The 56,498-nt window shown below is 64.9% G+C and carries 53 protein-coding genes and 2 pseudogenes; 15 read left to right on the plus strand and 40 right to left on the minus strand.

The genetic code is table 11. The features are described from left to right. Positions 1–30: 30 nt before the first annotated feature. Positions 31–1,217, minus strand: a protein-coding gene (locus tag AAC691_RS21850; RefSeq protein ID WP_342628462.1) for an IS3 family transposase whose coding sequence is annotated in 2 segments (ribosomal slippage) — positions 31–947 and positions 947–1,217 — 1,188 coding nt in all. Because the reading frame shifts where the segments join, the coding sequence is not laid out codon by codon here. A gap of 94 nt (positions 1,218–1,311) precedes the next feature. Between AAC691_RS21850 and AAC691_RS21855 the strand changes: the two genes are divergently transcribed. Continuing rightward, positions 1,312–1,791, plus strand: a complete 480-nt coding sequence (locus AAC691_RS21855) for a tyrosine-type recombinase/integrase (protein ID WP_342630306.1) — start codon at positions 1,312–1,314, stop codon at positions 1,789–1,791. 6 nt (positions 1,792–1,797) lie between these two features. On the opposite strand, the gene AAC691_RS21860 is transcribed toward AAC691_RS21855, so the two are convergent. Next, complete coding sequence (locus AAC691_RS21860) at positions 1,798–2,130, minus strand: hypothetical protein (protein WP_342628464.1); 333 nt, start codon at positions 2,128–2,130, stop codon at positions 1,798–1,800. 544 nt (positions 2,131–2,674) lie between these two features. Between AAC691_RS21860 and AAC691_RS21865 the strand changes: the two genes are divergently transcribed. Beyond that, a complete protein-coding gene (locus tag AAC691_RS21865) occupies positions 2,675–2,806 on the plus strand; it encodes a hypothetical protein (RefSeq protein WP_342628465.1) in 132 nt (43 codons plus the stop codon). Between the two features lie 23 nt (positions 2,807–2,829). Here the strand turns inward: AAC691_RS21865 and AAC691_RS21870 are convergent, their stop codons facing one another. From AAC691_RS21870 to AAC691_RS21900, 7 genes and pseudogenes are all read right to left on the minus strand, one after another. Beyond that, on the minus strand, positions 2,830–3,288 hold the full coding sequence (locus AAC691_RS21870) for a recombinase zinc beta ribbon domain-containing protein (RefSeq protein ID WP_342628466.1): 459 nt from the start codon (positions 3,286–3,288) through the stop codon (positions 2,830–2,832). Continuing rightward, positions 3,243–3,887, minus strand: a pseudogene (locus AAC691_RS21875) (recombinase family protein); the annotation flags it as partial. The pseudogene AAC691_RS21875 and the gene AAC691_RS21870, both read right to left, overlap by 46 nt. 116 nt (positions 3,888–4,003) lie before the next feature. Further along, a complete protein-coding gene (locus AAC691_RS21880) occupies positions 4,004–4,141 on the minus strand; it encodes a hypothetical protein (protein WP_342628467.1) in 138 nt (45 codons plus the stop codon). 84 nt (positions 4,142–4,225) lie between these two features. After that, positions 4,226–5,569, minus strand: coding sequence for an IS1182 family transposase (locus AAC691_RS21885; RefSeq protein WP_342627943.1), 1,344 nt, complete (start codon positions 5,567–5,569; stop codon positions 4,226–4,228). Between the two features lie 9 nt (positions 5,570–5,578). Beyond that, complete coding sequence (locus tag AAC691_RS21890) at positions 5,579–5,920, minus strand: PIN domain-containing protein (RefSeq protein ID WP_342628468.1); 342 nt, start codon at positions 5,918–5,920, stop codon at positions 5,579–5,581. Further along, the gene (locus AAC691_RS21895; RefSeq protein WP_149577224.1) at positions 5,917–6,165 is read right to left on the minus strand and encodes a type II toxin-antitoxin system Phd/YefM family antitoxin; all 249 of its coding nucleotides are present in this window, start codon (positions 6,163–6,165) and stop codon (positions 5,917–5,919) included. The genes AAC691_RS21890 and AAC691_RS21895 overlap by 4 nt, the downstream gene beginning before the upstream one ends. Before the next feature lie 427 nt (positions 6,166–6,592). After that, positions 6,593–7,678, minus strand: a complete 1,086-nt coding sequence (locus AAC691_RS21900; RefSeq protein ID WP_342630307.1) for a zinc-binding dehydrogenase — start codon at positions 7,676–7,678, stop codon at positions 6,593–6,595. 9 nt (positions 7,679–7,687) lie between these two features. Between AAC691_RS21900 and AAC691_RS21905 the strand changes: the two genes are divergently transcribed. Next, a complete protein-coding gene (locus AAC691_RS21905) occupies positions 7,688–8,563 on the plus strand; it encodes a LysR family transcriptional regulator (RefSeq protein WP_342628469.1) in 876 nt (291 codons plus the stop codon). A 57-nt stretch (positions 8,564–8,620) separates the two neighbouring features. On the opposite strand, the gene AAC691_RS21910 is transcribed toward AAC691_RS21905, so the two are convergent. Together AAC691_RS21910 and AAC691_RS21915 are read right to left on the minus strand one after the other, a co-directional pair. Further along, positions 8,621–9,616 (minus strand): aldo/keto reductase, encoded by a 996-nt coding sequence (locus AAC691_RS21910; protein ID WP_342628470.1) that lies wholly within the window; start codon positions 9,614–9,616, stop codon positions 8,621–8,623. A gap of 35 nt (positions 9,617–9,651) precedes the next feature. Beyond that, positions 9,652–11,025, minus strand: a complete 1,374-nt coding sequence (locus AAC691_RS21915) for an MFS transporter (protein WP_342628471.1) — start codon at positions 11,023–11,025, stop codon at positions 9,652–9,654. On the opposite strand from AAC691_RS21915, the gene AAC691_RS21920 reads away from it, so the two are divergent. Continuing rightward, on the plus strand, positions 11,024–11,944 hold the full coding sequence (locus tag AAC691_RS21920) for a LysR family transcriptional regulator (RefSeq protein ID WP_342628472.1): 921 nt from the start codon (positions 11,024–11,026) through the stop codon (positions 11,942–11,944). The genes AAC691_RS21915 and AAC691_RS21920 overlap by 2 nt on opposite strands. A 55-nt stretch (positions 11,945–11,999) precedes the next feature. Here the strand turns inward: AAC691_RS21920 and AAC691_RS21925 are convergent, their stop codons facing one another. The 3 genes from AAC691_RS21925 to AAC691_RS21935 are packed head-to-tail and all read right to left on the minus strand — an operon-like array spanning position 12,000 to position 13,739. Further along, positions 12,000–12,839: an MBL fold metallo-hydrolase gene (locus AAC691_RS21925; protein WP_342628473.1), complete on the minus strand. Its 840-nt coding sequence runs from the start codon at positions 12,837–12,839 to the stop codon at positions 12,000–12,002. Between the two features lie 20 nt (positions 12,840–12,859). Beyond that, positions 12,860–13,186, minus strand: a complete 327-nt coding sequence (locus AAC691_RS21930; RefSeq protein WP_342628474.1) for a hypothetical protein — start codon at positions 13,184–13,186, stop codon at positions 12,860–12,862. Positions 13,187–13,193: 7 nt separating this feature from the next. Then, positions 13,194–13,739 (minus strand): sugar ABC transporter, encoded by a 546-nt coding sequence (locus AAC691_RS21935; RefSeq protein ID WP_342628475.1) that lies wholly within the window; start codon positions 13,737–13,739, stop codon positions 13,194–13,196. Positions 13,740–13,908: 169 nt separating this feature from the next. Between AAC691_RS21935 and AAC691_RS21940 the strand changes: the two genes are divergently transcribed. Next, the gene (locus tag AAC691_RS21940; RefSeq protein WP_342628476.1) at positions 13,909–14,808 is read left to right on the plus strand and encodes a LysR substrate-binding domain-containing protein; all 900 of its coding nucleotides are present in this window, start codon (positions 13,909–13,911) and stop codon (positions 14,806–14,808) included. Positions 14,809–14,939: 131 nt separating this feature from the next. Here the strand turns inward: AAC691_RS21940 and AAC691_RS21945 are convergent, their stop codons facing one another. Then, positions 14,940–15,578 carry a LysE family translocator gene (locus AAC691_RS21945; RefSeq protein ID WP_342628477.1) on the minus strand — a complete coding sequence of 213 codons (639 nt, stop codon included), beginning with the start codon at positions 15,576–15,578 and terminating at the stop codon, positions 14,940–14,942. A gap of 97 nt (positions 15,579–15,675) precedes the next feature. Between AAC691_RS21945 and AAC691_RS21950 the strand changes: the two genes are divergently transcribed. Together AAC691_RS21950 and AAC691_RS21955 are read left to right on the plus strand one after the other, a co-directional pair. Continuing rightward, positions 15,676–16,545, plus strand: a complete 870-nt coding sequence (locus AAC691_RS21950) for a LysR substrate-binding domain-containing protein (RefSeq protein WP_323990726.1) — start codon at positions 15,676–15,678, stop codon at positions 16,543–16,545. A gap of 99 nt (positions 16,546–16,644) precedes the next feature. Next, positions 16,645–16,821 (plus strand): annotated as a pseudogene (locus tag AAC691_RS21955) (transposase); the annotation flags it as partial. An 85-nt stretch (positions 16,822–16,906) separates the two neighbouring features. On the opposite strand, the gene AAC691_RS21960 reads toward AAC691_RS21955, so the two are convergent. From AAC691_RS21960 to AAC691_RS21970, 3 genes are all read right to left on the minus strand, one after another. Then, on the minus strand, positions 16,907–18,079 hold the full coding sequence (locus AAC691_RS21960; protein WP_342628478.1) for an MFS transporter: 1,173 nt from the start codon (positions 18,077–18,079) through the stop codon (positions 16,907–16,909). A gap of 15 nt (positions 18,080–18,094) precedes the next feature. Continuing rightward, entirely contained in the window at positions 18,095–18,493 is a 399-nt protein-coding gene (locus AAC691_RS21965) for a heme-binding protein (RefSeq protein WP_342628479.1), read from the minus strand. 183 nt (positions 18,494–18,676) lie between these two features. Further along, complete coding sequence (locus AAC691_RS21970; protein ID WP_342628480.1) at positions 18,677–19,561, minus strand: LysR family transcriptional regulator; 885 nt, start codon at positions 19,559–19,561, stop codon at positions 18,677–18,679. Positions 19,562–19,766: 205 nt separating this feature from the next. On the opposite strand from AAC691_RS21970, the gene AAC691_RS21975 reads away from it, so the two are divergent. Continuing rightward, positions 19,767–20,084: a MoaF-related domain-containing protein gene (locus AAC691_RS21975; RefSeq protein WP_342628481.1), complete on the plus strand. Its 318-nt coding sequence runs from the start codon at positions 19,767–19,769 to the stop codon at positions 20,082–20,084. A gap of 64 nt (positions 20,085–20,148) precedes the next feature. On the opposite strand, the gene AAC691_RS21980 is transcribed toward AAC691_RS21975, so the two are convergent. Both AAC691_RS21980 and AAC691_RS21985 read right to left on the minus strand, forming a co-directional pair. Continuing rightward, complete coding sequence (locus tag AAC691_RS21980; RefSeq protein ID WP_342628482.1) at positions 20,149–20,880, minus strand: IclR family transcriptional regulator; 732 nt, start codon at positions 20,878–20,880, stop codon at positions 20,149–20,151. Between the two features lie 174 nt (positions 20,881–21,054). Continuing rightward, positions 21,055–22,008 carry an aldo/keto reductase gene (locus AAC691_RS21985; RefSeq protein WP_342628483.1) on the minus strand — a complete coding sequence of 318 codons (954 nt, stop codon included), beginning with the start codon at positions 22,006–22,008 and terminating at the stop codon, positions 21,055–21,057. A gap of 171 nt (positions 22,009–22,179) precedes the next feature. Here AAC691_RS21985 and AAC691_RS21990 point away from each other — a divergent pair, with 171 nt between their 5' ends. Continuing rightward, complete coding sequence (locus AAC691_RS21990; RefSeq protein ID WP_342628484.1) at positions 22,180–23,079, plus strand: AraC family transcriptional regulator; 900 nt, start codon at positions 22,180–22,182, stop codon at positions 23,077–23,079. Positions 23,080–23,086: 7 nt separating this feature from the next. Here the strand turns inward: AAC691_RS21990 and AAC691_RS21995 are convergent, their stop codons facing one another. The 4 genes from AAC691_RS21995 to AAC691_RS22010 form a co-directional block, all read right to left on the minus strand. Beyond that, the gene (locus AAC691_RS21995) at positions 23,087–23,347 is read right to left on the minus strand and encodes an FAD-dependent oxidoreductase (protein WP_408906032.1); all 261 of its coding nucleotides are present in this window, start codon (positions 23,345–23,347) and stop codon (positions 23,087–23,089) included. Positions 23,348–23,415: 68 nt separating this feature from the next. Further along, the gene (locus AAC691_RS22000; protein WP_342628485.1) at positions 23,416–24,012 is read right to left on the minus strand and encodes an NADPH-dependent F420 reductase; all 597 of its coding nucleotides are present in this window, start codon (positions 24,010–24,012) and stop codon (positions 23,416–23,418) included. Positions 24,013–24,042: 30 nt separating this feature from the next. Continuing rightward, positions 24,043–24,810: an SDR family oxidoreductase gene (locus tag AAC691_RS22005; RefSeq protein ID WP_342628486.1), complete on the minus strand. Its 768-nt coding sequence runs from the start codon at positions 24,808–24,810 to the stop codon at positions 24,043–24,045. 44 nt (positions 24,811–24,854) lie between these two features. Then, positions 24,855–25,589: an SDR family oxidoreductase gene (locus tag AAC691_RS22010; RefSeq protein WP_342628487.1), complete on the minus strand. Its 735-nt coding sequence runs from the start codon at positions 25,587–25,589 to the stop codon at positions 24,855–24,857. 119 nt (positions 25,590–25,708) lie between these two features. On the opposite strand from AAC691_RS22010, the gene AAC691_RS22015 reads away from it, so the two are divergent. Next, complete coding sequence (locus tag AAC691_RS22015) at positions 25,709–26,287, plus strand: helix-turn-helix domain-containing protein (RefSeq protein ID WP_342628488.1); 579 nt, start codon at positions 25,709–25,711, stop codon at positions 26,285–26,287. A 115-nt stretch (positions 26,288–26,402) separates the two neighbouring features. Here the strand turns inward: AAC691_RS22015 and AAC691_RS22020 are convergent, their stop codons facing one another. After that, positions 26,403–27,314, minus strand: a complete 912-nt coding sequence (locus AAC691_RS22020) for a LysR family transcriptional regulator (protein WP_342628489.1) — start codon at positions 27,312–27,314, stop codon at positions 26,403–26,405. A gap of 133 nt (positions 27,315–27,447) precedes the next feature. On the opposite strand from AAC691_RS22020, the gene AAC691_RS22025 reads away from it, so the two are divergent. Beyond that, the gene (locus AAC691_RS22025) at positions 27,448–28,164 is read left to right on the plus strand and encodes an SDR family oxidoreductase (protein WP_342628490.1); all 717 of its coding nucleotides are present in this window, start codon (positions 27,448–27,450) and stop codon (positions 28,162–28,164) included. Here AAC691_RS22025 and AAC691_RS22030 read toward each other — a convergent pair. Beyond that, positions 28,128–29,147, minus strand: a complete 1,020-nt coding sequence (locus AAC691_RS22030) for a lauroyl acyltransferase (protein WP_342628491.1) — start codon at positions 29,145–29,147, stop codon at positions 28,128–28,130. The two genes, AAC691_RS22025 and AAC691_RS22030, sit on opposite strands and share 37 nt — an antisense overlap. 484 nt (positions 29,148–29,631) lie before the next feature. On the opposite strand from AAC691_RS22030, the gene AAC691_RS22035 reads away from it, so the two are divergent. Beyond that, positions 29,632–30,402, plus strand: coding sequence for a DUF3313 domain-containing protein (locus AAC691_RS22035; RefSeq protein ID WP_342628492.1), 771 nt, complete (start codon positions 29,632–29,634; stop codon positions 30,400–30,402). 38 nt (positions 30,403–30,440) lie between these two features. On the opposite strand, the gene AAC691_RS22040 is transcribed toward AAC691_RS22035, so the two are convergent. Then, complete coding sequence (locus tag AAC691_RS22040; RefSeq protein ID WP_342628493.1) at positions 30,441–32,687, minus strand: methyl-accepting chemotaxis protein; 2,247 nt, start codon at positions 32,685–32,687, stop codon at positions 30,441–30,443. Positions 32,688–33,240: 553 nt separating this feature from the next. Here AAC691_RS22040 and AAC691_RS22045 point away from each other — a divergent pair. Both AAC691_RS22045 and AAC691_RS22050 read left to right on the plus strand, forming a co-directional pair. Beyond that, positions 33,241–34,449, plus strand: a complete 1,209-nt coding sequence (locus AAC691_RS22045) for an MFS transporter (protein WP_342628494.1) — start codon at positions 33,241–33,243, stop codon at positions 34,447–34,449. 84 nt (positions 34,450–34,533) lie between these two features. Then, positions 34,534–34,884, plus strand: a complete 351-nt coding sequence (locus tag AAC691_RS22050; protein ID WP_342628495.1) for a tRNA-binding protein — start codon at positions 34,534–34,536, stop codon at positions 34,882–34,884. Positions 34,885–34,932: 48 nt separating this feature from the next. Here the strand turns inward: AAC691_RS22050 and AAC691_RS22055 are convergent, their stop codons facing one another. The 7 genes from AAC691_RS22055 to yghU all read right to left on the minus strand — a co-directional run bounded on the left by AAC691_RS22055 (position 34,933) and on the right by yghU (position 45,214). Beyond that, the gene (locus tag AAC691_RS22055) at positions 34,933–36,111 is read right to left on the minus strand and encodes a succinylglutamate desuccinylase/aspartoacylase family protein (RefSeq protein WP_342628496.1); all 1,179 of its coding nucleotides are present in this window, start codon (positions 36,109–36,111) and stop codon (positions 34,933–34,935) included. Positions 36,112–36,122: 11 nt separating this feature from the next. After that, complete coding sequence (locus AAC691_RS22060) at positions 36,123–36,554, minus strand: type II toxin-antitoxin system VapC family toxin (protein ID WP_342628497.1); 432 nt, start codon at positions 36,552–36,554, stop codon at positions 36,123–36,125. A 49-nt stretch (positions 36,555–36,603) separates the two neighbouring features. Continuing rightward, a complete protein-coding gene (locus tag AAC691_RS22065) occupies positions 36,604–38,850 on the minus strand; it encodes a cyanophycinase (protein ID WP_342628498.1) in 2,247 nt (748 codons plus the stop codon). A 9-nt stretch (positions 38,851–38,859) separates the two neighbouring features. Beyond that, complete coding sequence (cphA, locus tag AAC691_RS22070) at positions 38,860–41,598, minus strand: cyanophycin synthetase (protein WP_342628499.1); 2,739 nt, start codon at positions 41,596–41,598, stop codon at positions 38,860–38,862. Positions 41,599–41,707: 109 nt separating this feature from the next. Further along, positions 41,708–42,673 carry a universal stress protein gene (locus AAC691_RS22075; RefSeq protein ID WP_342628500.1) on the minus strand — a complete coding sequence of 322 codons (966 nt, stop codon included), beginning with the start codon at positions 42,671–42,673 and terminating at the stop codon, positions 41,708–41,710. Further along, entirely contained in the window at positions 42,670–44,256 is a 1,587-nt protein-coding gene (locus AAC691_RS22080) for an amino acid permease (protein ID WP_342628501.1), read from the minus strand. Before AAC691_RS22080 ends, AAC691_RS22075 begins: the two co-directional genes overlap by 4 nt. Before the next feature lie 94 nt (positions 44,257–44,350). Then, positions 44,351–45,214: a glutathione-dependent disulfide-bond oxidoreductase gene (gene yghU, locus AAC691_RS22085; protein ID WP_342628502.1), complete on the minus strand. Its 864-nt coding sequence runs from the start codon at positions 45,212–45,214 to the stop codon at positions 44,351–44,353. A gap of 103 nt (positions 45,215–45,317) precedes the next feature. On the opposite strand from yghU, the gene AAC691_RS22090 reads away from it, so the two are divergent. After that, the gene (locus AAC691_RS22090; protein WP_342628503.1) at positions 45,318–46,622 is read left to right on the plus strand and encodes a cation:proton antiporter; all 1,305 of its coding nucleotides are present in this window, start codon (positions 45,318–45,320) and stop codon (positions 46,620–46,622) included. A 21-nt stretch (positions 46,623–46,643) separates the two neighbouring features. On the opposite strand, the gene AAC691_RS22095 is transcribed toward AAC691_RS22090, so the two are convergent. The 6 genes from AAC691_RS22095 to AAC691_RS22120 form a co-directional block, all read right to left on the minus strand. Continuing rightward, entirely contained in the window at positions 46,644–47,792 is a 1,149-nt protein-coding gene (locus AAC691_RS22095; protein ID WP_342628504.1) for a P1 family peptidase, read from the minus strand. Positions 47,793–47,806: 14 nt separating this feature from the next. Continuing rightward, positions 47,807–49,231, minus strand: coding sequence for an amidase (locus AAC691_RS22100; RefSeq protein WP_342628505.1), 1,425 nt, complete (start codon positions 49,229–49,231; stop codon positions 47,807–47,809). Further along, positions 49,231–51,579, minus strand: coding sequence for a TonB-dependent receptor domain-containing protein (locus AAC691_RS22105; protein WP_342628506.1), 2,349 nt, complete (start codon positions 51,577–51,579; stop codon positions 49,231–49,233). The genes AAC691_RS22100 and AAC691_RS22105 overlap by 1 nt, the downstream gene beginning before the upstream one ends. A 183-nt stretch (positions 51,580–51,762) precedes the next feature. Next, positions 51,763–52,671: a LysR family transcriptional regulator gene (locus tag AAC691_RS22110; RefSeq protein ID WP_342628507.1), complete on the minus strand. Its 909-nt coding sequence runs from the start codon at positions 52,669–52,671 to the stop codon at positions 51,763–51,765. Between the two features lie 63 nt (positions 52,672–52,734). Beyond that, the gene (gene guaD / locus AAC691_RS22115) at positions 52,735–54,126 is read right to left on the minus strand and encodes a guanine deaminase (RefSeq protein WP_342630308.1); all 1,392 of its coding nucleotides are present in this window, start codon (positions 54,124–54,126) and stop codon (positions 52,735–52,737) included. A gap of 149 nt (positions 54,127–54,275) precedes the next feature. Next, positions 54,276–56,498 carry an FUSC family protein gene (locus AAC691_RS22120; RefSeq protein ID WP_408906033.1) on the minus strand — a complete coding sequence of 741 codons (2,223 nt, stop codon included), beginning with the start codon at positions 56,496–56,498 and terminating at the stop codon, positions 54,276–54,278.

The raw sequence follows: 56,498 nt of genomic DNA on the forward strand, positions 1-56,498 counted from the left end.
TGAGGTAAAATAAGCTATTGCCCGTTGTTGCTATGCTGCCAATTTCTCGCTGTTGCTGACCGACACCATTGCCGGGGTTAACCCCGGCAACGGTGTCGGAGCGGATCCATGATACGCCTCATCGGGCGTGCATCCAGTGAGCGCCGAGTGTGGGCGCTGGGCATTATAATGACCAATCCATTTCGCCAGGCCGGCCCGGAGTTCCGAGCCGGTCTCGAAAGCGTGGAGATACACGCATTCATATTTCAATGACCGCCAGAGCCGTTCGATGAAGACGTTGTCCATCCAGCGGCCGCGCCCGTCCATGCTGATGCGGATCTGCCGCTCCTGCAGCACTTCAGTGAAGCGCGGCGTGGTGAATTGGCTGCCCTGATCCGTGTTGAAAATCTCCGGCTTTCCGTAGCGGGCCAACGCCTCCTTCAGGGCCTCAACGCAGAAGTCCGCATCCATGGTATTGGACAGGCGCCAGGCCAGAACCTTGCGCGTCGTCCAGTCCATGATCGCCGTCAGATACAGAAAACCCCGGCGCATCGGAATGTAGGTGATATCCGAACACCAGACCTGATTGGGTCGGTCGATCGTCAGGTCCCGTAGGAGATAGGGATACGTGCGATGCTCCGGGTGGGGCACCGTCGTGCGCGGTTTCTGGTAGATCGCAACCAGCCCCATCCGGGCCATCAGCCGTCCGATCCGCTTGCGACCCACCTCATGGCCCAAACGACGAACGTGCCGCGCCATCTGCCGGGTGCCATAATACGGCGTTTCCATGAACTGCTCGTCGATCAGCCGCATCAGCATCAGGTTGAACGCGCTTTCTGGCGCAGACTGATAATACACGCCCGATCGATTGAGCCTCAGAAGGGCACATTGCCGGACGACCGACAGGCGAGGAAGCTGCGGGTCGATCATTTCCCGCCTCTGGTCACGCCCAAGCGAACAGAGGCATCCCGCAAAAAATCCCGTTCCACCAAAAGCTGGCCGATCTTCGCATGAAGCTTTTCGACCTCGGCTGCACTCGTCGCAGGCTCCGCAACGGCCTTGCCCGAAAAGGTCGCGGCCATGCCCTCGATCGCCTGGCGCTTCCACTGGGCGATCATCGTCTGATGCACACCGTGCTTCGACGCCAGTTCCCCCAGCGTCTGCTCGCCACGGATCGCCTCAAGAGCCACCCGCGACTTGAACTCGCCCGAATACCGTTTCCTCGTAACCTTGCCCATCAGTCCCTGTCCCTATCCAGGTCCGGGATAGCCTATCATCCTGTCCGATTTTCCGGGGCCACCTCTGAAACATATCCACGGTTGGGGCATCCACCTGCCCGATACAAAGAACGACGATTCGCGCGACGTGCCGTTGACAAGCGAAGGAACGGCGGTCGTCCAGGCGATGCACGCCGCCCTGTTTTGCTTGTCGAATCAGCGGGCAGGGTATGTGTTCGGCCCGCCCGACCTGCCTGCCGAGGACGGCGGCTTCACGTTGTGGCAGGTTCAGTATCACTATCGCCGCGCGATGGGCGATGCAGTGAAACGCCATGGCATTCCACGCCTGACGTTCCACGACCTGCGGCATGTCGCCATCACCCGGCTGCGGCATTTCCACGTCGATGCGCTCGACCTCGCGAAGACCACCGGACACAAGGCGATTTCAGTACTGGCGAGATACGATAACGAGAAGCCGGAAAACAGGGCCGCTCTGATTCGTGCACGAGAGCAAGCCATGAGAGCGGCGACCGAAGAGGAAGCCGCCGCCATCGTGCTTGCTGCGCAGGCCAAGGCGGCGGCTCTGGTGAAGTGATGGCGCTCAGGCCGGTTCCGGAATCACCTCATCGATTCTCGCGATATCCGCCATTATCGCCACTCCGTGCTCGTCGCGATCGAGCGTGACCAGCACCGTGAACCGTTCGTCCCCAAGTGCCGCTTCAAGCCACCTCGCAAGCGCGTCCTCAGTTGCCCCCTGCGCCGCCCGTCTTTCCAGCCCCGCGTGAAGCGGTCCGCGCGGCACGTCATCGAACCAAATTTCATATTCATGCCCATGCCAGCGGAAAACTCGCGGCACAGGTCGCATGACCCGGATTTCCGCGCAGAAGCCCTCGTCGTCACCGTCCGCAACGAAACAAATCTCTTCCTCAGTCATCGCCCTTACTCCCTTGGTTGCGACAAGTGAAGGCTAGTACGACCCGCCCAAACGGTCAAGCATATCGAAAGAACACAGAAGAATAAATGGTTACATCCATGCAATATAATTTATGAAATCCGACATGAGTATTTATGAGTTACATGCCTCAATTTATGAGCACGTTCATAAATTCATGAAGCCCGACCCTCGGCACGCTCGGTTGAACGCGCCTGTAGATTGTGAAATGTTAATTCTATAGCCATGTTTTCTCTATGTCGGTCGCCATCCGCAAAACGGGCTTTCTTGCTGTCTCATGTGCGATAATTGGCGGAAAACCGGGAGTTTTCTGCCATGAGCAAAGAGATTTCAGACAATGTGCGGCTGACATATCTGAATGATGCGGCCTTCTGGCGCAGGCTGATGCGTCGGCTTGCTGCGAGCGCGCGCAGGTGGTCGCGGCGATAGCCGTCGCCTTCGAGGCGGATGCGCTGGCGGGCGGTCCTGGCGAGGGTACGGACGATCTGCGGGTGATCGCCTTGGAGCCGGAGTTGTCGAGCATGGCTTGGGCGCGCTCGGCATCGGCTTTTGCCTGATCGCGGATGGCCTTCAGACCGTCGATGCGGTCTTTCAGAGCCGGGTCGTCGATGTCCGCGATACCCGCCTCGATGGCGTCGTAGAGGCGTTTCTGGCGTAGTTCCGATTCGGATGCACGCTTGTTCAGTTCGGCGATGTGGTCCCGGCGACGCTCGGACTGCTCCTGCCGCCGGTCGAGAATGCTGGCGAGTATGGCTTCGAACCGCTCGGGCTGGAGGAGCGGATCTTCCAGATGGCTGGCGACAGATCGTCCAGCTTGTCCATCGGCACCGCCATGCCCTCGCAGGCGGTCGGTCCCTGCCGGACTTTCATGGAGCAAGCATAGTAGCGATACCGCCCGCCCTTGCCGGTGCGGATGGTCATGGCCCCGCCGCACTTGGCGCGATGGATCAGGCCGGTCAGCATCGTGGGGCCGCTGATGACGGCGGATGGCATGACCTTCGGGTTGCGTGCTTTGAGCAATGCCTGCACGGTGTCGAACGTCTCCCGGTTGACGATTGGCGGGACCGGAACCGTCGCGATCTCGCTGACCGGCTTCAATTCCTTGGTCTTGGATCGCTTGTTGAACTCATGCTCGCCCATGTAGGTGTGCCGGGGCAGGATGCGGTGAACCTGACCGATGCCCCCAAGCGCCCGCCGTCACGGGTGAAGAGGCGATGGCCGTTGAGATAGGAGACGATGGTCTTCACGCTCATCTGGCCGCTCGTGCCGGCGCCTTCGAGCGCCAAGCGATAGATCAGCCGCACCGTGTCGGCGTGGAGCGGGTCAATTTCCAGCTTCTTCTTGGTCTTGGCCCTGCGCTGCTCGACCGCGACGACGCGGTAGCCGATGGGAGGAGGCGAGCCGTTCCAGAAGCCTTGCCGGGCGTTTTCCGGCATGACGTGCTTGGCGTTTTCCTTCGACTGGTATTCGTCGAACAGCGCCATGATCTGCATGGGATCGTCGTCCTTCTCCTGCGTGATTGAGACCAGCTTGACGCCGTTCTTCGCCAGCTTCCTGACATAGAACTCAAGCTCGAAATGGTCGCGGAAGAAGCGGCTGAACGAGTGAACCACCACCACGTCGAACAGCGCTGGTTTGGTGGTCCCGACCTCGATCATGCGCTGGAACTGCAGGCGGCGGTCGTTGGTGGCCGACGCGCCCGGCTCCGCATAGGTTTCGACGAGATGGTAGCCGCGAGAGGCGCAATAGGCTTAGCCCTGCCGCTTCTGGTCGGGGATGGAAACATCATGTTCGGCCTGCCGCGCCGTCGAAACGCGCAGGTAGAGGGCGGCGCGCAGGGGGATTGTGGAAGCGGTCATGCCGGGCCTCCTTGTGCGGCAGTCTCGTCAGGCGACAACACGGCGACATCGAACGGCAGGAAATGCTTCGTGTTGCGGGTGACGATGACGAGTTCATGCGCTGCGGCGGTCCCGGCAATCACGGCGTCCGCCATGCCGGGGTCGTGGCCGGCCGTAAGCGCTTTAGCAGGCTGTCGGGTTGGGTGCTGCGGTGGTGAGGCTGGAGGAGTTGACGGCGTTTACGCAGCCGTCAACCGCGCGATTCTTCGGCAATTATATGCGAGGGCGACGAGGGTCCATTCGGTTGCGGCGTTGGCGAGACCGCGGAGGTGGAAGCGGGTGAAGCCCATAGCGCTCTTGATGATGCCGAAGACCGGTTCGACGGTCTGCTTGCGTAAGGCGTAGAGGGCTTTTTCCGGGTCCTGTTGCAGTCTGGCCTTCATTTTCAGGCGCCATGGCTCGGTGATCCGGCGCGGTTCTTTGGGGGGTGGCTCTGGCCGGAAGTCATAGGGGCGCCGATCGACGGGACGCCCGATGGCGACCAGAGGGTCCACACCCCTGGCCTGCAACGCCTCGACGGCTTTGCGGCTGGCAAAGCCCGTATCGGCGAGGACGGTTCGTGGCAGGCCGATCCGCTCTTCCATACCCAGGATCGTATCGGCGAAGCTGGGCGCGTCTGCCGTGGTCGCGACAACCCTATGTTCCAGGATCAACTGGCTGCCCTCGGCACAGACCACGGCCTGGGCGTTATAGGCTTGCCGGTATTCATGCGCGTCGGAACGGCGCATCAGCTTGCTGTCCGGATCGGTCAGATTGATCTGCCGGTCAGGGGGCGGTTCGTCGTCCGGCTCTTTCGGCGGGCGGCCGCATCGTCCCTGCTTCGCATCAAAGGCCGCCTTCTTGCGTTCGTATTCGGGCCGGGCGGCCTCGGCCCGCTCGCGGGCTTCCGCTTCCAGCCGCGCACAGGCTTCATCCAGCTTGGCCTTCAGGGTCTCCCGGCGGGCCAGTTCGTCCGGCAGGGCCTGGTTGTCCGTGTCGGTCGCATCCGCCGCCTCGGCCCGCTCCATCAGGCCGGCAATATCGGTGGCCAGCATCTCGCGCAGTTCTTTCGCGCGATCATAGCGAATGGAACGGTATTTCGAGGCGTTGGCATCGATCTTCGTGCCGTCGATCGACACCGTGCCAAGCCGCACCAGCCCCATCTCGCGTGCCAACTCCAGCACGTGCAGGAACGCCGCCTCGATCGCCGCGCGGTTGCCGCGCCGGAACGTCGCGATCGTGTCGTGGTCAGGATGCAGGTTCGCCGCGACAAAGCGCATGCCGATGTCGCGATGCGTCGCCCGTTCGATCCGACGCGATGAGAATACGCCGTTCGCATAGGCGTAAATCAGCAGCCCCAGCATCAGGCGCGGATGATACTGCGCCTTGCCGCCCGTCCGCCGAGGTACTGAGAACGCCCCCAGCGGCACCCGCTCCACCGCCGCCACAATAAAATGCGCCACATCGTCCGCCGGCAGCCACGATTTCAGATCCGGCGGCAGAAGATACGGCTGCGATCGGTCAAACGGGATGAACCTGCTCATCCTCAATGCTTACCCCAGATCACCGAAAGCAGGTACCCCCCAACCCGACAGCCTGTTAGCCTCCAATCGCCCGCCGATTGCGGCGGCCTGCGCGTCGAAGCCAATGATCTTGTCATCGTATGTGGAGACGAGACCACTGAGCCATGCTTTCAGGCTCGCGGCCTTCGCCATTGCCCCCTTGTGGTCGAGGAGCGCGATTCCCTTCTCGATCTCATGGATGGAGACGACCGACAGAAATAACCGTCCATCCGCGTCCATGCGGTCCAGCCAATCGAGGAAGTCAGCGGACGCTTCCGCCTTCGACGGCGCCAGCATGGAAACGACGTTGGTGTCGAGAAGGAAGCCGCTCAAAGCTCGACATCCCGCGATGGTTTGCGGTTGCGCGGGAACTCTCCGCCTGGGAACGTCCTGAGATAGCTGACCAGGCCCGCCCGTTTGCGCGTCAGCGCCTTGCGCGCAATCTCCGCTGCCTCGACCGAAACCAGGGCCGCAACGGGCTTGCCATGACGGGTGATGGTCACGATCTCTCCTTTGACGGCTTCATCGACCAGGCTGGAAAATCCGGCCTTGGCGTCTCTGAGGTTGATGGTCAGCATATCGCGCCTCCATATGTAGGCATATGTGACTACATATAGTCTATTGGAGAGCGAATTTCAACGTCGATTTCGACGCCTGGAGTATCAGCCGCTGGAGCCGAATAACTCGTCGAACAGGTCGCCGAACCACTGCTCGAATATCTCGGTCTCGGCTTCTGTGACCTCGCGTTGGCGGCGCACCTCGCTGATCTGTGCGCCGCCGTGAGTTCGGCCAGGCGCTCGCTGACGTGATCGGCCCAGCGTCCGCGCCAACGCTCCACCAGCTCGGTGCGGTTCCAGTCCCTGCCTTCGGGCCGAAGCTGTCCTCGCTCACCTTGTACATCGTCAGCATGACATCAGTATGACATGGGGTTTCGGCATTCCGTCCGCGTCCGCCCACGCCGTCGTCACTGGCGGGCAGAATGTGGTTGGGTGAATACCGCCCATATCACGGAACCACGACAAATTTCCCCTTATGCGCTCCGCTTTTTAATTCAGTAAGGGTAAGAGGAAGTGCATCGAAGGAGCGAACTTCGATGGGCGGCAATTGAAGTGCGCCAGTCTCAAGCATCTGGAACAACTCTGCACCAGCAGAGCGCCATTCTTGCCAGTCTTCGTCCGTGGCGTTTAGATGGACGCTGTTGAGCGCCACCTCATGCAGCGAGATAGCCGTGGTAAAGGCCGGCACCGGGTTTTCTTCGATCCGGTCCTGAATACAAACCAGATGTCCATTGTAACCGAGTATCGAAGCGAGCGCGCGGGCGTGCTTGCCGCTCACGGTATCGAAGATCGCATAAAGGCGGCGTGGCCCCAAGCTCTTCGCGAGTCTGTCGCACCAGTTCGGATCGCGATAGTCGAAGACTCCCGCGATGCCGAACGCTAGAAGCTTATCCTGATGGGCTGGAGCAGCCGTCACCCAAACGCGCCAGCCGCCGCGCACGGCCAGTTGCGCAAGGATGGAACCAACTGAGCCGCCGGCGCCAGTTACGAGAACATCCCGCGTCATCTGCCGAGGCACTTTCCGAAGGGCTTGCCAAGCCGTCAAACCGGGGCATGGCAATGCCGCCGCAACCACGTTTTCGACACCAGCCGAAACCGGAAGGATGCTCCTGCCGTCTATCCTGGTGAACTCTGCGAAACTGCCATCGCGTGCAAGAGACTGGTGATAAGCGACCCTTAAACCGATGGGCAGGCGGACGCCATCACCCGTAGCTGCGATGATGCCGACAGCATCGACACCGGGAACATGGCCGGCCGACCATGCCGCATGACCCCATTCGATCATCTTCCAGTCCACGGGATTGAGTCCAATGGCACGATTGGCGATCAGAACCTCACCGGGAGCCGGAATTGGCCGGGTGCGCATCTCCAGCCGCAGGCTCTGCGGTTCACCTTTATTGGGCCAAGCCCATACCTGATGCTTTTCGGGAAGCGATTGGGTCACGAAAACCTCTTGAGAATGACGAATTGTCATCTTCAAGAGATAGCGCCCGCAAAGATATGACGGTAGGATCATATCTCTGAAATCAGACATCAGGTTCACATGATATCCGATGCTCTCGATCCTGATTTGCTGCGCGCCTATGTGTCGGTCTGCCGGCTCGGTAGCCTTAGCCGTGCCGCCGAGCAGGCGGGACGCGCGCAATCGGCGCTCAGTATGCAAATGCGCCGACTGGAAGATTTGCTGGGGAAGCGTCTGCTGCGGCGCACCGGCCGGGGGGTAGTGCCAACCACGGACGGCGAACTTTTTCTCGGCTATGCGACGCGCATCCTCTCGCTCGGAGAGGAAGTCGTCGCCCGACTTGGCGAGCAGCCCGCCAGCGATCCGATTCGCATTGGGCTCGCCGAGGAGATCGCTATCATCGCGCTTCCAGAAGCATTGGGACAACTCCGCCGTGCTTGGCCCGATCTGCACCTCGATATCGTCGTAGACCATAGCATTGCCATTTCCGACCGTTGGCGAGAGGGAGAACTCGATCTGGCGGTTGCGACCTGTTCGTCCTTTGCCGGTGACGCTGCAGGAACTTGGGATGTCGAACTTCTCTGGATCGGAGGCATCGACTGCGAGCCCGATCCTGCGGTTCCCCTGGACATTATCGTTTATGCCGAGCCCTGTATTTGGCGCCGCCGAATGGTGGAGGCGCTGACTGAAATTGGTCGCGAGCATCGGGTCACGTTGACCAGCCAAAGCATCAGCGCCATCCGTGCAGGGGTAGAGAGCGGGCTCGGTGTCGCCCTGATGACCGCTGAATGTTTGCGGCCGGAGAAAATGCGCGTGCTGACCACCTCGGCTGGTGTGCCGCCGCCTCTCATCGTTCAGTATGGGCTCTATGCTCCCGACCGACCCAATGTGGTGACGAAAGCCGCCATCGAATTGTTGGCGCAAAGTCTCCAAGCGCGATGGAGCAACCTTCCATAGTCCTCCAAGAGAACTCATCAAGACAGATTGTATTCCCATCGGGACACCAAAACCTGTTCACTCGAACCCGCTGACTGGATGCGGCACATAGTCCGCCTCCAGCGCCGCGATCTCGTCGTCGCTCAACACGATCTCCAGCGCGGCTATGGCGTCATCAAGATGATGGGGTTTGGACGCGCCGACGATCGGCGCCGACACTTCGGGTTTGGCCAGAACCCAGGCGAGCGCAATCTGCGCCATCGGCACGCCGCGTAAGCGAGCAATGCGCTCGACGGCTCCGATCACGGCATTGTCCGCATCTCCCGTCGCCGCATAGAGCGAACGGCCAAAGACATCGCTCTCACTACGTTTCGTCTGCTTTCCGGCGGGGCGCGTCAGCCGACCACGGGCCATGGGACTCCACGGTATGAGGCCCACGCCCTGATCCTTGCAAAGAGGAATCATCTCGCGTTCTTCTTCCCGGTAGAGTAGGTTGACGTAGTTTTGCATGGCGACGAACCGGGTCCAGCCATTGGCCCGTGCCACGTCCTGTGCCTTGGCGAATTGCCATGCGAACATCGAGGAAGCACCGATATACCGTGCCTTGCCGGCCTTCACGATGTCATGAAGGGCCTCCATCGTCTCCTCGATCGGAGTCCCATAGTCCCAGCGATGAACCTGGTAGAGGTCAACGTAGTCCGTTCCGAGGCGTTTCAGGCTCGCGTCGATCTCGGTCATGATCGCCTTGCGGGAGAGGCCCTTGCGGTTGGGCGCGGCGCCGCCTTCAAGCATCCGCTCGGGGAAGAATACCTTGGTCGCGATGACGACCTCGTCGCGGTGGGCAAACTCCTTGAGTAGCTTGCCGACAATCATTTCGGATGTGCCGGCCGAATAGCTGTTGGCGGTATCGAAGAAATTGATCCCTTGTTCGACGGCCCGCTTGATGATTGGTCGGCTGTCATCTTCTCCAAGCGTCCAACTGTGGACGCCTGCGTCTGGAACACCGAAGGTCATGCATCCCAGGCAAAGCTGCGAGACATCAAGGCCGGTCGAGCCGAGTTTATTATATTCCATGAATTACTCCTGGGCGCGCGTTGCCGGTTTCGGCGTCATGCGGATGGGAAACCGTGCCGGTGTGCCGTCCAGACTGCCGCGAAGGTTGCGGCAAGCAGGCAAAGCAGCGTCGGCACAAAAGACTCGACACCGATCTTGTCGAGCAGCAAGCCGCCGATGATACCGCCACCCGCAATCGCCATATTCCAGGCGGTCACGAGCATGGATTGTGCGACATCGGCGGCATCGCCTGCGGTCTTGGCGAGCGCGGTCTGGAAAAGGGTGGCGGCGCCCCCGAAGGCAAGCCCCCAGATACCGACCGAACCGTAAATGACGGCAGGGATATCATTCCGGATGGCGAGCGCCAGTGTTGCAAGGCCGAATAGGGCGATGCTGGCCAACGTCAATTTGCGCAAGTGATGGTCGATCAGGACACCGATGATCCAGATGCTGACCAGTGACGCCACCCCGAAAACGAGAAGAATGAGGTCGGTTCGTTCCGCCATGCCGACAGCGGCGAGAAACGGCGTGATATAGGTATAGAGAATGTTGTGGGCGAGGACGAAAGCAAGCGTCACGAACAGCACCGGACGTACGCCCGCCATGCCGAATACGCGGTGGAGGGCATGGCGCTTGCCTGCCGCCTGCCCTGGAAAATCCGGTACCTTCGCAAGTACCCAGAAGACGAGGATCAATGTCAGGCCGCTCATCGACGCGAAGCAGGCTCGCCAACCGATAGCAGTGCCAACGAGAGTTCCCGCCGGAACACCCAGGGATAGTGCCAACGGGGTGCCAACCATGGCGACGGCGATGGCGCGGCCCTTCATATGCTCCGGCACCATGCGCGCCGCATAGCCGGCGATCAGCGCCCACAACAGTCCGGCCGAGACGCCAGCGATGAAGCGCGCCACCATCGTCAGAGCATAATTCGCCGAAAAAGCCGTCACGATATTGGCGACGGCGAAACCGATGATGGCGATCAGCAGCAAAGGGCGCCGCCGCATTCCTTGGGTTGCGGCCATCAGGGGAATGGCGGCGACAAGAGAGCCGATGGCATAGATGGTGACGAGTTGCCCCGCGAGGGCTTCCGAAATCGAAAGGCTTGCGCTGATCTGCGGCAGAAGGCCCGCCGGCAGGGCCTCGGTCAGGATGGTTATGAAACCGGCGACAGCCAATGCCAGCAGTGCGACAAAGGGAAATCGGTAAGAAGCACCAGGCTTGTACCCGGTATCACGGACGCATGTTGTTTCAGTTGTAGCTGTCATTGCCTCCGCCTGCATGAAAGAGCCGACGACGCTGGCCGGCTCCGGCACTAGCGCCGATCTTCCGGCCACGTATCTGGCATGAAAGATAAATATGCTGGCGGGATACGATAATAAGTCTATAATTCCGAACTTATTGGACAAATAAGTCCGCAATAGGTCGGCCATGGATAATTTCGGTTCCCTCAATGCCTTCGTCCAGGCAGCGGAAGCACGCAGCTTCACCACCGCTGGAAAACAGCTCGGCGTATCGTCTTCAGCCATCGGCAAAGCGGTCGCACGGCTGGAGGAGCGGTTGGGCGTGAGGCTTTTCCATCGTTCCACCCGCACCGTCACGTTGACGCCGGAGGGCACACTGTTTCTCGAACGCTGCCGTCGTATCTTCTGCGAGATCGAAGCGGCGGAACTTGAGCTGTCCCAGACCTTGAGCGAGCCGCGCGGCAAGCTGCGCGTCAGCCTGCCCCTGGTCGGCATGTTGATGATGCCGACACTCTGCGCTTTCATGCGGGCCTATCCCGATATCGAACTGGATCTCGACTTCACTGATCGGCTGGTCGATGTCATTGACGAAGGTTTCGATGCGGTGATCCGCACGGGAGAGGCTGGCGACTCCAGGCTTATGACGCGCGTGCTGGGCAGTTTCCGTTTCAAGCTGGTTGGCTCGCCGGCCTATTTTGCTGAACACGGCATCCCCGAAACACTTGCTGATCTCGCCTCCCATCGTGGGTTGCGCCATCGTTATCCCAGCACCGGTAAGCTGGAGGAATGGCCGCTGGTCGCGCGGCGGAACGGGGCTGTAGCGGAGCCGCCAACGGCTGCGACCACCAGCATTATCGAGCCGCTGGTCTATATGGCAGAACAGGGCCTCGGTATCGCCTGTTTGCCGGATTTTGCTATCCGTGAGCGAGTGGAAGTCGGCGCGCTCATCAGTGTGATGGAGGGGGCGGTTCGTCAGTCTTGCGTCTTTCGCATCCTCTGGCCTTCCAGCCGTCAGCTCTCGCCTAAAATCCGTGTCTTCGTGGATTTCATGGCAGAAAGGTTGTTCAGCATATTGCCTGACCAGGACGCAGGTTTGGTCAAATATTGAAGGTATCAGGCGGCTCACGCAGACCGACTCAGTGCGAAAGCAAAGTCGAGCATGCTCATTCCGCATAAGCGACGCCATAGTTCCCGCCGGTTCGCTTGATGCGCGCGAAACCGAGTTCGCCGAGATGCATACCGGCGATCAGCAGCCGCTCCGAGCTTACGAGGTCCAGCAGCCTCGTTCGTGTCGCGGCCGCGAGATGGGAATCCTGATCGAACGCGATCGTTACATCCGGGCGCGGAATCTGAATCTGGGGAAAATGGACACTATCTCCCCAGACCAGCAAATTCTGGCCGCCGGATTCGAGGCGATAGCCGGTATGTCCGTCCGTGTGGCCCGGAAGCGGAACCGCCGTCATGCCGGGAAGCACTTCACCGGCATCGAAGGTGCGCAGCCTGTCGCGATACTCGTTGAATGCCTGACGCGCCACGAGGAAGTTGCCATGGGCACGCTCGGGCGCGCGGCTCAGATTGCCGTCATCCTGCCAGAACGTGACTTCCCGATGGTGGGCGACAAGTTCGGCGTTCGGGAAGACGGCTTCTCCCGAGGCGTCCATCAGCCCTCCGACATGATCGGGATGGGCGTGCGTCAACAGGATCGCGTCGATGTCGGAAGGCTGGATGCCAGCGAGCGGCAGATTGGTTTTCAATCGGCCGCCCCACTGCTTGAAACCACCCGCTCCCGCATCGATCAGGACCGTGCGACCGCCTCCGCGCACAAGGTAGCAGTTGATATGGATCGCGGTGTGATCCTTTATCCCCGCATTTTCCTGCATACGGGAGGCATCGGCCGGATCGATATTCGCGAGGAAATCGAAACTGGCGTGCAGATAACCATCGCTGACTGCGGTGATTGTTAAGTCACCGACCTGTTGGCTGGGAAATACAAGAATAGACATCGTTTTCTCCAGGCATCAGTTCAATTTCGTGTGTGAATGTTCGACGCTGCATAGCCAAAGCAACGGATGCGTGCCGTGAGGCCGATATTGCCCTTAATGGCACCGTCCAGCCCTTCCATGAATCGTTCCATGACCGGCGGCGTCCGAAATGGCTCAAGGCGATATTGGATTTCCGCAAAGGCCGGGTGCCCCCGGCCGTGCCGAGCAGCGACATAGATGGTATGCACATTCAGCAATGCAGCCCGGAGAATGTCCGTGCAGAGTTCGGTGCATTGCTCCGTGAGTGCAGCGAGCGTTTCGTCCGGCGGCATCTTGTCTGCCGGGATGTAGATCGTGACATTCGGCATTGGGGGCCTACCGTGTCGTCTCGAAGGCAGTGTCATCGTCACTGGTCAATTGTGCCGTCATCGGCACATAGACATGGACATCTTCCGGTAGGTGCTCGATGTCAGGCGACTTGCTGCGCTCTACCTTGGCGAGCCAGCGATATTCCGGGAACTTCTCCATAGCGACCGCGTGCATCGCATATGGGGTGAGGCCCAACCGGATCAGAGGCTCGGGGCCTTGTGCGCTCAACGCCAGATATTCGCCCTCACCAATTGCCGGCGCTCGATCGACGCCGCCATAGAGGTTTCGATGCCAGTCGGTGATGTGCTGCTGCCAGCGCGCGAAATTGCCGCCGCCCTTTTGGCGGTATTCCTCACCCGTCAGGATGTCGAGGCCATCGATCGAATGAATGGCGAGATAGAGCGGGCAGCCACGGCTCAACGCCTTGAAACGCTGCGAGGTGTGGAAGCCGCTCACTGAAATGAGGGCTGGCAGTTTGTCCAGGTTATAAAACTCATTCCATTCCGCTTCGCTGCCAGGGTCGGCAAAGCGGCATTCCACCGTATAGATCATCGTATCACCTTCGACCGAAAGCACGGTGCTTCCCGCCTTGTCTATTGTTGATATTTTCTCATGATAAACCGCCAATCATCGCCTATATATCGACACTGGATCATGCTTCAGTGACCTAATATCAAGGTGGCGGCGGGTCGAACGCTAAACCAACCTGTCGGGAGCCGTCATGCGCCGCAAGATTCCCAGCAATTCCGCACTCATGGCGTTCGAGGCGTCGGCGCGTCATGGGAGCTTCGCTCGCGCTGCCGACGAACTGGCCCTGACCGAAGGGGCGATCAGCCGCCAGATCGGCCGGCTGGAAGCCTTTCTCGGTGTCACGCTATTCGAGCGGGTCGGCAATCGTGTCCGGCTTTTGCCGAATGGAGAGCGTTATGCGGCTCAGGTTCGCGAGTCACTCGACCGGCTGGAACGTGACAGTCAATATCTGATGGGGCAACCCAGCGACGGCGCGAGCCTCGACATTGCCACCATCCCGACCTTTGCGGCGCGCTGGCTCATTCCCCGCCTGGCACGGTTTCGGGAAGATCACCCGAATATCATCGTGCATCTTGCCGAACGGATGGAGCCTTTTGTGCTGGCGGGAAGCGGCTTCGACGCCGCGATCCATTTCGAGCATCCCGCATGGACGGGAATGAGAACGCACCGGCTGTTGCATGAGACGCTGGTTCCGGTTTGCCACCCGGCGCTTCTCGATAGAGGTGAAGGAACGGCATCCCTTGACGAGCTGCCACGTCTTCATCGACGCCAGAATCCGGATGCCTGGCAACGCTATGCGCAGGAAACCGGGATTGTGCTGACCAATCCTGCGGTTGGTGCTCGCTATGATCTTCACTCCATGCAAATCGAAGCTGCGTTGGCCGGCCTCGGCGTTGCGCTGGTGCCGCGAATCTATATCGAAACGGAGTTGGCGAAAGGTCGCCTGGTTGCACCTTGGCCTGATGGTGAGTCGATTTCCAAGATTTTTTGCCTCATCCTGCCGGAGCCGATACGATTGAGTGGCGGCCCTATCCAGATGTTCGCGAACTGGCTTCTCAAGGAAGTGCGATCGTCGAATCCAACACTATGAAATCGAATGGTTTACTTGCCTGTCTCTTCGGAGATGCTGTGCCGGAGCCATAGCCATGGAGTTATGCTCGGTAGATCGCGGCCCATAACTCCTGGCGGCTGTTGAGCCGACAGTCATCTTGGTCGATTCTGTCAACCAAGATGGCCGCTGCCGCTGATCGGAGGCTGGGCGTATTCGAGCCACATCGGTATGATCGAAATGACAAGTAAAGCGCCCAACAGGGCATTGAGAGCGTGCCATTGAGCGTCTGTCCGAAGAAGGCGGGAGAGCAACACGCCGGCTGCGCACCAAAGCGAGAGTGAAAGGATCGCCGCAGCGCCAAATGAAATTCCCAGGATAAGCGCGAGGTGGAATGGTTCATCTGCGAGCGAGGCAAAAGATGCGGCTGCCCCCAACGCCATCGCCCAACCTTTTGGGTTGTGCCAGACCAGCCAAACCGCGCCGGGAAAACTGGTCGGTTTGGCGATGCTTAAATGCAAGTGCGGCGGGCCGCTCCGCGCCATTTTCCACGCGAGCCATAGCAGGTAGAGCGAGCCGATAAGCTTCATAGCAAGCTGAAGCGACGGAAACGCCAGAATTACGCTCCCCAATCCGGCTGCTGCCGACGCGGCCATGGTGGCTAGACCCACGGCAATCCCACACATGAACGGCACGGAGCGGCGATAGCCGAAATGAGCGCCGGAAGCCGTGGCGAGGGTTGTAGCGCCGCCCGGCGTGGCCGTGGATACAATGACAAACAGAACGAGCGGCAGAAATTCAGTGACGGACATTCTGATCCCCAAGTTATTCGGGGAACTCTATTGTTGTTCGTGGCATAATTAAATCGCATGTTGTGCAGGGTATCCATTATGAGCCATAATGCACGGCATGGTCCGCAATCTCGATCTCACCCTGCTTCGCACCTTCGTTGCCGTCGCCGATCACACCAGCATGACGGCAGCCGGAAACGCCTTGAATCTTACGCAGAGCGCCGTCAGCCAGCAGATTGCCCGGCTGGAGGATTTGTCAGGCGCGTTGTTCGTTCGCGAACGACGCACTCTCCGCCTGACGCCGAATGGCGAGCGGTTGCTGGGAAAAGCGCGCAGACTCGTCGCGCTCAATGACGAGTTGTGGGCGGATATGGCGGAAGGGCCGATCGGCGGCCGCGTCCGTCTCGGCGCACCATATGACCTTGTGGGAACATGGCTGACCCCGATTTTGAAAACATTTTCGGAAGCCTATCCGAAGGTGGAAATCGAACTCGTCTGCCTTGCCTCTCCGGAGCTTCGGACGGCGATCACCAACGGCACAATCGACCTCGCCTTGGTCGAGGAGCCGGTGGATAACTCAAATGGGGAATGCCTGGCGATCGATTGCCTGGTTTGGGTCGGAGCAAAAGGGGGAGCGGCGCATCTCAAGACTCCGCTTCCGATTTCAATGGTTGCCGAAACGTGCGCCTTTCGTCCGGTTGTCTTGCAAGCTCTCGGTGAATGCGATCTTGCTTGGCGAACGATGTTCGAGAGCGGCAGCATTGATGCGACCCGCGCCACGATCCGCGCCGATCTGGCGGTAACGGCATGGTTGGCCTCGACGGTGCCAAATGATCTCGACATTCTGCCCTTCGGGGAGAACCTTCCTGAACTCCCGTCATTCGCAATCAATCTCTACCATGCGAAAGGGCAGCTTCCACGGGCCGCCAGCGAACTCACGCAGCAGATACGGCATGGCGTAAGCGGTTATTCTATTCCAAGCTCATAAAACTCGTAGCTGCAACCCACACTGCCGCCCCCACGTAACAGGGGCGGCCCCGGAAAATCGGACAGGGTGACAAGCTATCCCCGGCCTGGATAGGGACTGATGGGCAACGGTACGAGGAAACGGTATTCGGGTGAGTTCAAATCGCGGGTGGCTCTTGAGGCGATCCGTGGCGAGCAGACGCTGTCGGAACTGGCGTCGAAGCACGGTGTGCATCAGACGATGATCGCCCAGTGGAAGCGCCAGGCGATCGAGGGCATGGCTGCGGCCTTTTCGGGCAGCGACAGCGAGAAATTGGCGGCATAGCACACCGGGCAATAGCTTATTCAATCCGCAAATCTATCCGAACGAATGGGGCCACCTCTCATGCCGTGCGAAGGCTCAAGCGTCTTTGACGCAGGAGCCATTCGACGATCAGCAGAGCCAGCGCGACGAGCGCGATGGCGGCCCATGGTGTCGTGATTACGCCGGGGCCATTGACGAGAACGCCGCCGATGAATGAGGCGCCCGATATGCCGAGATTGAAGGCGGCGATATTGAAGCCCGAGGCTGTGCCGATGGCGTCGGGGGCTTCGATCGCGGCCGTCTTTACGACCCCCGCCTGCATGATCGGAGAGATCGCGAAGGCGAATACGCCCCAGACGAACAGATTCACGAAGATGCCGATGACATGGCTTGCCGTGAGCGGCAGGGCGGCCAGCGAGACGATCAGTCCGATCAGAACGATCCTGAGCGCAGGTTCGCTGCCGATCCGGTCGGCGAGCCTGCCTCCGAACAGATTGCCGATGACGGTGGCGACCCCGAACAGCATCAGCGCCAGGCTAACGGTCTCTTCGCTGACATGGGTTACGCCTGTCATCAGCGGCGAGAGATAGGTGAAGACGACGAAGGAACTGCCGAAGCCGAAAGTCGTCACGAGATACATGGCGAGCAGCCTTGGCTTGCCGAGGAGACCGAGTTGAGAGACCAGGCCGGTTGGCGGCGTATGCGGGATGGCCTTGGGCAGCCATGCCATCAACCCGGCCACGCTGATCGCTCCGAGCGCCGCGACCACCAGGAACGGCGCGCGCCAGCCCCAATGCTGGCCGACGAACGCCCCGAACGGCACGCCGACCACCATGGCGACGGTCAGTCCGGCGAACATCAGCGCGACGGCCTGCGACGAACGCGATTTGTCGACCAGCGACGTCGCGACGGTTGCGCCGATCGAGAAGAACACGCCATGGGCGATGCCGGTCACGATACGCCCGGCAAGCAACATGTCATAGCCCGGCGCAAAGGCGGCGATCAGATTGCCGAGGGTGAAAATCAGCATCAGGGTGATGGCGAGCGGGCGGCGCGGCAACCGGCCGGTCAGCGCCGTGACGGTCGGCGCGCCAAGCGTGATCGATAGCGCATACAGGCTGACGAGCAGGCCGGCAGTCGGGATGGATACGGAAAGATCCCGGGCCATTCCCGGGATCAGTCCGACGATGACGAATTCGGTGGTGCCGATGGCGAAGGCGGACACCGCGAGAGCGAAGAGACCGATTGGCATGCCTGTCTTCCTCGCTTAGGAAAGCAGCGTGGCGGCGGCCGCCTGCGCGATGATCTCATCAACTTCGACGGGTGCGCCGCCTATGCCGATGGCACCGATCACCGTGCCGGCCCTGTCGCGCAGCACGACACCGCCGCCGAAGCTGATGAGACCGCCATTGGTGTTTTCAAGCGTATAGATCGGGCCGCCGGGCTGAGCGGCCTGTCCGAGCTGAAGGCTGTCGGTCTGGAACAGCGCGGCGGTGCGCGCCTTCTTCTGGCTGACCTCGATCGGGCCGATGTTGGCGCCGTCCATGCGATGGAAGGCGACGAGATGGGCCGCGGCGTCGAGGATTGTGATGCAGACGGCAACGCCGCCTTTGGTGGCTTCGGCTGTCGCGGTCGCGATGAGGGATGTGGCGAGTTCGGAGTTCATCCGGCTTCCTCTCGTTGGACTGAAGGAAGCCAGGACAATATTCAGGAATGCGCTAAACAAAACAAGTGTTTTTTAAAAACGCCATATGTTCAATAATGCTGAACGCCCAGGCGCGGCGGCGTCGGACGGTATTCCTGTCGCCCGGCATTGCAGAGAATCGCGGCATTTGCGGGAATACCGCGATCAAATAATAAGCGTCTCGGTCAGGATGTCGATAAAGCGCCGGAGCTTGGTGGTCATGTACTGACCTGGCGGCCATAATATATTGAGATCGCGTGCCGGCGATTCATAGTCTTCGAGCACGGCGACGAGTCCCTTTGCAGCGATCGATCTCTTGACGAGAAAGTCGGGCAGGCAGGCGATACCGCAGCCGCTCTCTGCGAGGAATAAAAGCGATTCAATCGCGTTGCAGACGGTATGGTGGCTGAAAGTGCCGGCAGTGATCTTCCGCCAATCGGGAAGTGGCCATTCTTCGAACTTGCCGCTGGAGGGATATTTATAGAGAAGGCAGCTATGATTACTCAAATCCTGTGGCGTCCGTGGTGTTCCCCTGGCTTGAAGATATTTCGCGGAGGCGACCACCTGCATGCGAAAGGAGCCGAGATGTCGGCGGACAAGCCGGGAATCGTCAATGTCGCCGATCCGCACTGCCGCATCGAAGCCGCCTTCGACCAGATCCACAAAATGGTCGGAGAAATGAACATCCAGTTGCACGTTCGGATTGGTTGAAATGAATTCCTTGAGGATCGGGTTGAACAGGGGCCCGACCAGAGGCAGGGTGATCCGTAGAGGGCCGCTCGGTTCCTCGGAGATATGGTCGAGCTTCTGTTTGGCGATATGAAATTCCTCGAGAATATTGCGGCAGTGGTGAAGGAAAATTTCTCCTTCCGAGGTCAATGTCATGCTTCGGGTGGTGCGACGGAACAGAGTGACGCCGATGCTCCGTTCGAGCCTGGCAATGCTTTTGCCCACCGCCGAAGCCGATAGCCCGGTGGTTCGGGCGACATCGATGAAACTGAGCGTCTCGGCCGCTTTCACGAACAGGCTGATCCCGTAAATCGAATCCATCCGACAGTCTCCGGCACGCCCTTTGGGGCGTCATTGGTAACGGTTCATGATGTGTCATCGCGCACCCGTTCGATCGGGAGGCGCCTCCATGCGTTCATTATGGACATTTCTTCTATAATGAATGGAATGCAAGCTTATTTATCTTGTATCCAATGGCGTTATATCTCGGGATGAATTTGTTCATTCGCTTTCCAGGGACACAGACATGACAGAACAAACGACGTTTCCCCATGCCGGGAAAAAATACACGATCCGCTTCGAAAACGGACTGGAAGTAACGAATGCCTATTCGGCGGATGGAACGACCGTCTCTGTCGAATTTTTGTCGGGTGACCTGCTGGGGACACAGATGACAGTGCCATTTCGATGGACTGAACTGGCCGGCGGAAACTTCCTCCTGTCATGGCAAGAGGACGACAAATCGACGGTCGTTCACTGTGATAATTTCGAGCAGAAGATCTGCCGCGCTTTCTACACCATGATGAGCGGGGATTTTTACGTGATGGCCGGAGAAATTCTGTGAAGCGCAACATGGGTACTGTCGCAATTCCGATTGCGGTGCCTTACAGTGGACTGGTCTTGTTGCGTCATTGAACCTTCTCGGCCTCTCTCATCATCATCCAGGCAAGGTCCGTCAGCTTGTCGCGCGGCAGGCGGGTCGATGGTCCGCTCAAGCCGATGGCGGCCCGGACCTCGCCGTTTTCCCGCCAGGGAACGGCGACGCAGTGAAGACCTGGCTCATAGTTTTCGAGATCGAGCGCGAACCCGACCCTCTCGACCGCGTCGATCTGCGATTGGATATCCGGACCAAGCGCATCGGCGCGGGTCGCCAGCACACGCTTGCCGAGGCCCGGCATGAAGGCGAGGAAGACGAGGCCGATCGCTGATCCTTCAAGCCGCAGCCTGGCTTCACCGGGACTCGCTGTCCTCAGCATCCGGTCCGATTCGATAGCATCGAGATAATAGGTTTCGTCACCGCTCGGCACGGCAAGATAGACCGTCTCGCCCGTCTTCACCGCAATGGCCTCCAGCACCGGGCGCAGACGGGTCCGTAGCGCGCCGTCATCACCCGTGATCCGGGCAAGGTTCAGAATGCGCCCGCCCAGGTGATAGCGGGTATCGCCGACGCGCCGGCGGACATAGCCCAGCACGTCCAGCGTCTTGAGGATATTGTGTGCCGTCGTCTTGCCGATGCCGGTCCTCTCGGCGATATGCTTGAGAGAGGCCGCACCGCCCTCGCGGGCGATGATCTCCAGAATGGCGACGGCGCGCTCGATCGACTGGATCAACCGTCCTCCATTGTCTTCATTCTCCGGCAAGAGCACCTCCGCGAACAAGCCGCACGATCATAGCAGATTTTCAAGAATTTTCGGCGCTATTTCGGTCAGAAGTTCAACAATGTGGAATATTGGCGCATTTCCGTCGCCTCCGCGAATGCCGGTAGCCCCACCCAAGGAAAGAATAATGTGCGGCGCTTGCGCAGGCGCTCGGACTTACATTTCTTTTTCCCACCAGCCGCGGGTGTTCACGTCGGCGGCGTCGGCGAGGGCTTCCAACTCCGCGACCTCGTCGCCGGTGAGCGTCAAGCTGGTGGCCCGGACCAGGCCATCGACGTAGTCGGGCCTGGTGACGCCGATGATCGGCGTCGCGCCCTTGGCGATGGCCCAGGCCGTCGCGACATCGGGAGCTGCCGCACCGTGGCTTTGGCCGATCGAGGCGAGCTTGTCCGTCAGCGCCTGCAATTGAGGCAGCATGCCGTTGTAAGCCCGCGCCCGGTTGGTGCCTTCCGGCAGCGGGTTCTCCGGACTGTATCTGCCGGTCAGGGCGCCCTGTTCCAGAACCATATAGGCGAAGAACGGGATGCCGTGGCTGCGGCAATAATCCAGGATGCCGGCATCCTCGGAGCCGCGGTAAAGGAGACTATAGTGGTTCTGGATGGCCTCGACCCGGAACCCGGATTCTTCGAGAATCCGGTTGGCGCGCTTGATTTCGCTCAGGGTGTGATTCGAGACGCCGACATGTTTGACCTTGCCGCTCTTGAGCAACGGGATCAGGTAAGGCGTCCACCGTGCCACATCGGCTGGATTGTGAATCCAGTAGAGGTCGATGTAGTCGGTGCCGAGGCGTGCCAGGCTTTGCTCCAGCATGTCCGCTACCGGGTTATCCCCGGTGCCCGCGGCCTGCGGGGTGAATTTCGTGGAGAGCTGGTAGTCGCTGCGCGCGAAGCGCTTCAGCACGTCCCCGAGTACGGTTTCCGAACGGCCCATGCCGTACACCATGGCGGTATCCCACAGCGTGAAGCCGGCCGCATGCGCTTTGTCCGCGACCTCTTCCAGGTCAGCCCGGGTCAGGTGGCTGCCGAAATAGCCGTCGCCGGCCTCGCCGCTGTCGCCCCAGGCCCAGGTGCCCAGTGCGATCTGGGGAATTTTCAGGGTCTCGATTGTCATGGTCGCTCCATACTTGTTCCGCAGCCCGGTTCGCCGTGACCCGGGCGCTGGCGGCATTGTGATGCGCGGCGACGCCGAACCGTTAGCCCGATGCGCCGGGATTTCTGCCCGATCCTCCGGATGCCGCGTTTCGCATTGTCGCCTTTCCGCGCGCGTGCGATGGTCCGTCCTATGGAAACACTGGCCGAAATTTCTGCCGTGATTGCGAGGCACGTCTCGAAGGATGGCTTTCACGCCACCCCCATCGAACGTATGATATTTGTTCGATCCTCCACGGTCACGATGCCGATGCCGAATGTTTACCGGCCGCAACTGTGCCTCGTCGCGCAGGGGCAAAAGGAGGTCACGCTGGGCGACCGTGCGTTCAGATATGCGCCGGGCCGCTATGGGATCGTAACCCATGACCTGCCGGTGACGGGCCAGGTGGTCGAGGCGACGCCCGACAGGCCCTATCTCTGCCTGTATCTCGATTTCGATCCGGTCATGCTGGGCCAGTTGGCGTTGCGCGTGCCGCCTCCGCCGGGCGTGCCCGCTCCGCCCATAGGCAAGACGGTGTCCGACGCCGGTGCCGGACTGCTCGACGCGGTCCTGCGCCTGCTGCGTCTGCTCGACGATCCGGCGGCGCTGCCCGTGCTCGGGCCGCTTGCCGAGCAGGAAATTCTCTATCGCCTGCTTGCCGGCCCGGACGGCGCCAGGATGCGCCACATTACGTCCAGCCAGGGGCGGATGGCCCAGGTCGGCCGCGCCATCGCCTGGATCGGGCAGCACGTCCGGGAACGGTTCAGCATCGAACGGCTTGCCGCGGACGTGGGCATGAGTCCGTCGAGCCTGCACGCGCATTTTCGCGCCGTGACGGCGATGACGCCGCTGCAGTTCCAGAAGCAGCTCCGGCTGCAGGACGCGCGCAGCCTGATGCTGGTGGAGGACATCGACATCACGACTGCCGCCCTCCGCGTGGGGTATGAAAGCCCGTCGCAGTTCAGTCGCGAATATCGCCGCCACTTTGGAGAACCGCCGGCGCGCGACATAGCCCGCTTGCGCGCTTCGCCGGGCTTGACGGTGGTCGCCTGAGTTTCATTCACGCAGGATTGCTGAATAGATCGACGACGTTCTGTGGCGCATCCGTGCCAAAAAACTGATCCAGGTTTCGCGCGCTTGCAACGGCGACGCGCTTGCTCCGGCAAAACAATTCACGTTCGTAGGCAGCCAGCGCGGCGTCGCCGTCATCGGGATCGGCGACGATTGCGCGGGCCAGTTCGGCGGCGTCGAACATCGCCAGATTGGCGCCTTGGCCAGCGAAAGGGGACATCAAGTGCGCGGCGTCACCCAGCAAGGTCACGCCGGGCAGGCGTTCCCAGCGGTGATCCACCGGTAGAGGTGCGGGATGTGTCCAGGAGGCATGATTTATCAGTCGAACTTGACCAGGTCCTTAAAGATCAGGTGGCCCCAGCGATTGCCGCGCGCGTGCACAAGCAATCCGCCTTCTGAAAGTCCGCCGAGATTGATCGGCGCGAAACCGAGATTTTCCGCGAGCGCACCGATCTCGGCTGTCGCGCCGTCATCGTCGCCGGCCAGGAACACGACTCTCCTGCCGCCGTGCACGGCGGGGTCCTGGTCCAGGATGGCGGCGGCCAGGTGGTTGAAGCCTTTCACCAGCCTGGCTCCGGTGAACGCCTTCGCGACGACGGCAGAGGACGGGAGACCATCCAGTTCTTCAAGCGGGGCGAGGGTGTTCATCGTGTCGATGAGGGTCTTTCCCTTCCAGTCGGGCAGCGTCTTCGCGATCTCCGGGTGTGACTCGAAACGGACCGCCAGGAAGATGATGTCCGCCTTGACGGCGTCCGCCAGCGTTGCGGGGATGATCGTAGGGCCGATCGCGGCTGCATCGGATGCAAAGCACGCTGGATCGCGCGTGGTGGCGACGGATACTTCGATGCCCTTGCGGGCGAACGCCCTGGCGAGAGCATGGCCGATCTTGCCGAAGCCGATAATTGCGTAGCTCATTATGGTCTCCTTCGATTTTTTTCGGCGTGGTCAGAGCTTGTAGCCGCCGCTTGCCTCGATCGTCTGGCCCGTCACCCAATGGCCGTCATCGGAGGCCAGGAACGCCACGACGGCGGCGATTTCCGAGGGCTCGCCGAAGCGTCCCAGTGCGATTTGGGCCTCGACTGCCTTTACGAGTTCGGAATTCTGCCGGATGGCGGCATTCACGTCCGTTCGGGTGTAGCCCGGTGCCACGGCGTTCGCGGTAATTCCACGCGGCCCCAGCTCGATTGCCAGCGCATGGGTCAGAGTGTTGATCGCTGCCTTGGCCATCGAGTAGACGGGCGCGGCCGTCACGGGCTTCGTGGCGGCGGCGGAAGAGATGTTGATGATGCTTCCACCATCGGCAAGACGATCCAGCGCGGCCTGCACGATGAAAAAGGGCGCGCGGGCGTAGACCGCGATCAGGGTGTCCCAACGCTCCGGTGTTGCGTCCTGGAAGCCGACCCAGCCGGAATTGCCGGCGTTGTTGACCAGGATGTCGAGGGCTTTGTGTCCGTTGCGCCTGGTGAACTCGGCGTCCAGTCTCTCGAACAGGGCCGGGACGGTCGCCGGGTCAACGAGGTTCGCGTGGATCGCGAATGCAGTCCCTCCGGCTTTCTCGATGGCTGCGACCGCCTCGTCCGCGCCGGATTTGCTGGCGTTGTAGGTCAGCGCGACCGTCGCACCATCCTTTGCGAGACGTTCGGCGATGGCGCGGCCGATGCCCCGCGATGCCCCGGTAACGAGCGCGGTTTTTCCTTCAAGCGGGTGTGCCATTTCGTTTTCTTCCGTGGATGGAGTGATCGGCCGGGCGCGGTGCGTCAGATCTGCGCCAGGCCGCCGTCGGCGGCGACCTCGCTGGCGGTCATGAAGCTGCTGTCCTGCGACGCGAGAAAGGCGGCCACCGCCCCGATCTCCGCCGGATCGGCCATGCGCTGGAGCGGATTCATCGAGGCGAAGACCTTCATGCCCTCCTCGCCCAGCGCGTCCTTCGCGAGTTCGGTCGCCGTCGGCCCGGGCGACAATACGTTGACCCGGATGCCGGTGCCCTTCAGGTCCTCCGCCCAGGTCCGCGCGAGGTTGCGCACTGCCGCCTTGCTCGCGCTGTAGGCGCTGAACTCCGGGGCGCCCGTGGTGCCGGCGCTCGATCCCGTCAGGATGATCGAACCGCCCGGCCCCATCAGCGGCAGTGCCTTCTGGACCGTGAAGATCGTACCCTTCACGTTGGTGTCGAAGATTTCGTCGATGTGCGCGGCGGTGATCTCGCCGAGCGGAAGCGGGCTTCCCGCGCCGGCATTGGCGAAGACGATGTCGAGGGTTCCGCGTTCGGCCTTCACCGCCGCGTAGAGGCGGTCGAGGTCGGCCAGATCGGTGACCGAGCCCTTCACCGCGCGGGCATCGGGTCCGAGGTCGGCCACGGCGGCGTCGAGCGCTGACTGCCGGCGGCCGAAGATGAAGACGAGGGCGCCTTCCTCGATGAAGCGCCTTGCCGCGCCGAGGCCGATGCCGGTAGCGCCTCCGGTGACGACTGCAACCTTACCCTCAAGCTTTCTCATGGCTTTTCCCTTCGGCGTGTCGGGCAGCGCCTCTGTTGTCATTTGCGGGCGTGCGCTGTATTTTTAATGGATCGCCGATCCATTTATATGGATCACTGATCCGATTATCAAGGCAATCCATGCGAGCCGACGCAAAAAAAAATCGCAGCCAAATTCTCACGGTCGCGCGTGACGTCGTCACCGAGCACGGTGCCGACGTGTCGATGCGCGATATCGCTCGCCGGGCCGGCGTCGGGTTGGCCACGCTGCTTCGTCATTTCCCGACGCGGGAAGCCCTGTTCGAAGCGTTGCTGTGTACCAATCTGGACGCGCTGGCGCAGAAGGCAGACGACCGCGAAACGTCGATTTCGGCGGATGACGCACTTCTGTCCTGGTTTCGGGAATTGGTGGCATTCGCCCAAAGCTATCGGGGCGTTGTCGCCATGATGGCGGCCGCCCACGCGAACCCGGACTCCGCTCTTTATGCTTCATGCGCAGCCGTGCATTCGGCAGGCGCGCGACTGCTGCTCCGTGCGCAGGAGGAGGGAACGGCGCGCGCCGATATGAATGGGGACGACCTGTTCGCCCTGGTCACGGCTCTCGGCTGGGCGGTTGACCAACCCTCATTCGCGTCGCGGGCGGATCATCTCGTTCACCTTATTACGAGCGCCATCCTGACAAATCGGCCCGGAAACGATGCCGGGAAGGCGACGCCTTGAATCAGACCGGCGTCGGATGGTGGCAATGCGCCTGAGACGGCTCTCAACGCTTTGACGGTCGCCATGGCGCGATCGAGCTGGCGCCGGAGGGGGGGATCCCGGCCGGTCGCTCTGATCAGCGGCGGCACACCGCCGCCACGATGTCGCGCAGCCAGCGGTGGGCCGGGTCGGCGGTCATGCGCGGATGCCACATGGCCGATATCATGATCTCGGGCGTTGGAACCGGCAGTGGGAACGTGACCAGGCCGTCGCCGATCGCGGCATCGCTGGACGGGTCGACGCCGAGGCATGATTGGGGGACGAGCGCGACCAGATCGGACCGACGCGCGATGCGCAGCGCATCGGGGAAGCCCGGCATGATCGCGACGATCCGGCGGTGAAGCCCCAGCGCCGCCAGGGCCGTGTCGACCGGGCCCGTGGCGATGCCCCTGCGCGAGACCACGACATGCCTGCAGGCCGCATAGCGCTGCGGGGTTATGGCGGCCGACAGCAGCCGATGTCCTGCCGCCGTCACGCCCACGAACGTGTCGCGGAAGAGAAAATGGGTGCGCACTTCCGGTGCGAACGCACCAGGCACGCCGATTTCGAGGTCGATCTCTCCTTCCCGGAGCGGGGTGGCGTCCTTGACCGGCTTGGGCGCGAACCGCAGGCGGACATGGGGCGCCGCCTCGGTGACGGCGGTCACCAGGGGGGCCGCGAACAGCCCGACGAACCCTTCATTGGCGCGGATGGTGAATGTTCTGTCGAGTGTGGCGACGTCCAGCCGATCGGTCCGCGGACTGAGGACCGCCTGCACCGCGCGCGTCATGTCATGAACCCGGGTGCGCAGTTCGGCCGCGTGGGGTGTCGGCACGAGGCCGCGCCCGGCACGCACGAGCAACGGATCGCCTGTCGCGGAGCGCAGCCGCGCGAGCGTGCGGCTCATGGCGGAAGAGCTGAGGCCCAGGCGGCGTGCGGCACCGGTCACGCTGCCCTCGGCCAGGAGGGCGTCGAGTGCGGGAAGCAGGTTCAGATCGATATCGCCCATGGCTGGATACTCGCCGGTTCAATCCTTTGGACATGGCGTCTGATGCAATCATAATGTGCATCCTGTGCGTCTGGCGCCGCCCGTGCGGGGGAAACATATTCGCTGCGGACATCATCAGGCGAGAGCTGTTTCCATGACCCCCACCACATTTCATGACGCGCCGGGCTCGGTTCTGCTTATCGGCGCGTCGCGCGGCCTTGGCCATGCCATGGCGGCCGAGTTCCTGAAGAAGGGATGGACCGTCGTCGGGACGGTACGCGGCATGGGCCGGACCCTGCTGCACGACCTGGCGGATGCCCATGGCGACCGCGTCGAGATCGCGCAGCTCGACATGACCGAGCCGGATCAGATCATGGCGCTGCGGCACCGCCTTGCCGGACGCCGCTTCGATATCCTGTTCGTCAATGCGGGCACTGCCAATGCCGACCCGCGAGAGACCATCGGGAAGACGTCGACGGAGGAGTTCGTCCGCGTGATGGTCACCAATGCGTTGAGTCCGATGCGTGTGGTCGAGGGATTGCAGGATCTCGTCTCGCCGGCCGGCACGATCGGCGTCATGTCGTCGGGACAGGGGAGCATCGCCAACAACACCCATGGCGGCCGCGAGGTCTATCGCGGGAGCAAGGCGGCGCTCAATCAGTATATGCGCTGCTATGCGGCCCGCCATGCGGGCGAGCCGCGCGCCCTGGTGCTGGTGGCGCCGGGGTGGATTCGCACGGAGCTGGGCGGGCCCGATGCGCCGCTCGGCCTGGAGGAGACCGTTCCGAAGATCGTGGACATGGTCCTCGCGCAGCGAGGCAGGCCCGGTCTGCGTTATCTGGATCGCGAGGGGCGTGCCGTTCCGTGGTGAACGGCGCCGTGGTGTCCTTGATCGGCTGGGGCACCTTTCGGCCATCTCCGATGGAACCAAAGCCAGGCGGACGGCCGGCTGCTGATCCAGCCTTCGAGATGGCGGTTGATCGCCGACATGATGGAGACTTCGTCTTCCTTCTGGTTGCCCGACAAGGAGATCCTGAGCGCAGGTTCGCAAACAAGACGAAAACGCGCAGGGTCGATGCGCACGATGCTTACTGGAACGATGTTTCTTTCAAAGCGTAATGCGAGATGGGCGATCGCCGGCGCGGTCCATGCCGGGCTTCCAAAAAAGGGGATCTTTATCCCGTCGTTCATTTTCTGGTCGACCAGAAACCCGACCGTTCCGCCGGCGGACAGATGCGCGATGATGGCTCTGGCCCCCTGACGTCCCTTGGGAAACATTTTGGTTCCGGAACCGGCGCGTTCCCTGATGCCCTGAATCAACCTGTCGATAACGGGATTGCTGGTCCTGCGGTACACGCCGGCCACGGGCAGGCCAAGTGCGCCGGCGATGGGGAGGATCATTTCCCAATTTCCCAAATGCGCCGAAAAGAAGAGCGGTGGATTTCCCCCTTGCCATGCCTGTGCGATACATTCTTCCCCGACGATCTCCCAGCCGGGACCGTCCTGGGTACGGCCAAGATTCGGCAGGTGCGGGAATTCGGCGACGACACGACCCAGATTGTCCCACGCGTCACGCATGAGTGCGTCGCGAGACGATTCTGCCATTTCCGGAAATGCGATTCTGAGATTATCCAGCGCTATACGGGAAACGGAAAGCACAGGACCGACGGTCCGTGCGAGCATCGCGCCGAGATCGGAACACCGCGCGGGCCCGAGATATTGGAGCGCGCGGATGGTGCCGCTCAACACCAGACCTTGCACGCCATGCAACAACCGAACAAGGCCGGCCTGGCGGTTTCCGGAGCGCCGCGGGTATTCAGGACGCTGCAATGCTCTCGATATGTGGGCGTTCACGACGGACGTCTCTCCGCTGGAATTCGCTGAAGCCGGGTGTTGTCCGCGGCGATATTGCCTGGCTCCCCCTGCCGTTTGATGTCGTCTTCCTTTCCGTGCGGCGAGATTGTGTATCGCTTGACACAAACACGACGCAGTCTGACATCGTTTGAGAGCGATCTCCTGGTAGCATGGCGCCATGACGGACATGAGCCCTCTACCCCTTCGTGAACGATGGCGGCGATATTTTCTCTTTCTGCCGACTCCGTTGTGCGAACGCCGCAGGTACAAGACCGGCGTTCCGGAGCGCTGAGCCGCCGGATATCGTCAAATCTTCTTATTGAAACAAGAGCTTGTCTCGGATGCCCGCTTGCCGGGCGTGGACGGCTGCCGGGTGTCCGTCTTGTGGTTCGGCCGGTCCCGATGGCCGTTTTCGGGTAGACGCCGCAATGATCGAACGGCGGCCTCCAATTCGCAACCTATTCGGAGACGAACTGTGTTTATCATGAAAAACAAATATCGAGGATATAGAGATTTATGCCGTTATACATTGATCGTGCTCGGTGCTTTCGGCGGGAGCGCGGTGCTTGTCGGATGCACGGATGACCCCAGAAAATATCAAAACCTGCAATCGTCCCCTCAATTGTCCTTGCAGAAAAGCAGCGAGTTCAAATGGCAATATTTGGATCCGGACGCTGATTTTTCAAAATATAAATCGGCGATGATCGATCCGGTCGAGATTTACCGCGGTTCGGACGCACAGTTCGGTAGCACGTCGAAGAATGACCGCGTCTATATGGCAAACTATATAGATAAGACCTTCCCGAAGGAGATCGGTAAAAAATACACGCTTGTCCATTCGGCTGATTCGCGCACTCTTCGCTTTCATGTCACGTTAACGGGGGTGAAGAAAAGTATTCCCGTTTTGTCGACGATTTCGCATATATCAAGTGTCGGTCTGGTTACAAATGCGGGGATGCAGGCTGCTGGGGGGAACGGGACTGCCTATGGTGCGGTCTATTATGCCGTCGAGGTGTATGATGCCCAAACGTCGCGCCTTCTTTACGCTCAGGTGACGGTACAAACACCGGACGCCTTGGACCCGACGGTTAGTTTCGGTTATCTGGACGCCGCGCGCGAGGGCGTGCGCATCGGTGCGCATCATCTTGTGCAGAAACTGGAGAAACTGTCCAAGCAGGAACATACGACCATCGTCGAGAAAACGGGCGATATCGGCGAGGCCAAGGGGGCGCGGCGTGGCCAGGGAGGGGCGTGACGGGGCGATCCGCCCCCGACGATCGCCCGTGTCTCCGCTTAGCGGCCTGTTGATCTCGGGCGGTCCTGGATCAGTTTTGCGAGATCGATGATTTCGCCCTGTCGCATTCGAATGGAGGCGCCTTCGCGCGCCGGCAGTTTGAAGTGTGTGATCAGTTCCATCAGCTTTTGCGTCTCGCCTGTCAGGCTTCGCGATGACGAACGTGAATTGTCGGCTATGGACGCGTTTTTCTGGGTGGTCTGATCCATGACATTCACGGCGGTGGTGACCTCCCTGAGGCTGGAGGATTGTTCGCGCGCGCTGTGAACGATCGTGTCCAGTTTCTCCTCCATTGTCGCGACGAGGCCGGAAATATCCTGCAGCGCGCGCTCGGTGTCCCGCACGCATGTCGCGCCGGCATGAATGTCCTCGACCGTCTTGTTCACCAGGCGGCTGATGCCCTTGGCGGCCTCGGCGCTGCGCTGGGCAAGGCTGCGGACCTCGCTGGCCACGACGGCGAAGCCTTTTCCCGCATTGCCCGCGCTGGCGGCCTCGATACTGGCATTGAGGGCCAGGATATTGGTCTGGAACGCGATGTCTTCGATCATTTCCACGATGGCGACGACTTCGGCGGAGCTTGTCTCGATGCGCTGCATGGCCTCGCGGGTCTTGCCCATGATTTCCGAAGACGCTTCGGCGGAGCGGCAGGCTTTCATGCCGATGGCCCGGGTATGGGTGATGATGTCCTCGGAATGAGAGACGTTCCTGGAAATCTGGTTTATCGCGGAGGTTGTTTCTTCAAGGGCGGCGGCCTGCTGCTCCGTTCGCCTGGCGAGTTCCTCCGCACCGCCGGAGACGGCCTGGCTGCCTTTCCCGATGATGCCGACCGCGTCGGAAATACTCCCGATGGCCAAAGCGAGCTGCTGGATCGACTGGTTGAAATTGTCGCGCAGGGGTTCGAACTCCTGGGGCAGGGTATCATGGATACGGACCGAGAGATCGCCGCCGGCCAGGGCGTCCAGCCCGGTGCCGATCGTTTCGATGACCCGGTTGCCGTCCTTGAGCCTCTTTTCGTCTTCCTGGCGGCGCTTGGCCTGCATCAGTTCGTTCTGGCGGCGCGCCTGCCGGGATTCGGCGTCGGCCTGCTGTGCCTTGAGAAGGGATTCGCGAAAGCTCTCGAGCCCGCGTGCCATGGCGCCGATTTCGTCCGATCGCCGCGCCCCGTATACCGTCACGTCATATTGGCCGTGTTCCAGTTCCGCGACTGAGCGCAGGAGGTTGCGCAAGGGGGTGCTGAGCAACCTGTCGAACGTGACCCACATCAGCACGATGGACAGGATAATCAGCGTCACGCCCGGAACGACAAGGGAAAAGACGGTATTCCATACGGGCTTGGTGACGGCATCGGACGGCACGTCGACGACGAGGGTCCAATATATGCCGAAATCGTCAATTCTGATCGGCACGACAATGCGGTCCGCCGCGCCGCCGTCGAAGCCCCGCATGATGGTCAGCTTGTGCTGGGCCATGGCGTTTTGCATGTCTGGAGTGGCATCGTCATGTTTCATCGTCAGGGATGGGTCGGGATTGACGATCCAGACGCCCTGATCCGAGAGAAGGGAAACGGTCGAGCCCTGGGTGACGTGAACGCTTTTCAAGAGCGGGGCCAGCCAGCCGAGCGGGATGTCCGCGCCGATGACGGCGATTCTCTTGCCGTCGAACGTGATGGGGTAGGTGGGCGATACCATCGGAACCCCTGAATCCGCATCGATATACGGTTCGAGACCCTCCAGATTTCCGGTCTTTATAATATTGTAAAATACATTGCTGTAATGCAGCGGCGGGGTGGTGATCGAGACCTTGCCGTCGGGGCCGCGGACGGCGTAGGGGAAGAATGTGTCGTGGCGATCCGCGACCGGGCCGCCGGGAAAATGCGAGGCTTCGCCCTCGTGGGGGGCTTCCTTGACGTCCATGCCGTAAATATTGGGGAAGAGACGCATGGTTTCGGACAAATTGTCGATGACGAACTGTCTGGTCAGCACCCCGGACCGATGGGCGGATTCGATGGTGCCCCGCAGACTGCGCACGACGGTGTTCTGCGCGGCGAGCGCCTGTACGATCTGCTGCGCCAGGATCTGGCTTTTTGAAATGGCCTGGGAATAGATGGTCTTTTCGACCTGCGCTTTCATCAGCCTGGCGGACAGGGCGACGGCAACGATCTGGATGACGACAAAGGACAGCCCGCATATCATGATGATTTTCGTCGACAGGGAGCGACGGGATGGCGCATTTGACGATGCCGTCATGAAAATAATCCTTCGACGCAATGGAAAGACGCCATTTCGTTGATGTTCGTGGAAAATATCGGGCGTCCTGGTCGTTGTACGCAGGAGCGGATCTTCTCGGCCCACATGTCAGGTCAGGCTCTTGGGAATTTCGCCAGAATTTACCGTTAGTTAAGGTTGCGATTCAGTCATATCGGCCGCGGAAGGTCAACGAATTTTTCACGACTGCGACTGTGGAATATTATGGAAAATAAAATATAGTTTAATTTTATAGTCTGAAATCTTGAACCGTCCATTTTCCGATTATTGTAACAACCCATATAGGGCGGGGCGGTGGCGCGAGGCCGTTCGATATGCTTCGCCTGTGATTTTTCTTCACAGATATTGTGGTGGATCGATGGGTTATCGAGGGCTCGGACATGGCCTATCTTCGGGGCCGGATTGCCTTGCATGCGGCATCGCGTTGGCGCCTGAATATCAAGATTGCTCCATGGAGGTCGTGAACGCGCATGGGCCCGCCTGGAATTGAAGCGGTCTGGGATCGAGCGGGTGTGGAAGTGGGGAGAATAGTGTGATGAACGGATCGGTTTCCCGTGGTTCCGCGGCCGAGGCGGGGGCGGGTTTCAACTGGCCGCTGCTGGCGCTTGCCGTCGGCGCCTTCGGTATCGGTACCACGGAATTCACGCCGATGGGCCTGCTGCCGGTGATCGCCCAGGGGGTGGACGTGTCCATTCCCTCGGCCGGGCTGCTGGTCAGCGCCTATGCGGTCGGCGTCATGGTCGGTGCGCCGTTCATGACGCTTGCCTTCAGCCGTTTCGGCAAGCGCACCGCGCTGATGCTGCTGATGGGGATCTTCACCATCGGCAACCTCCTCTCGGCGCTGGCCCCGGATTATTACACGCTGCTGGCGTCGCGGCTGGTCACCAGCCTCAATCACGGGGCCTTCTTCGGCCTGGGCGCGATCGTCGCGGCGAGCGTGGTGCCGCAGGAGAAGCAGGCCAGCGCCGTGGCCACCATGTTCATGGGGCTGACCATCGCGAATATCGGCGGCGTTCCGGCGGCGACCTGGGTCGGCCAGCAGGTGGGCTGGCGCGCGGCCTTCGCCGGGACGGCAGGGTTGGGTCTTCTCGCCATCGTCTCGCTGTGGCTGGCGCTGCCGCGGGGTGAGCCGGGCGAAATGCCGGACATCCGGCGCGAACTCGGCGTGCTGGTCCGTCCGGCCGTGCTGCTGGCCATGGCGACGACGGTGATGGGCGCCGGCGCGATGTTCACGCTCTATACCTATGTTTCCCCCGTCCTGGCCGATCTTGCGGGGGCGTCGCGGACGTTCGTGACGATCGCCCTGGTGCTGATCGGTGTCGGCTTCACCATCGGCAACGGCTTGGGCGGCCGGCTCGCCGACTGGTCGCTCGACGGGGCGACCAAGATCTTCCTGGCGGCGCTGGCCGCGATCATGCTGGGGCTGCCGCTGGTGCTGACGAGCCATGTCGGCGCGGCGGCCGGCCTGCTGGTCTGGGGGGCGGCGACCTTCGCCATCGTGCCGCCGGTGCAGATGCGGGTGATGCAGGCGGCGGCCGAGGCGCCCGGCCTGGCCTCGTCGATCAATGTCGGCGCCTTCAACCTGGGCAACGCGCTTGGTGCCGCGGTCGGGGGTGCGGTGATCCGCCTCGATTTGGGCTATGCGGCCGTTCCGGTCGCCGGCGGCCTGCTTGCGGCGGCGGGGCTGGCGCTGGTGCTGGCCGGCGGTCGCGAGGAGCGTCGGCTGGCATCCTGCGATGCCTGACGCCGGGCAAGGGGGAGCGTGCACGGAACGTCGCGATGGGGTAATGTTTCGGCAACGTGAACAAAGCTGGCGGGGCCGATAGCCATGGACCAAGGTTTTGAGGCGATTTCCTGGGCGGATTTCGCGAAGGTGGAATTGCGGGTCGGCAGGATTGTCAAGGCGGAGGCCTTTCCCGCGGCGCGGAAGCCGGCCTATATCCTGCATGTCGATTTCGGGCCGGAGATCGGGGTGCGCAAATCGAGCGCGCAGATCACCAGACTGTATACGCCCGAGACCCTGGTCGGGCGGCTGATCGTGGGGGTGGTGAATTTTCCGCCCAAGCAGATCGGACCGATCCGGTCGGAATGCCTGGTGACCGGGTTTCACAATGAAGATGGCGATGTCGTGCTGTGCGTGCCGGATGGCGTTGTGCCGCCGGGGACGAAGCTGTGCTGACGCCGTCCCGGCATGACCTTGCGACGCGCCGAGGGCGGATGGCGCGGGTCAGTCGGTCAGGAGATGGCCCGTGCGGTCGGCGAGCGGTATTTTTCCTGCGATCTTGCCGATGATCTTGCCGGGCCAGGCGCAGGTCTGGCTGTGGCGGGCGAAGAATAGGCCGTCGGTCGCGGCCAGCACGTCGATGCTCTGTCCCAGCGGATCGATCACGGTGGCCACCACGTCGCCGGTCCGCACCTGGTCGCCCAGCCTGGCGCGATAGGCCACGAGGCCCGCGATCGGGGCCTTGACCTGCTGCATCGCCGCGAGCGGCGTGGCGTCGCAGGACAGGCGGGGCAGGGGGTCGGGCGCGTCCGGCCGGTCGATCAGGCCGCGCCGTTCGAGGATGCGGTAGAGGGCGGCCGCCTGGTCCTGGGCCATGCCGAGATCGACATCGTCGTTGCTGCCCAGTTCCAGCGTCGCGGCGGCGCAGGCGGGGGGGATCGCGGCGTCGGGGAAGCGTCGCGCCAGGTCCTGCCATGGGAGGCTGCAGGCCTCGTCGAACGGGTTGCCGCCGGAGATGTCGGCCAGCAGCACCGCGCGCGCGTCGATTTCGGCGGCGATGTCGCGCATCTGCGGCCAGAGCGGCGTGCCGACATACATATGGCGCTGGGCCTGGTTGTCGGCATGCAGATCCAGCACCAGGTCGGCGTCGTGCGCGAGGGTGAGCAGGCGATGGCGCAGTCCGTCGAGCGCCGTCGCCGGCCGCATCGCCGCCAGTGCCTCGGCCATCGCGGCACGGATGCGCGCGACATTCGCCGCCGCGTCGCCGTCCAGGCGGCCCGCCAGAATCCTGGACGCAAGAGCGGCCAGGTCGGGATAGCCGCGGTTGAAATTGCCGCCGGACGCGGTTTCGGCGCGTCCGAGCAGGAAGCCCTGCCGCCATTGCGTCAGGCCGATCGGGTTGGCCTGCGGCAATATGAGGATCTCGCCGCGCAGCCGGCCGCGGGCGGCGGCTTCGTCGAGCAGCCGGCGCAGGAAATACAGTGCCAGCATGCCGGGAAATTCATCGGCGTGGAGCCCGGCCTGGAGATGCGCCTTGGGCCGGGCGCCCGGCGTGCCGTAGCGGAAGACCGTCACGGTATGGACGTGGCCCGCCGCGTCGGGGGGCAGGGAATAAAGCTGCCGCGTGGCGGCGGCCGAGGGCTCGCCTGCCGCCGGGGGCGGGGTGTCGGCGGGGAATGGCATGCGTCCGTCCTTCAGACCTCGGAATCCACGTCGCCGGTGGTGTCGCGACTTTGGAGGCCGGGGAGGCCGGGGAGAGCGGCCAGGGCGTCGTCGATGCGGAACATCTCCATCTCGTAATAGGCGGCGCAGGCGGCGTTCAGGCAGTGCACGACGTCCGGCGCGGCCATGTTGCCCGCGGCCTCACCCGCGAGCGGGACCAGCTTGGAGCCCGGCGGCATGTCGCGCAGTTCGATGTCATGCGCGTCCAGGAACGAAGCGACGGCGTTCTGCGTCTCGGCATGGGTCTTGCCGGGCTCGTCGGGCTTGCCGAGGGCGAGCACGGTTTCGACCACCGCGAGCGGGGTGGTCATGCGTTTCCAGTCCGCCTGGATCGCGGGGGCCAGCTTCCGGGCCAGGGCCTCGTCGGACAGCAGGGCGGTCAGGGCCTGGGAATCGAAATACATGGCTGAACCTTTCTTCTCTTCCTGTGGTGCGTTTCTTCCGCCGGTCCGTTCAGGTATCCCGGTCGCGGATGCTTTCGATGTCGAGGAGGCCGCTGCCGTTGCCCGTTGCGGTGAAGCGCAGCGCGATCGGCCCGTCATGCGGGGGGCCGCCGTTGCCGCGCCGGCCGGCGCAGTCCTCGAGCAGGTCGCCGACGAGCTGTGCGAGCCGCGTGTCGGCGTCCGGCATATCGGCGTCTGGCGTATTATCGGCGTTTAGCAGGTCGGCGTTCGGCATGCCGGTTTGGGGGGCGGCGCGCGTTACGGTGCCGGTATCGAGGTCGATGACGTCGCCGGGCAGCGCCATGTGGAGTTTCGTGCCTTCCGTCCGGAAATCGTCGCCCTGGAGGGCGGTGCGCAGCAGGTCGATATCCACCAGCACCGCGCCGTGCCGGCCGATGACGGTCAGGTGCGCGTTGTCGTGGCCGGCCACCACGCCGCTTTCCTCGCACAGGCCCAGGCCGTAGCGCACGCCTTCCTCGGCGCAGGCCACGACCAGCCGGGCCAGCCGGCGGGCGGCGGTGAGGTTCTGGTCCACGATGGCCGAGCCGAACAGGCCCAGCCCCTCCTGGATCACGATGCCGCGCCGCCCCATGTCGGAGGCCACGCCGAAGCGCAGGGCCTCGTAGGACGAGCCGCCGGCGATCATCGAGCCCGACAGGGCCGAGGCCGCGCCCGCCACAGCCACGATCGTGGCCCCCGCCGCATAGGCGCGGGCGATCGCCAGCAGGACCGGCGTGACCTCGCCGCGATGCAGCAGCGTCTCGACCAGGCGGATCTGGTTGCCGCCGGCCAGCACGATGGCGCGCAGCCCGGCGATGCGTTCGACCAGCGCCGGATCGGCCAGTTCGACATTGTCGATGGTCAGGCCGAGATCGATGGCCTCCACCCCGTGGCGGCGGAAGGCGCGCAGCCAGGACTGGGCCTCGTTGCGTGGTTCGGACGAGGCGGCCGCGATGATGCCGACCGGGCCCGCATGATCCCGCATGCAGTTCCGCGCCAGGTCGCGCATCAGAGCGTTGCAGCGCAGCGGCGAGGAGCCGAGCAGCACCAGGCGCGCATCGTCGCCGGGGGCGATTCCGTAATCGCGGGCCAGAGCGGCGCGCCGGCTGGCCGCGAGTTGCGCGGCGTCGAGCTTGCGCGCCGCGACGGCGGCGCGGAAATCGAGCGCGGTCATGCGCAGCATGTCGTCGCGCAGCGCGATCAGCCCGCGCGATCGGTCCGGCACGCGGCCGAGTTCGACCGTGGTGGCGATCCCGGCCTTGGGTTCGATCGCCCGGGCGCGATCGGCGGCGTAGGCCGTGCTGTCGCCCAGCACCAGGCGCGCCAGCAGGTCGTAGAGCGTATAGGCGCCGAACACGTTGCGCGGCGAGCGCGCGGGGGCGCGATAGGCGATTTCGGACGCCAGGACGGGGCGCTTGTGCATGTCCGGCGTCACGCGGTGATCCGGCAGGTCGAAACTGTCGCCGTCGTCGAGATAGGAAAAGGCGATGCCGTCGATCGTGCGGCCCTGGCGGTCATAGGCGGCGCCGGCCATGTCCACGATGACGGCGCCATATTCGCCGATGACCCGGCCCTGCGTGCCGTCGACGAACAACGCGGTGTTTTCGTCGATGCCGTAGCCGCGCGGGGTGCCGGTCTCGGCCATCGCCATCACCAGGCGTCCGAACCGTCCGCGCTTGAGGAAATGCTGGTCGACGATGCCCCAGGGGAAGAAGCCGAGCCCGCGCCCGAGCAGCAGGCCCGGGCGGTCGGGATTGGTGACCACGCCGAAGGTCGTGGCCTCGAGCGAGGTGCCGCCCTCGATCATGATGTCGGACATCATCGCGGCGCCCGCGCTGGAGCCGGCGACGAGGCCGCCGGCCGCATGGGCCGTGCGGATGGCGCCGAGAAGGGGCGTCGCCCGCCCTTGGGGGGCCAGGGCGGCGGTGATGAAGGCCTGGTTGCCGCCGGTGAAGAAGACGCTGCCGTAAGCGCCGACCAGGGCGGCGAGCGCCGGGTCGTGCGCGGCCCGCGCCGCGCCGGGGCCGTGAACGGGGGCGAGGGCGGCATCGAAGCCATGCGCGCGAAAGGCGGCGACCGTTTCGGCCCCGACGGCGTCGGGTTCGGACGAGGCGGTGGGGAACACGACGATGCGCCCGCCCGAGAGACGGTGCATCTCGCGATAGACGGCATCATTGTCGTCTTCGAGACGGCCGCCGATGACGGCGAGCTTCGGGCGGTTGCCCGCCGGTTCGGCGGGAGGCTGGGAGATGGACATGGGTGGCGGTCAGGCGTCCGGAGCGATCAGCACGCCGCGCGAATCGGTCACCACCCTGAAGCCCGCGGGCAGGTCGAAGGCGCCGTCCATGATCCGCGCCGCCGCGTCGGGCGCGGGCGCGCCGTCGAAGGCGGGGCGGAAATGGATGATCTGCTTCCAGGAGCGGGTGATGTTCTCGCAGAAGAACAGGACGAGGTCGTCGGGGCGCGCCATATCGAGCGCCGCCTGGAGGGATTGTTCCTCTTCCTCGATGATGCGGATGGCGTCCTCGGCGACGCCGGCGTCGCGCAGCGCAGCCTGCATGATGCGGGGCATCTCGTCCATCGCGCGGCCGCGCGGCGTGTCGTCGCGATGGCAGATATAGACGTCGAAATGCCCGGCCACCCGGGCCGCGATCGCCGCCACGTCCTCATCACGCCGGTCGGCGGGGCAGGTGACGCAGACGATGCGGCGGCCGCGCGGCTTGAGACGCTCGACCAGTTCGGTCATCGCCGCCACCGCGGCCTCGTTGTGTCCGTAATCGAGGATCACGCGGAAGCCGTGCTCGTCATAGACGTTCATCCGGCCCGGCGACTGGAAGAACGTGTTGTCGAACGTGCGCAGCCCGGTGCGGATCTGGTCCAGCGTCTTGCCCAGAGCATAGGCCATGGCGGCCGCGAACATCGCGTTCTCGACGTTGTGCAGTGCCTTGCCTTCCAGCGTCGCCGGGATCAGGTGCGTCCACATCAGCGGGATGTGCAGCCCGTTGTCGTAGATGACGATCTGCTCGCCATTGATGCCCTGTTCCAGCACGATGGCGCGCTTGCCCAGGCGGATATGCTCGCGCACCAGCATGTGGTCGGGGTTGCGGGTGACGTACATGATGTGTTTCGCGGGGGATTGGGCGGCCATCTTGAGCGTGTATTCGTTGTCGGCGTTCAGCACCACCGTGTCGCGCGTGACCTGGGCGATGACCTGCTTGACCGCCGCCAGTCCTTCGAGCGTGTGCACGCCGCCCAGGCCCAGATGGTCGGACGTCACGTTCAGCACCGCGCCCACGTCGCAGAAACTGTAGCCCAGCCCCGAGCGGACGATGCCGCCGCGCGCGGTTTCCAGCACCGCGATGTCCACCGTGGGGTCGCGCAGCACCATCTTGGCGGAGACCGGGCCGGTCATGTCGCCCTTGATGGTGACGTTGCCGTCGATATAGACCGCGTCGGTCGAGGTCTGGCCGACCACGTGGCCGGCCATCTTGAGGATATGCGCCAGCATGCGCGCGCAGGTCGTCTTGCCGTTGGTGCCGGTGAGGGCGGCGATCGGCACGCGGCTTTGCGTCCCCGGCGGGAAGAGCATGTCCATGATCCGGCCGCCCACGTCGCGCGGCTTGCCCTCGGACGGGGCGATATGCATGCGCAGTCCGGGCCCGGCATTGATCTCGCAGATCGCGCCGCCGGTCTCGCGGTAGCTTTTGGTGATGTCCGAGGTCAGGAAATCGACCGCGCCGATATCCAGTCCGATCGCCCGGATGGCGCGTTCGGCCATCAGCTTGTTGTCCGGGTGGATCACGTCGGTCACGTCGATCGCCGTGCCGCCGGTCGAGAGATTGGCGGTCTTGCGCAGATAGATCTTCTGCCCGGCATCGGGAATGCTGTCGGGCGTCATGTCGCGTTCGGCCAGCAGGCGCAGCGCCTGTTCGTCCAGTTCCAGCCGGGTCAGCAGGTTTTCGTGCCCGACGCCGCGGCGCGGGTCGCGGTTTTCCGCCTCGACCAGGGCGGCGATCGTGCGGGCGCCGTCGCCCACCACATGGCCCGGCACGCGCAGGGCGGCGGCGACCAGTTGGCCGCCGACCACCAGCAGGCGGTGATCGTCGCCCGCGATCATCGATTCGATGACCACCGCCGACCCTTCGCGCTCGGCCGCGGCGAACGCGGCGGCCACCCCGGCCGCGTCGGTGACGTTGACGCTGACCCCGCGGCCGTGATTGCCGTCCAGGGGCTTGACGACGACCGGGAAGCCGATCCGCTCGGCCGCCGAAAGGGCCGCGTCCGGTTCGTAGACCACGCGCTGCCGGGGCACCGGCAGGCCCAGATCGGCAAGCAGGCGATTGCTGAGATTCTTGTCCGACGCGATCTCGACGGCGATATGGGAGGTCTTGCTGGTCAGCGCGGCCTCGATGCGCTGCTGGTATTTGCCCTGTCCGACCTGGATCAGGCTGCCATCGTTCAGGCGATAGACGGGGATGTCGCGCGCGTTGGCCGAGCGCACCAGCTCCATCGCCGACGGGCCGAGCGACCGGCGGTCGGCATAGCGCAGGAAGCGCGCGATGTCGTCCTGCAGGTCGGGTTCGCCCTTTTCGTCGGCGCGGGCGATCGCCACCAGCATGTCGCAGGCGACCTCGCCGGCTTCCAGGCCGATATCCTCGGATTCGTAGCTGTAGAGAACATCGACCTCATCCGGCGCCTGGGTCGCGCGCGCCATGGCGCGTCCACCGTCCTGTGCCGCCAGGTGCTGGAGGTGCAGCGCGAGTACCGCGACCAGTTCGCCCAGCGCCGGGGCCGGCGCGGCCGCGAGCGCCGCCGACCAGGCATCGGCGGCGGCGCCCTGGAGCGGCAGGCCCGGCATGGCGGCCTTCAGCCGGTCGAGCAGCGATGGGCCGAGCGCCTGGAGCGCCGTGGCGTAGGACGGCGTGACGTCGACGGTCAGGCGGATGAGCGGCGTCGTCGCGTAGACGTTGGGACCGACATAGACCGAGGTGGAGACAATATTCATGGAAGCCCCATTCTTTCCCTGGCGATCATGCACGACACGCCGATGCCGCACATGAACATTCTGTTGCGGCCGCATGGTCCCCTCGCGGCCGGCACCGGGCGACCCGCCGTCAGGCAGGGTCGTGCGGGAGAACGACGCAGGGCAGCGGCGCTGCGCGCACGATCGTCCCGACGTCGGACCCGAAGAAAAACCGTGTGACGGGCCCGGAGCGGCACGGGCCCACGACCAGCAATTCGCCCGCCAGCCAGTCGGGCCGGGCGAGGGACGCCGCCCAGTCCGTCCCCTCGGCGATCAGGCTGTCGGGTGCCGCCACGCCGCAATCGGCGGGCCAGGCGGCACGGATCGCCGCATGCGCGGCTTCGGCCTGCGCGCGGAATTGCCGGGTGACCATGTTTTCGGCGTCGTACCCGACCAGGCTGGGGCCCGGGCCGGAACCGCCCAGACCGGAACTGCCCAGACTTGAACCGATGGGGCCGGTCGTCTGCCGGTTGTCCGCCACCAGGGTCAGCAGGCGCATCGGCGCGCCCAGCCGGGCCGCCAGGCGTGCCGCCGCGCGGGCGGTGGCGGCGGAGCGCGCGGAGCCCGAGATGCAGCATGTCACGCGGGGTATCGGTGCCGTGGTGGGGGCCGTGTAGCCTGCCCCGTAGCCTGCCGGGGCCAGGAAGACGGGGCAGGGGGCGGAGTCGATCAGGGCGGAGGCGACCGGGCCTTCGGCGACATGTCCGTCCGGTGCCCCGGCGGCCGGTCCGATCACGATGGCCCAGGCGTGCTCGGCCCGGGCCAGGGCCGCGAGCCCGGCCTGGGGGCTGGCGGCGGCGCGCGCCGCGAAGCGGAGGCCCGGCGCGGCGGGTGCCATGGTCCGGGCCCGATCCAGGGCGATCTGCGCCTTTTCCCGCAGGAAGGCCGCGTATTCGGCATCCACCCGCGCGGGGGAAGGATGGTCCCAGGTTTCGGGCACGATATGGGTGACGATGGCCGTGCCGCCCGCGGCGCGGGCGGCCAGCGTGCCGAGCGCGAGCGCCGCCCGGGCGCCGTCGCCGGCCGAGACCCCGATGATGAGCGGCGGCGGCGTCATGGCGTATCCGGACCCCGCTCTGGAAGGGCCTGCTCCGGAAGGGTCCGTTCCAGAAGGGCCCGTTCCAGAAGGGAATGCCGCGCAGAATAGGTGAAGTAGAAGATGGCGGCGACCACGCCCCAGACCAGGGTGAGCATCAGCACGATCGCCGAGAGATTGGCGATCAGATACAGGCAGCACAGGATGCTGAGGATCGGCAGGTACGGAAAGAACGGGACGTGAAAGCCGCGCGGCATGTCCGGCCGCCGGTAGCGCAGCAGGATCACGCCCGCCGACACCACGGTGAACGCCACCAGCGTGCCCATGCTGGTGAGGTGCCACAGCATGTCGGCCGGCAGGAGGGCCGCCGCCAGCGCCACCAGCGCCGCCACGATGAAGGTGTTGGCGGTGGGCGTCATGGTCTGGGGATTCACGCGGTGGAAGATCGGCGGCAGCAGGCCGTCGCGCGAGACGGCGAACAGGATGCGCGTCTGGCCGTACAGCACGATCAGCGTGACCGAGAAGACCGACACCACCGCCCCGGCGGACAGGATGACCGCGGGCCATGTCGCGCCGGTGATGGTCTGCAGGATGACGGCGAGGCCGGCTTCCTGCCCGGCGAAGCGCGTCTGGTCCTGCGCGCCGAGCGCGGTGAGGGTGACCAGCACGTAGAAGCACGTCACCACGGCGAGGGCGAGCACGATGGCGAGCGGGAGGTTGCGGCGCGGGTTTTCAACTTCCTCGCCCGCCGTCGAGATCGCGTCCAGCCCGACGAAGGTGAAGAAGATCGCCCCCGCGGCCATGCTGACCCCGGCGAAGCCGTGGGGCGCGAAGGGGGCGAGATTGCCGGAATGGAAAACCGTCGCGGCGAGCGCGATGAACAGGGCCAGCACGCCGAGCTTGACCATCACCATGATCGCGTTCGCCCGCGCCGATTCCCGCGCCCCGCGCGCCAGCAGCAGCGCGCACAGGAAGACCAGGATCGCGGCGGGCAGGTTCATCACGCCCCGCCCGCCGGGATGCACGCCGGTCGCGTCCGCGACCAGCGGCGCCGAGAGCATCCATTCGGGGAGGCTGAGCCCCGTGACGTTGAACAGGAGGTTGCGGAGATATTCGCTCCAGCCGATGGCCACGGCGGCGGCGGACACGCCGTATTCCAGCGCCAGCGACGCGGCGACGAAGAAGGCCGCCCCTTCGCCCAGCGTCGCGTAGGCGTAGGAGTAGGACGAACCCGAGACCGGGATCATCGAACTCATTTCCGCGTAGCACATGGCCGTGAGACCCGCCGCCAGGCCGGCGATCAGGAAGGCGACCAGCACGGCCGGCCCCGCCACGGGCACCTCCTCGGAGAGGACGAAGAAGATACCGGTGCCGATGGTCGCGCCGACGCCGAACAGGGTGAGCTGGAAGAGGGTGATGGAGCGCCCCAGCCGTCCATCGCCCTGATTGCCGCCCCGGTTGCCGCCGTGATCGCTGCTGTCCGCCAGCAGGGTTTCGACCGGTTTGCGGCGGGTCAGGCGGTGGGCAAGGCGACGATGATGATGGGCCGGGCGATGAAGGTCCAGGCGATGAAGATCCGGGCGATGATCGGGGCGGACATCCATGCGGGGCGGGCTACTCCGGATTGGGCGGCTGGTCGGTTGCGGTAGTGTTACAAAAGCCGCGCCCCTCGGCAAGTCGCCCGGCGTGAGGCTGTTCTTATGACGGAGGGTTCAGCTTGTCCTGCGTCCTGGTGTCGAAATCGGCGGCGTCGTGGCGTTCGTGCAACTGGATGGAGGGATCGCCGCTGAGGCGGTTGACCATCCGCCCGCGCTGGACGGCGGGGCGCGCCAGGATCGTGTCGGCCCAGCGCAGCACGTGCCGGTAGTCCTGAACCGACAGGAAGTCGGCCGCGCCATAGAGCCAGCCCTTGACCAGCCCGCCATACCAGGGGAAGGCGGCGATGTCGGCGATCGTGTACTCGCTGCCGGCGAGATAGGCGCTGGCCGCCAGCCGGCGGTCGAGCACGTCGAGCAGGCGCTTGGTCTCCATCGCGAAACGGTCGATGGCATATTGGATTTTGATGGGCGCGAAGGCGTAGAAATGGCCGAACCCGCCGCCGAGAGAGGGGGCGCTGCCCATCTGCCAGAACAGCCAGGACAGGCATTCGGCGCGCGCCGCCGGGTCGGCCGGCAGGAAGGCGCCGAATTTCTCGGCCAGGTAGAGCAGGATCGATCCGGATTCGAAGACGCGCACCGGCTCTGGCCCCGAGCGGTCGAGCAGCGCCGGGATCTTGGAATTGGGATTGATGTCCACGAAGCCGCTGCCGAACTGGTCGCCCTGGCCGATGCGGATCGGCCAGGCGTCATATTCCGCGCCGTCATGGCCGGCGGCCAGCAATTCCTCGAGCAGGATCGTGACCTTCTGCCCGTTCGGCGTGGCCAGCGAGTAGAGCTGCAGCGGATGGCGGCCGACCGGCAGTTCCTGGTCGTGGGTCGCGCCGGCGATGGGGCGGTTCAGTCCGCTGGCCTGCCGGTTCCAGGTCCAGATCTTGGGCGGCGTGTAGTCGGAGGAATCGGACATTTCGGATATTCTCGGATCGGAGATGGCTGCAAAATGGCTCGGCGATGAGAGTATGCCCGAGGCGGCGTGCGATCCAGACGGCGCCTGAGAGGGAGAAGGATACGTGACGTCGCTTGGCCTGTTCGCCCTGCTGCTGTGCCTGTCGTCGCTGTTCGGGATCGTCAACCGGCGGACGCTGCGGCTGCCGACGACGATCGGCATCCTGGTGATCGCGCTGTTCGTGTCCTTCGTGCTGATGGGGGTCGACGCGCTGACGCCGGGGCATGATTTGCAGGCCCTGCCGCGCGCGGTGCTGCGGCAGGCGGACCTGCCGGGCAATCTGCTGGAGGGGGCGCTGTCCTTTCTGCTGTTCGCGGGGGCGCTGCAGGTCGATCTGGACCAGTTGATGGCGCGCATGGGCGCGGTGCTGTTTCTGGCGCTGCTGGGCACGCTGCTGGCGGTGGGGCTGTTCGGCGGGGCGATGTACGGGGTGTTCCTGCTGCTGGGGCTGAAGGTGTCGCCCCTGTGGTGCGTCGTGCTGGGGGCGATCCTGGCGCCCACCGACCCGGTTTCGGTCGTCGGCATGCTGCGGCGGCTGGGCCTGCCCGGGCCGATGCAGGCGGTGTTCGCCGGGGAAAGCCTGTTCAATGACGGGGTGGGGGTGGTCGTCTTCGGTGTGGCGATGATGCTGGTGACACAGACGGGGGCGACCCAGGCGGGAGTGGCGCAGGTGGGTGCGGGCGGGTTCGGCCTGTGGGAGGCCGCCCGGGCCTTTGGCATCGAGGCGGTCGGCGGCGGGGTGCTGGGGTTCGTGTCGGGGTGGGTCGCGCTGCGCTGCGCGCTGCTGGTGGAGGACGCGCACCTGGAATTGCTGGTGTCGCTGAGCCTGGCGACGGGGACGTTCAGCCTGGCGAACGCGCTGGGCCTGTCGGGGCCGATCGCGGTGGTGGTGGCGGGGCTGTGGCTGGGCAGCTCTGCCGCGCGCCGGGCCGTGGGACCGGCGGGTCGGGCGATGCTGGTAACGTTCTGGAACCTGGTCGACGAGATCTTGAATGCGCTGCTGTTTCTGCTGATCGGTTTCGAGGTGCTGGTGGAGCTGCCGCGCCAGGCGGCGCTGGCCGCGCTGCTGGCGGGGATTCCGCTGTCGGTGCTGGCGCGGGGGCTGAGCGTCGCCCTGGCGCTGCTGCCGGTGCGGCTGGACCCGGCGGAGCGGCGGCGCGCGCTGGCGGTGCTGACCTGGGGTGGGCTGCGCGGCGGGATTTCGGTGTCGCTGGCGCTGGACCTGCCCGAGGGGCCGATGAAGCACGTGCTGGCGCCCGTCTGCTACGGGATCGTGATCTTTACCATCGTGGTGCAGGGGCTGACGATCGAGCGGGTAGTGCGCCGGTTCTACGGCGCGCCGGCCATGAGGATGCCGGCCGGGGGGTGAGCCGGCCGGGGGCACAACGGATTATCCCGGCAGCATCGACCAACTGCGGATCGCCATGCCGGGCGGGACGGTGGCGGCGTAGACGCCGCGCGCGATCGCCCGGGCCAGCGTGTCGGCGGCGAGCGCGCCGAGGCGGGCGACGATGAGGGGGCGGGCGAGCGGGTTGGTGGCGGGCCCCGCGACGGGTGCGGGGCGGCGGGCGGTGGAGAGGGCGAAGACGACGTCGCCGTCGAAGGGGGAATGGACCGGGCGGATGGCGCGGGCCAGCCCGTCCTGGGCCATCATGGCGACGCGTTTCAGCTCGTCCGGGTCCAGCGCCACGTCGGTGGCGACGCAGGCGATGGTGGTGTTGGCGCGCGGCTCGGGGTTGAGCTTGGCCAGGCCCCAATCCTCGCCGGTCGCGCGATGGTCGGGCGGCCCGAGCCCGCCGAATTCGCGGCCGATTTCGTAGGCGCCGGCCCAGAAGCGGCGGCCGCCGGGGGCGACGACCGAACCCAGCGCATTGCATGCGACGATGGCGCCCACCGTCATGCCGTCATGGGTGACGTAGGAGGCCGAGCCGATCCCGCCCTTGAGCGCGCCGGCCGCGGCGCCGAACCCGGCGCCCGCGGTGCCGAGCCCGAAGGAGAGGGCGGCGGTGGCGACGGCGCGGCGGGCCAGGGCGCGATAGGGCGGGTCCTCGCCCCAGTTCTTGTCGCCGCCATTGGCCAGGTCGAACAGGATGGCGGTCGGCACGATGGGCGAGGGCGGCACGCCGGGCTGCGGCGCCAGGGCGAAGCCGCGCCCGTGCGCGCCGAGCCACGCGGCGACGCCGTCGGCGCTGCCCAGCCCGTAGACCGAGCCGCCCGACAGCACCACCGCATCGACCGAGCGCACCAGGTTCCAGCCCGACAGGGCGTCGGTTTCACGCGTGCCGGGGCCGCCGCCGCGCACGTCGACCGCGGCGTCGGCCCGCCCGTCGGGCAGGATGACCGTGACCCCGGTGCGCACGCGCGGATCGTCGGCCTGGCCGACGCGCAGGCCGGCGACGTCGGTGATCAGGTTGCGCGGGCCCGGCGCGCCGAAGGCGCCGGCGCAAGCGCGCTGCGGCAGGGCCAGCGCGGCGCCGAGCGCGCCGGTTGCGCCGAAGGCGGCCTGAAGGAATGTGCGGCGGTCGAGCGGGTGGGGCATGGGATCGGAGCGGGTCAGGTGAGGTCGGGGCAGGAGAGGGGCGGTTCGGGCCAGGTGGTGACGGCACCGTAGGTGGTTTCGAACCAGCGGGCCAGTTGCAGGGCCAGCCCGTCGGCGAAGCGGGGGGTGACGATCTGCAGCCCGATCGGCGTGCCGCCGCGCGAGAAGCCGCAATTGAGCGAGATGGCCGGCTGTTCGGACATGTTCCAGGGCAGGGTGTAGGCGATATGGGCGAAGGGGCGGGCGGGATCGTCGAGCGGGGAGGCGTATTCCGCCGGGAAGGACAGGTTGGGGGTGGTCGGCGAGAGCACGATGTCGACCGTCCGGAACAGATCGGCGCAGCGCCGGCGCAGGGTGAAGGTGCAGCCGAAGCCGTCGATCGCCTCGACCCCCGAGACGGTGGCGCCCTGGCCGGCCCAGGCCAGGATATAGGGCAGCACGCGGGCCCGGCGGTCGTCGGGTAGGCGGGAGAGTTCGGCCCAGGCCCGGGCCTGCCAATAGCGGTCGATGCCGTTGAGAACCGCGTCGTCCATCACCGGGGGGACCGGGACGAGGGTGGCGCCGGCGGCCTGGAACGATCGGGCGGCGGCGGTGACGGCTTCGGCGATTTCCGGGTCGAGCGTCATGCCGCAGCCGGCATCGAGCATGAGGCCGACGCGCAGGCCGGCCGGGCCCGTGCCGGGGCTGTCCCAGTCGATCTGCTGATAGGGCAGGGCGGTGGCGTCGCGCGGGTCGGGTTGGGTCAGCACCGCCATCAGCCGCGCCGCGTCGTCGACGGTGCGGGTCATCGGGCCGGCGCAGCGCCCGACATAGTACGGGTCGATCGGGATGCGGCCGAAGGAGGGCTTGAAGCCCACCAGCCCGCACCAGGCCGCCGGCAGGCGCACCGAGCCGCCGATATCGGTACCGACATGCAGCGGTCCGTAGCCCGCGGCGGCGGCGGTGGCGGCGCCGGCGCTGGAGCCGCCGGGATTGGTGGCGAGGTCCCACGGGTTGCGGGTGAGCGGATAGAGGCTGGACAGGCCCGAGGACAGCATGCCGATATCGGGCACGGTGGTGCGGGCGAAGAGGATCGCCCCGGCTTCGCGCAGGCGGGCGGCGACGGGGGAATCGGCCTCGGCGGGCGCGGGGTCGAAGGCGGCGCAGCCCTGGGGGACGGGGACGCCCTTGCTGGCGATCAGTTCCTTGATGGTGGCGGGGACGCCGTCGAGCGGGCCGGCGGGCGCGCCGCGCCGCCAGCGCGCGCCGGAGGCGTCGGCGGCGTGCAGCGCGCCCTCGGGGTCGGGGAAGCATAATCCGCCGGGACGGCGGTCCGGGGGCAGGGATTCCCAGGCCGCGATGCGGTCGAGCACCGACTGCATCGCCTCACGCGGGGTAAAGCGGCCCGTGCGGTAGCCGTCCAGCAGGCCGGCCGTGTCGAGGGCGTGAAGTGCGGTCATTAGAAGCTGGCTCCGAGCCGGATGCCGTAGGTGGCGGGCATGCCGGCGAGCGCGATGTCGTCGCCGACCAGGAAGAAATTGCGTTCGATGTCGTAGCGCTTGTCGAAGATGTTGTTGCCGAAGGCGCTGAGGCTCCAGTGCCCCGCATGCGGCGCGAAGGAGGCGGTGGCGCCCCAGATCGTATAGCCGGCGACATTGTAGAGCGGGCCGAACAGCGAGCGATAGGTGCTGCGCAGGCTGTAATTCATGCCCAGGCTGAGATCGTAGCGGCCCCAGGCCCAGCGATAGGTGGCCGAGCCGTTGAAGGTGAGCTTGGGGGCGGGCAGGGCGTCGCCGCGCCGGTTCTGGTAGATCGGGTAGAAGACGTTGCCGACCCGGTAGTCGCTGTAGACGGCCTGGAACCGGTCGAACTGTCCCACGGCCCAGCCGCCGGACTGGGTGAGCAGCAGGCCGGGCAGGGGCGACCAGTCGGCCTCGAACTCGCCGCCGGCCAGGTGCGAGCGCGGGGCGTTGACGATGGCGCCGATCAGTCCGGCCTGCGCATTGACCGCGGCGCCCAGGATCTGTTCGTCCCGATAGTCATAGTAGAAGGCGGAGACGTTCAGGCGCAGATGGGCGCGCGGGATGTCCAGCTTGTTGCCGATTTCGTAGGCCAGCAGCTTCTCCGGCTGGTAGGGGTTGGAGGAGGCGTAGGCGTTGGACGTGTTGTAGGTGGTGAAGCCGCCCGAATTGATGCCCTGCGAGATCGAGACATAGAGCATGTCGGTCCGCGACGGGGTGTATTGCAGTTCGACCTTCCATGACGGCAGGGTGTAGAGCAGCGAGCGCCGGCGCACGACATTGCCGGGATTGGTGACGTTGCCGGCGTCGTCGAAGGAAAAGGCGCGGTAATCCTGCAGATCGCGGGCCTCGTGCTCGAGCCGCAGGCCGCCGGTCAGATGCAGGTTGGGCGTGATGCGCCAGGTCGCCTGGCCGAAGCCGCTGACGGTGTTGACGATCTGGCTGTAGAAGACGCCCTGGTCGACGTGGAATGCCTCTTGAAACCCGGAAAGATACTGATCGGCGAGATATTCGTTGGCGTAATAGAGGCCGGCGATCCAGTTGAGCCGGTGGTCGCCCCTGGAGACCAGGCGGAGTTCGTCCTGGAACACGTTGGAGCGGGTGTTGAAGGCGACGTCGGCGACGTTCAGCGACGAGGCGTCGAAATTGTCGTATTCGCGCCGGCTGCTGACATCGTAGCCGGCGAGGTTGCTGAGGGTGGCGAAGGAGAAATCCTGGTCCAGGCGGATGCTGGCGCCGCCGACATCGATATGGTGATAGGGCTTCTGGTCGGGACGGATGCCGGCCAGGGCGGCGAATTGCGGCGACGTGCCCCAGCGGGTGATGTCGCGCGCGCTGTCCGCGGGGAAGACCGGGCCGCCCGGATTGTAGGCGGCGATCGTGGTCAGGGGCGCGTAGAGATGCAGGCCGGCGGCGTCGGAGCGGTCGAGGCTGCCATGCAGGTCGATCCGCGCCTTGAGCGTGTCGGCCAGTTGAATGTCGGTCAGCAGGCGCAGGGCGGTGCGGTCGACATTGCCGAGATGCAGGCCGGTATCGGTATATTGCCAGGCGCCGCCCTGCTGGCTTTCGCCCGCGAGGCGCATGCGGATGCCGCGCGCCACCGGACCCGAGACATATCCGTCATATTTCTGGGCCGCGAAGGAGCCGTACTGGACGGTGGCGCCGGCGGCGAACCGGTCGGTCGGCTGGTTGAGCACGTAGTTGATGGCGCCGCCCGTGGTGTTGCGGCCATAGAGCGTGCCCTGCGGGCCGCGCAGGACCTCGACGCGGGCGACATCGAACATCAGCCCGTTGGTGGCGTAGGGGATCGGGTTCGCGACCTCGTCGATATAGACGCCGACCGGGGAGGCGTTGCCCGAGCCGTAATCGTTGAAGCCGACGCCGCGAATGGTGAAGGAAGGCTGGCCCGAGCCGAATTGCGGCGTCACCTGCAGCGAGGGGGTGAGATATTGCAGGCCGAACACGTCATTGACGTTGCGGGCCGCCAGTTCCTTTCCGCTGAGCACGCTGACGGAAATGCCGACATTCTGCGCGCTCTGGCGCCGCCGTTCGGAGGTGACGGTGATCTGTTCCAGTGCGCCGGCGGGCGGGCTGGCGGATTTCGGCGGGAGCGCGTGGTGCGCGGGCGCCGCCCGGGAGGGCGTGTGGGGAAGTGTGTGGGGAAGTGTCTGGGGGGCCTGCCGGGCATGGGCGGATTGGGAAGCGAGGGCGGTGCCGGCGAGCAGGCCGAGCAGGTGGCCGGCGGCGCGCCAGGCGGCGCGGGGGGCGGGGACGGATGGCGCGGTCACGGGTGGGCCTCCGGCTGGGGTGGGATTTCGATCCGTTGATGCAACGATAGCGGAGACGGGCGGGCGGGACGGAGTCCGAATTTGTGTCGGGTGTGTATCGTTTTGCGTGACACTGCCGATCGTCCCTTGTGCCAGTCGTCCCTTGTGTCAGTCGTCCCTTGTGTCAGTCGTCTCTTGTGCCGTTCAGACCGGGGGGCGGCGGTCATCGGCCATGACGCGTTCGATCGCGCGCATGAGGGCACGGGCCGCGAAGGGCAGGCGGCGGCCGGGCTGGCAGGCGATGTCGAGCGTGGTGTCGATGGCGCAGTCGGCGGCGAGCGGGACGGCGCGCAGCAATCCGGCGTCGATTTCCCTGCGGCAGCAGGAGGGGGGGAGGACCAGGACCGCGGCGTCGCGGATCGCCAGTTCGCGCTGCATGTCCAGCGAGGCGGTGACGAAGACCGGGTCCAGCCGCACGCCGATGCGGCTGGCGGCGCGTTCGAGCCACTGGCGCAGCCCGAAGGACGGGTCGGGCAGCGCGAGGCGCTGGGCGGCGAGGTCGCGCATGCCGACCGCGTCGCGGCCGGCCAGGGGGTGATTGGGCCCGACGATGGCGGCATGGGTGATCGGGCGCGACATGCGGATCAGCGGCCGCGCGTCGTCGGGCACGAACATCGTCACCCCCAGCTCGGCGCGGCCGGCGCGGATGGCGGCGATGACCTCGGCGGCGCTGGAGACCGCGACGGAGAAGCGCAGGCCGGGATGGTGCGTCTGCAGATCGTGCATCATCGGCGAGACCAGGCCGGCCACGACGCCGCCGCTGACCTGGATGGTGATCTGGCCGCGCCTGAGGCCGCGCATGTCGTCCAGCAGGGCGTGGATGTCGTCGATCTGGAAGAGCACCGCCCGGGCCCGTTCGGCGACCAGGCGCCCGGCCTCGGTCACGCGGATGCCGCGTTCATCGCGCTCGAACAGGGGGGTGCCGAAGAAATGCTCGATCTGGTCGATCTGCCGGACGATGGCGGTGGCCGACAGGCCGTGCCGCCGCGCGACCTGGCGGATCGAGCGGGCCTCGGCCAGTTCGACGAGCAGGCGCAGGGCGCGGATCTGCATGGGTTCTCCCGGAAGAAATCTTCCTTGTTCGGCAAGTTTATCCGACAGGTTCGGCCGGGGGCGTCATTCAGCCGGAGGGGCGTCGCGGTCGCGGTCGTGGTCGCGGTCGTGGGCGAGGGCGCCGGCGACGTAGGTCGCGCGGACGCTGCGGTCGTCGCCCAGCATCATGAGCACGAAGAGCAGGTCCTCGATCGTATCGCATTCCTCGGCCCGCTGGGCCATCAGCGGGGTGGCGTACGGGTCCAGCACGCAGAGATCGGCCTCGATCCCCGGGGCGATCGTGCCGATCCGGTCGTCGAGATGGAGCGAGCGGGCCCCGCCGGCGGTCGCCAGCCAGAAGGCCTGGACGGGGTGCAGGCGGCGGCCGGTGGACTGGGCGACCTTGTAGGCCTCGTTCAGGGTCTGGAGCTGCGACAGGCTGGTGCCGGCGCCCATGTCGGTGCCGAGCCCGACGCGGACCGGGCGGCGCGGGTCGAGCGCGTCGAACAGGCGGAAGGCGCCGCTGCCGAGGAACAGGTTGGAGGTCGGGCAATGGGCCATGGCGCAGCCGGTGGCGTGGCAGGTGTGGAACGTATCCTCGTCCACATGCACGCCATGGCCCAGCACGCCGCGCGGGCCGACCAGGCCGGCATGGGCGTAGACGTCGAGATAGGAGCGCCGGCTGGGGAAGAGCCGGCGGATCCATTCGACCTCGGCCACGTTCTCGGACAGGTGGGTCTGCATGAACAGGCCATCGCGCTGGCGCAGCAGGCTGCCGGCGAGGTCGAGCTGCCGCTCGGTGCTGGTGGCGGCGAAGCGGGGGGTGACGGCGTAGAGCTGCCGCCCGTTTCCGTGCCAGCGGTCGATCAGGGCCAGCGAATCGTCGTAGCCGCCCTGGGCGGTGTCGCGCAGCGCGTCGGGGGCGTTGCGGTCCATCAGCACCTTGCCCGCCACCATGCGGGTGTCGAGCCGCGCGGATTCGGTGAAGAACGCGTCGACCGACTGGGGATGGACGGTGCAATAGACGGCGGCGGTGGTGGTGCCCGCGCGCAGCAATTCGCGCAGGAAGCGGCGGGCGACGCGGGCGGCATAGCCGGCGTCGGCGTAGCGGGCCTCGGTGGGGAAGGTGTAGCGTTCCAGCCATTCCAGCAATTGCTCGCCATAGGCGGCGATCATCGGCAATTGCGGATAATGGACATGGGTGTCCACGAAGCCGGCCGAGATGACGGCGCGAGGATAGGTGGTGACCGGCGTGCCCTCGGGCAGCGTGGGGCGCAGCGCGTCATGGGGGCCGAAGGCGGTGATATGCCCGTCTTCGATCACGATCAGCGCGTCGGGTTCGTGGACCAGGGCGGCGGTCGGGCCGTCCTGGAACGGGTCGGCGCGGAAGGTGACGGCCCGGCCGCGCAAGGCGTGGCGCACGGGGGCCTGGCGCCTGGGGGCGTGGCGCGCGGGGGCGGCGGGCGGCGCGGTCATGGTCATGGCTTGAGACTCGGGGCTTGGGACTTGGGGGCCAGGGAACTCGGGGCTGAAAGCGCGGGACTTGGAGGCGGCGATCGGCCGGTTTTGCCCGTTTCGGCGGCCTGGGGGAAGGGTGGTCCGGGAGACGAGCGGGGGACGGCGTATCAGCCGCCGCGTTCGGCGGGGAAGGGGCGTGAGGCGTCGAGGAAGGCGCTGTTGGCGTCCAGCTCGTAGGAAATGACCAGCAGGTAGGCGATGGCGCGGGTCATTTCGACGCGTGCGCCGAGATTGGCCGTGCGCGATTCGATCCGCCGCAGGCCGGCGGTGGCGGCGCGGGCCGCGCGGGCGGTGCGGCCGTAGCGGCCGGTGAACTGGGCCATGCGGCCGATCACCAGCAGGATCGGCCGCCTGGCATGGGCCGGCACCTGGTCGCGGGCGAGCAGGGCGCGCAGGCGGATGATGTTCAGCCCGATCGTCATCGCGGCGAGCGTGCCTTGCAGATAGGCCTCGATGGTCGGGGTGGGGGTGGGGCCGGCATGGCGGATCAGGCGGGAGAACCGGTCGATATTGCCGCCGATCCAGTCGCCGGTCCGGGGCAGCGGGGTGGCGGTGGCCAGATGGCGCAGGTCGCGCAGGTTGCGCACGCGCATGCGGCCGCGTTCCTGGGCGCTGCTGAAGGGCAGGAGCAGGCGGAACATCAGGACGGCGAAGCCGATGCTGCACAGCAGGGTGAAGGCGCCGTTGAAGAAGGCGATCTCGTCCAGCCGGCCCTGGTTGGAGGGGGCGATCAGGTTGGGCAGGAACAGCGTGTAGGACGCCGCCGCTCCGGCGGTGGCCGGGTTGCGCGCGGCGAGGCCGCCGACGAACATCGGCAGGGCCAGGCAGGCCGCCAGAATTTCGAAATCGGCCGGGCGCGGCAGCAGCGCCAGAGCCAGCACGCCGGCGGCGGCGACCGCCCAGGCGGCGCCGCGCAGGAAGCTGAGCGTGCCCAGCACCGGGTTTTCTCGGGTGGCGAACAGGCCGCAGGTGATCGCCACCAGGGTGACGAATCCCTGGCCGCTGGACCAGGCGGTGAGTTCCCAGACCAGGCCGGCGGCGATGATGGCGCAGGCCGCGCGCACGCCGTTGCGCGCGGCCTGTGCCAGGTCGCGATGGGCGTGCAGGCGGAAACGGAAATGGTCGCCGCGGATGCTGTGCTGGGCGGCCGCGAATTCCTCGATCGCCTGCTGGAGTTCGGCCAGCAGTTCCTCGAGCGCGCTGTGCAGGATGCGCAGGTCGAGCAGGGCCTGGATCGCGGGGCCGCCCGGAGGGTTGCCTGTGCCGGTTTCCTCGGTCAGCGCGTCGATGATCCGCTGGCGGCAGGTGCCGCGCAGGGCGCGCAGATCGGCGAGCGCGGCGGGAATGTCCCGGTCGTGCCGCAGGCGCGGGGGCAGGCCGAGCAGATAGGCGCGGACCTGGGCGGCGGTGTCGGCGAAGGCGGGGGGCGGGGGGCCGAGGGCGCGCAGCCGCGCCGCCATGCCCAGGCCGCGCGAGAGCAGGACCGAGACCGAGGCGAGGGCGGCGCGGGCGTGGTCGCCCTCGTGCCCGTGGGGGCCCATTTCGACCTCGCTGAACTCGATCTGGTCGTTGATGGCGAGGATGGTGCCGAACAGGGCGCGCGAGCGGGTGAAGGCCTGTTCGTCGCCGGCCAGCAGGTCGGCGATGGCGGCCGTGCCGCCGGACAGGGCGGTCTGCAGCGTCGCGCGGATCTTGCGGCGGGCGGTGTCGGCCAGGTCGGGCGAGAAGAGGCCGGCCACCAGGCCTTCGCAGGCGATGCCCAGCACGATGTAGGTCGAGCGCGAGAGCGCGATCAGGAAAACGTCGTCGGGGCTGCGGATGGCGTCGAACGCGATGATGGCGCAGGTATAGCCCGAGAGGACGAGCGCGTAGGCGCGGAAATTCCGCACCAGGGTGGCGAGGCCCGCGCACAGGCCGATCCACAGGCCGATCGCGGGAACGAACAGCCATGGCGCCTGGGGGAAGGCGGCGGTCAGCGCCACGGCGGCGACGGCGCCGACGGCGGTGCCGACCAGGCGCCAGCGGGCCTTGGACAGGCTTTCGCCGCGCGAGCCCTGGGCGACGATCCAGACCGTCATCGGCGCCCATTGCGGGCTGTCCAGTTCCATCCACAGGGCGATCATCAGCGCCAGCAGGGCCGCGACGGTGGTGCGCAGCGCGAAGATCGCGGCCTCGGCACTGGGGGCGTAGAGCCATTTCAGCCGCGCCGGCAGGGAGAAAGCGGAGGACGGAGACACGATGCGACCTTCGGCACGACGGGGGGATCTGACGGAGGGGATGTCTGGTGATAAATTAAAAGCGTACGTGAGGTAACACGGGCGAGAGCGCAT

The sequence above is a fragment of the Nguyenibacter vanlangensis genome (assembly GCF_038719015.1).
GTDB classification, from domain to species: domain Bacteria; phylum Pseudomonadota; class Alphaproteobacteria; order Acetobacterales; family Acetobacteraceae; genus Gluconacetobacter; species Gluconacetobacter vanlangensis.

Coding starts and splice junctions, on each gene's coding strand:
- AAC691_RS21860 (WP_342628464.1), bottom strand. CDS start 2,130: ATGACTGAGGAAGAGATTTGTTTCGTTGCGGACGGTGACGACGAGGGC.
- AAC691_RS21870 (WP_342628466.1), bottom strand. CDS start 3,288: ATGGGCGAGCATGAGTTCAACAAGCGATCCAAGACCAAGGAATTGAAG.
- AAC691_RS21880 (WP_342628467.1), bottom strand. CDS start 4,141: ATGGCGGACGCCGTGATTGCCGGGACCGCCGCAGCGCATGAACTCGTC.
- AAC691_RS21885 (WP_342627943.1), bottom strand. CDS start 5,569: ATGAGCAGGTTCATCCCGTTTGACCGATCGCAGCCGTATCTTCTGCCG.
- AAC691_RS21895 (WP_149577224.1), bottom strand. CDS start 6,165: ATGCTGACCATCAACCTCAGAGACGCCAAGGCCGGATTTTCCAGCCTG.
- AAC691_RS21900 (WP_342630307.1), bottom strand. CDS start 7,678: ATGTCTGATTTCAGAGATATGATCCTACCGTCATATCTTTGCGGGCGC.
- AAC691_RS21905 (WP_342628469.1), top strand. CDS start 7,688: ATGATATCCGATGCTCTCGATCCTGATTTGCTGCGCGCCTATGTGTCG.
- AAC691_RS21910 (WP_342628470.1), bottom strand. CDS start 9,616: ATGGAATATAATAAACTCGGCTCGACCGGCCTTGATGTCTCGCAGCTT.
- AAC691_RS21920 (WP_342628472.1), top strand. CDS start 11,024: ATGGATAATTTCGGTTCCCTCAATGCCTTCGTCCAGGCAGCGGAAGCA.
- AAC691_RS21915 (WP_342628471.1), bottom strand. CDS start 11,025: ATGGCCGACCTATTGCGGACTTATTTGTCCAATAAGTTCGGAATTATA.
- AAC691_RS21925 (WP_342628473.1), bottom strand. CDS start 12,839: ATGTCTATTCTTGTATTTCCCAGCCAACAGGTCGGTGACTTAACAATC.
- AAC691_RS21930 (WP_342628474.1), bottom strand. CDS start 13,186: ATGCCGAATGTCACGATCTACATCCCGGCAGACAAGATGCCGCCGGAC.
- AAC691_RS21935 (WP_342628475.1), bottom strand. CDS start 13,739: ATGATCTATACGGTGGAATGCCGCTTTGCCGACCCTGGCAGCGAAGCG.
- AAC691_RS21940 (WP_342628476.1), top strand. CDS start 13,909: ATGCGCCGCAAGATTCCCAGCAATTCCGCACTCATGGCGTTCGAGGCG.
- AAC691_RS21945 (WP_342628477.1), bottom strand. CDS start 15,578: ATGTCCGTCACTGAATTTCTGCCGCTCGTTCTGTTTGTCATTGTATCC.
- AAC691_RS21950 (WP_323990726.1), top strand. CDS start 15,676: ATGGTCCGCAATCTCGATCTCACCCTGCTTCGCACCTTCGTTGCCGTC.
- AAC691_RS21960 (WP_342628478.1), bottom strand. CDS start 18,079: ATGCCAATCGGTCTCTTCGCTCTCGCGGTGTCCGCCTTCGCCATCGGC.
- AAC691_RS21965 (WP_342628479.1), bottom strand. CDS start 18,493: ATGAACTCCGAACTCGCCACATCCCTCATCGCGACCGCGACAGCCGAA.
- AAC691_RS21970 (WP_342628480.1), bottom strand. CDS start 19,561: ATGGATTCGATTTACGGGATCAGCCTGTTCGTGAAAGCGGCCGAGACG.
- AAC691_RS21975 (WP_342628481.1), top strand. CDS start 19,767: ATGACAGAACAAACGACGTTTCCCCATGCCGGGAAAAAATACACGATC.
- AAC691_RS21985 (WP_342628483.1), bottom strand. CDS start 22,008: ATGACAATCGAGACCCTGAAAATTCCCCAGATCGCACTGGGCACCTGG.
- AAC691_RS21990 (WP_342628484.1), top strand. CDS start 22,180: ATGGAAACACTGGCCGAAATTTCTGCCGTGATTGCGAGGCACGTCTCG.
- AAC691_RS22000 (WP_342628485.1), bottom strand. CDS start 24,012: ATGAGCTACGCAATTATCGGCTTCGGCAAGATCGGCCATGCTCTCGCC.
- AAC691_RS22005 (WP_342628486.1), bottom strand. CDS start 24,810: ATGGCACACCCGCTTGAAGGAAAAACCGCGCTCGTTACCGGGGCATCG.
- AAC691_RS22010 (WP_342628487.1), bottom strand. CDS start 25,589: ATGAGAAAGCTTGAGGGTAAGGTTGCAGTCGTCACCGGAGGCGCTACC.
- AAC691_RS22015 (WP_342628488.1), top strand. CDS start 25,709: ATGCGAGCCGACGCAAAAAAAAATCGCAGCCAAATTCTCACGGTCGCG.
- AAC691_RS22020 (WP_342628489.1), bottom strand. CDS start 27,314: ATGGGCGATATCGATCTGAACCTGCTTCCCGCACTCGACGCCCTCCTG.
- AAC691_RS22025 (WP_342628490.1), top strand. CDS start 27,448: ATGACCCCCACCACATTTCATGACGCGCCGGGCTCGGTTCTGCTTATC.
- AAC691_RS22035 (WP_342628492.1), top strand. CDS start 29,632: ATGAAAAACAAATATCGAGGATATAGAGATTTATGCCGTTATACATTG.
- AAC691_RS22040 (WP_342628493.1), bottom strand. CDS start 32,687: ATGACGGCATCGTCAAATGCGCCATCCCGTCGCTCCCTGTCGACGAAA.
- AAC691_RS22045 (WP_342628494.1), top strand. CDS start 33,241: ATGAACGGATCGGTTTCCCGTGGTTCCGCGGCCGAGGCGGGGGCGGGT.
- AAC691_RS22050 (WP_342628495.1), top strand. CDS start 34,534: ATGGACCAAGGTTTTGAGGCGATTTCCTGGGCGGATTTCGCGAAGGTG.
- AAC691_RS22055 (WP_342628496.1), bottom strand. CDS start 36,111: ATGCCATTCCCCGCCGACACCCCGCCCCCGGCGGCAGGCGAGCCCTCG.
- AAC691_RS22060 (WP_342628497.1), bottom strand. CDS start 36,554: ATGTATTTCGATTCCCAGGCCCTGACCGCCCTGCTGTCCGACGAGGCC.
- AAC691_RS22065 (WP_342628498.1), bottom strand. CDS start 38,850: ATGTCCATCTCCCAGCCTCCCGCCGAACCGGCGGGCAACCGCCCGAAG.
- cphA (WP_342628499.1), bottom strand. CDS start 41,598: ATGAATATTGTCTCCACCTCGGTCTATGTCGGTCCCAACGTCTACGCG.
- AAC691_RS22075 (WP_342628500.1), bottom strand. CDS start 42,673: ATGACGCCGCCGCCGCTCATCATCGGGGTCTCGGCCGGCGACGGCGCC.
- AAC691_RS22080 (WP_342628501.1), bottom strand. CDS start 44,256: ATGGATGTCCGCCCCGATCATCGCCCGGATCTTCATCGCCTGGACCTT.
- yghU (WP_342628502.1), bottom strand. CDS start 45,214: ATGTCCGATTCCTCCGACTACACGCCGCCCAAGATCTGGACCTGGAAC.
- AAC691_RS22095 (WP_342628504.1), bottom strand. CDS start 47,792: ATGCCCCACCCGCTCGACCGCCGCACATTCCTTCAGGCCGCCTTCGGC.
- AAC691_RS22100 (WP_342628505.1), bottom strand. CDS start 49,231: ATGACCGCACTTCACGCCCTCGACACGGCCGGCCTGCTGGACGGCTAC.
- AAC691_RS22110 (WP_342628507.1), bottom strand. CDS start 52,671: ATGCAGATCCGCGCCCTGCGCCTGCTCGTCGAACTGGCCGAGGCCCGC.
- guaD (WP_342630308.1), bottom strand. CDS start 54,126: ATGACCGCGCCGCCCGCCGCCCCCGCGCGCCACGCCCCCAGGCGCCAG.
- AAC691_RS22120 (WP_408906033.1), bottom strand. CDS start 56,498: ATGCGCTCTCGCCCGTGTTACCTCACGTACGCTTTTAATTTATCACCA.